A 55,625-nucleotide genomic window follows, 5' to 3' on the forward strand; every position below is an offset into this window, starting at 1 on the left:
GCCATGCCCCACCTCGACGACAACTCGAACAACCTCTACGACTTCCCCGAGGCTGACGCGCCGTACTCGGTCAACGGCACCACCGTAACCGACAGCGCCGAGGTCACCGTCGGCGACGCGACGCCGACCCCGACCGCGACGCAGACGCCGACCGAGACGCCGACCCCGACGGACGAGCCGACGCCGACCGCGACGGCTACGCCGACGGACGAGCCGACGCCGACCGCGACGGACGAGCCGGCTGACGGTGGCGACGGAAGCGACGGCGAAGCCTCGCCCTCGCCGACCACCACCGACGACGGTGCTGGCTTCGGTGTCGCAGTCTCGCTGATCGCCCTGCTCGCTGCTGCGCTCCTCACGGCGCGCCGCCGCGACTAAGGCTGAACCATCGGGCTACCGCCCGACCCGACTCATCCGACATTTTTTCGATGCAACGTCCCTAGCGACAGCGATGTGCTGCGGGGCTGTTCTCGCTGGCCGCTCGCGCGGGCGACGAGTGCGTAACGACAAAGCATATAGCCGCGATCCCAGTACGTGAGGACAGACAGATGATCGGCGGTGTACTCGCTGGACTGGAATGGGCCACGCAGTTCTCCGACCCGCTGGCGTGGCTCGTCCTCGCGGCGTTTCTCGTCACTGCCGTGCTCGAGTGGCGCGGCAAACGCGAGCTGGCGCGGTATGCCGGCGTCGTGGGCTGGGCACTGTTCGGTATTTTCTGGCTGAGCCTGATCTACCACTTCGCGTTCGTCCAGAAGAGCGTCATCGAGGGCGTCGGGGCGCTCGTCGCGGTTCCAGCTTCCTTCTACGTCGGCTACCTCCTCTGGGAAGGCCGAGACTCGCTGTTCGTTCTCTCGCGAGCGGTCGTAGTCATGGGCGCGATATTCTTCCCGTTCGAGTCGATTCCGTTCCTGCGCCAGTTCCTCGTCGAGGTTGTCGCCGGACAGACCGACGCACTCATTTCGCTGCTGGGCTCGAACCCGGAACTGGTCCAGGGTCAGGAGGCCGTAGTGAACGGCGAGCGAGTCGTGACGTACGACGGGCTGATCATCGGCGAGAAAGCGCACCTCTACAAGAACACGTTCGTCTTCACACCGGGCGATCACACGATCTTCTACTCGATAATCATCGCGTGTACCGGAATCGGGAGCATGGCGATCTTCGGCGGGCTGATCGCGGCCGTCGACGCTCCGATCCGTCGTAAACTGCGCGCATTCGCGGTCTCGATTCCGGTAATCTACACGTTGAATCTCGGGCGGAACGTCATGATCGCCATCGGATTCGGCGAACAGCGATTCCACGTCTTTCCTGACCTGATCATGGCCGTCTTCTCCCTCGAAGATCCGTATCGAGTCTCCTACATCGTCATCGACCGCATCGTCGCACAGAGCCTTTCCGTGATCGCGCTCGTCGGGATCACGTACCTCGTCGTGCGCGAGTTGCCCGAGATTCTGACGATAATCGAGGACCTACTGTTCGTCGTCACGGGCACGGAGTACGACCTGGGAACGGCACTCGACGTGTCACCTGTCGCGGCCGACGGCGGAACCGGGACAGAATCAGACGACTAGTTCCTCGAGGGCGTCGGCCGGTGCGCCGCCGAGGGCCGCGAGGGCGTCCCGTTCCATGAGGTGGAGGTCGCCGGGGATCACGAGCAGGTGGAGCGGGTCGCCGAACGATTCTTCCGCGAGTACCGAGAGCCGGTCGGCGCGGACGACGGGGTCGGGACTTCCCGCACGGGCGACGACGACGGCGAGAACGTCTCCGTAGGCGTCAGCGAGGCTTGCAGCGGCCTCGTCGGCGCGCATGTAGTCGTCGTTCGCGGCGTCGATGTCGAGGAAGACGAGCGTGTGGAGGCCGCGTTCGCGGTTGTCGTCGACCGTCTCGAGGATGCTGTCGGGAAGCGTGTCACCGGCGTGGGAACGTTCGAAGGGTAACGTCGTCGCCTTCCCGAAGCGGTAGTTCTGCAGGCCGGTGAGCGAGCTCGCGGCAGCCTGTGCAGTCGTCCCGTGGACGACGCGCGTCTCGATGCCGCGGTCGTGTGCTCGCAGCCGGAGATCGGTGTGGGTCGTCGAGATCATCGTATCCCCCGCGGTGAGGAAGACCACCTCGGAGTCGGTAGCGTCGTCGAGGATGTCCTCAGGCGTCTGCTCCACGCCGGCACGGTCACGGACTTCGATTTCCGTGTCGTGGTACGCTTCGAGGTCGTCGACAGTGGCGCCGGCGAGCTTGCTCGTGTAGAATTCGGCGACGACGCGGTCAGCTGACCGGATCGCGTCGCGGCCGGCGACGGTGACCGAGCGCTCGTCGTAGAGTCCGAGTCCGACGAAAGTGAGCATACACGACGTCTCTCGCCGAGGGGATTAAGCGCCCCGAACGAGGGCAGCTGGCTCTGGAGAGTCGCGACCGGAAGCGTCAGGCTTACCGCTCGACGTCGTCGTATCGACGGTATGGACGTCTCCTGCGTTCGGGTCCCTCGCGAAGACGGCGAACGCGCCCGCCAGCGCCTCGCCGACGCGGACCTGATCGACGACGAGTACGAGATCGAGGTCGTGGACGGCATGCTCTTCATCCCCGTCAGCGACGAGAGCGCCGTCCCCGAGGAGTTCGCGGTCGTCGCCCGGGACGTCGAACGACGGGAGACCCAGACGATGCCGGCGGACCTGCTGTCGACGGACCCGACGTACGAGCGACTCGGCGACGTCGTTATCATCGACGAGGACGATCCCGACCAGGCGCGAGCGCTCGCCGACGCCATCGTGGAGTCGGACCTGCCGGTGAAGACGGTCGTCAATCGTGCGTCGAAGGTCAAAGGAACAGAACGGGTCCGCGACTGGGAGGTCCTGGCCGGCGAGAGTACCGAGGCGGTCCACCGCGAGTACGGCTGCGAGTTCGCGCTCGACCTCGCGACGGTGTACTTCTCGCCGCGGCTGGCGACCGAGCGCCACCGGGTCGTCGAGCAGGTCAAGGCGGGCGAGCAGGCGTTCGACATGTTCGCCGGTGTCGGCCCGTTCGTCGTCCCCTTCGCGGAACGCGGCGCGACCGCGGTCGGCGTAGACATCAACGATTCGGCGATCGAGTACCTGCGCGAGAACGCCGAGCGAAACGGCGTCGCCGACCGCGTGACTGCGATCTGTGGCGACGTGCGCGAGGTCGCCGGCGACTACGAGGACTGGGCGGACAGGCTGGTCATGAACCTGCCCCACAGCGCCGACGAGTTCCTCGACACGGCCGTCGCACTGGCCGGCGACGACTGCGTCGTCCACTACTACGACATCCAGCACGAGGACGACCCCTTCGGGCCGGGCGAGGAAGCGATCCGCGACGCGGCCGAGCCCGACTACGAGGTGACAGTCGCCCGTCGTCACACCGTCAGGTCGTACGCCCCCCACGAACTGAACGTCTGTCTCGACGTTCGCCTGACGCGAGCGGAGTGAGTCTCGGTCACAGACCGGCCCCGATTCGCAATCCTTATTGCGCTTATCGGCGCTACGAATAGATGGAGCGACACACTGCCGGTGTAGCTCAGACTGGCTAGAGCGAATCCTTCGTAAGGATTAGGTCGAGGGTTCAAATCCCTCCACCGGCTCTTTCTCTCGGTCGGCTTCGACAGTTAGCGACGGCGCTTCGACCGGTACCATCAAGCGGGTTCGGCGGGTCATCCGTAGTATGCGGTCAGAGGACGACATCCGGGAACGGATCGCCGAACTTGAGGACGCGTACGACAGAACGGACCCGCCCTCCTCGGAGATGGAGGACGAGGCCGAGGTGGCCATCCTCCGGGCCATCGAGGAACTGGAGTGGGTGCTCGAAGAACACGAGGCCGACGCCGGCTTCACGACCTGAGAGGGCGCTAGCGGACTGCGGTCTCGTCGAACATCCGCTTCGAGCGCCCCGGAACTCCTTTTACCGTCGGTGTCCCGCTGATAGCCGTGACACCCGTCGAGCGCGACGCGACGCTGGCTGCGGCGAGCGGCGCCGCGATGGTGGCGGTCCTCGCAGTCACTGAGTCGCTCTCGCTGCTGACACGGCCGACGAGCGCCGCAACGGGGGTCGGAGCGGCACTCGTCGTGGAGGCGCTGTTCGTCGCCGACACGCCGGCAGGAGAGCTGTGGAAGCGCCGCAAGGTCCGGATCGGGAGCGCCGTCGCACTCGTGGTCGGCGCTGGGGTGGCCGTCGCGGCTGGTGGACTCTGGCTCGTCGCCGCGGCTTGCTGGGGACTGGCGACGTACTTCGTGCTGCTCGCGCTTCTGGTAGCAGGGATTTGGGATCCGGCCGTCTGAGGGACGGGAAGTCTGGGGATCAGCCGTCCGCTCAGTGTGTGAGTAGCAATATCTGGTCGTCGGTGCGGACGACGCAGAACGAAGTCCCGGGGTCGCCGAAGGAGTTCTCCCGCTGTTCGGAGACGAACAGCCGGTCGAAGACGTCGCCGCAGGCCGGGCAGGCGAAGTCGTTGCGGTTCTCGAGGTGCATCGTGCCCCGGTCCTGCTTGCGAAGCTTCAGGCCGTGGCGGTACTCGTGGACGTCGAACCCGCCCTCGACGTCGAGCGGTTCCATGCCGGAAGAAGGGGAGAACGGGTCTTGAAACTCCCGCTCAGATCTCCGCGCCGACGTAGAGGACGACGACGAGGAAGACCCAGACGACGTCGACGAAGTGCCAGTACATCGAGACGGTGCTGACCGAGGTGTGACGGTCCGCGGAGTACTGGCCCTTGAGGGCGCGCACGAAGACGATGCCCAGCAGGACGGCTCCGAGCGAAACGTGCAGGCCGTGGAGGCCGGTCAGGCCATAGAACGCCGAGCCGAAGGCGCCTTCGGTGAGGGTGAACCCTTCGTGGACGATGAACTCGTAGTACTCGTAGGCCTGCCCACCGATGAACACGACGCCGAGCAGCAGGGTCAGTCCCAGTAGCTGGAGGAAGCGACTGCGGTTGCCCTTCCGGAGCGCGGTGTGCGCGAAGTGCAGGGTGAAGCTGCTGGCGATCAGGATCGACGTGTTGATGATGATGAGACTGCCCAGCAGGTCGGGGAAGCCCTCGGTCGACCAGGTACCGACGCGGATGAAGAAGTAGTAGACGAACCCGGCGCCGAAGGTGGCGATTTCAGACCCGAGGAACAGTATCATCGCGAGCCTGAGCGTCCCGGCGCCGTGCTCGTCCGTGCCGCGCTCCCAGAAGCTGACGACGAACGCGTGGTACAGCCAGCCGTAGAGGCCGACGAGGAACAGCCCGACACTCGCGATGGCGGCGGCCGGTCCGACCATCGGTCCGACGAGCGGTTCCTCGCCGCGGCCGAGCACGAACAACGCGGCCGCGGCGTAGATGCCCGCCGCGCCGACGGCGGTGACGAACGGCCACCAGCTCGCCTCGCCGAACCCGCGCGGCCAGTCCTCGACCGCCGGCAAGTGGTGACCGCCGTGGTCCCCGTGGTCCTCTGTCGTATCGTCCGCGAGACTCATACGTCTCGCTTGCGCCAGCAACACTAAAAAGCCTCTCAAACCGTCCGCGGCCGGAAGCCGGGAGTGGATCGGACGCGGTGGGTAATTCGCGCGGGCTTCCGATACTTTCACGCGACGGGCGGGCCAACCCCCGGCAGATGGGACGACGCACGCGCTGGTCGGGACTGGCAGGGGTCGCGCTCGCTGCGCTGGTCGGGGTCGCGGCGCGGCCGGTGCTCGCCCACGGCGGATCGCTCGGCGAGGGCGCCCGGGAGTCGCTGACCATCCCGACGTGGCTGATGCTCGCGACCGGCGGGGCGGTGGTCGGCGCCTCCTTCTTGCTGGCGAGCTTCGCGACGGACCGCTCGGCAGTCGACGTGCTGGTCGAGTGGCGCCGTTCGATACCGCTCCCGGCGCCGACGGCGCTCCGCTGGGCGGCAGGCGCCTTCGGCGTCGTCGCCCTCGTCGGCATCGTCGTGACGGGATTCGTCGGGCCGACCGACCCGCTGTCGAACCCGGCGGTCGTGCTGGTCTGGGCGGGCTGGTGGGCCGGGTTCGCCATGAGCACGTACCTCGTCGGCAACGCCTGGCCGGTGCTGAACCCCTGGCGGACCGTCGTCTCGGCGTTCCCCGACGTGGGACGGACCTACAGCTGGCGCTACGGCGCGTGGCCGAGCGTCGCGGGACTGCTCGCGCTCGTCTGGATCGAGGTGGTCAGTCCGCTGGCCGACGAGCCACGGGTCCTCGCGGTGACGGTCCTCGCCTACTCCGTCGTGACCGTCGCCGGCGCCGTCGTCTACGGGGTCGAGATCTGGTTCGGCGAGGTCGACCCGGTCGCCCGCGTGTTCCGCTACTACGGCGCGGTTGCCCCGATCGGCCGCGGCGAAGACGGGTCGCTGAGCGTGCGCCTGCCCGGCGCCGCGCTCACCGCGGACCTCCTCGACGGCGTCGATGACGCGGCGTTCGTGGTCGCCATCCTGTGGGTGACCACCTTCGACGGGTTCGTCGCCACGCCCGCCTGGCAGACCATCGCACGCGGCCTCGTCGGGCTGGGCTACCCGATAGCGTTGCTCTACCCCGGCGCAATGGTGGCCGGATTCGCCCTCTTCCTCGGCGTCTACCTGCTGGCCTCGCGGCTGGCCCGCCGGACGGCGCCGACCTACGTCTCGGCCGGGACGCTCGCGCGCCGGTTCGCCCCGCCATTGCTGGCCATCGCAGCCGGCTACCACGTCGCGCACTTCCTGAGCTACTTCCTCTCGCTGATCCCGGCGCTGTTCGCGGCGGTGACGGCGCCGCTTGCGACGGTCAATCCCGGCCTGCTCGTCATCCCCGGCTGGTTCGGTGGCGTGGCCATCGCGGGCGTCCTCGGCGGGCACCTGCTCGCCATCCTCGCCGCCCACGCGACGGCGTTCGACCTGTTCCCCGGCCGCCTGCAGGCAATCCGCAGCCAGTACCCGTTCATCGCGGTGATGATCGCCTACACGATGGTGAGCCTCTGGATCGTGACCCGACCGGACGTGCCGGTGCCGTACCTCTCCTGACCCATGACAGACCAACGGACGACCTACGACGTTCCGCCGGACCGGACGCCAGTCGACTGCGAGTACTGCGGGCGCCCCTTCGAGAGCGACGCGCTACTCGCGCTCCACCGCGGACGCGCCCACGCCGACGCCATCGACGAGGAGGAGCGAGCGGACTACGAGTCGACGTACGAGGCCGAGAGCAGCCAGTTACGTCGGTTCCGGCTCAAGGCGCTGGTGGTGCTGATCGTCCTCTACTTCGGGCTGTTGATGGTCTACGCGGTAGTGTGACTGCGCTGGTGGTCCGTCCGAGGACCGGAGCGTAAGTTTCATGCGCGCGAGCGCGCTGGAAACTGGTATGGAACTGCGGGTCATCGAGAAAGAGCCGACGATGATCTCTATCGAGATCGCGGGCGAAGACCACACGTTCATGAACGTGCTCAAAGGCGCGCTGCTGGAGACGGAGGGGATCACTGCCGCGACCTACGACGTGAACCCCGAGCAGTCCGGCGGCCAGACCGACCCGGTGTTGACGATCAAGACCGACGAGAACACCGACGCCCTCGACGCGCTGGAGACCGGCGCCGAACGCGTCATCGAGAAGTCCGACTCCCTGCGCGAGGAGTTCGAAGCGGCCGCCTGAATCCAGTTCGCTCACGTCTTCTCTCCGTTTCCTCCGACCCGTGAGCCGCGGCTGCCGTACGTTTTTGAGCCGCTCGTCCTATCGGAGTGGTATGGAACGGCAGCGAACCGACGGGACCGGGCCCGCGGGCGGCCCCGTCCGGTCGGACGGTGGCCCCGAGTCGGAGCCGGACATCGACGACGTGCTGGACGAACTGGAGGAGTTGGAGGAGCTGGTCGACACGCCCGAGGAGCGCGAGCAGGTCCGCGAGGCGATGCGGACGGCGCGACGCGCCCATACCCCACGGGTGTTCGGCCGGATCACCAACGCCTTCGACCTGCGGGACGCCGGCGAGGCGGTCGTCGGTGCGTTCATCTTCGGGATCCCGATGATCGTCGAGGGAGGCACGCTGGAGATCGGCGAGGATATCGCCGGCTCCGTCCCGGCGCTGGCGGCGACCGCCGGGTTCGGCTTCCTCGTCGTGCTGGGGATCCTCTATGCGGCCCGCTTCGAAGCGGTCGAGTCGGACCTGCTGTTCGGGTTCCTCCCGCGGCGACTGCTGGGGATCCTCGCCATCTCCACGGCGATGTCGGTCGGATTGATGACGCTGTGGCAGCGGGTCGACTGGAGTAGCCCGGAGGAGGCGTTTGCGCAGTGTCTCGTGGCCGCCGTGGTGATGGCAGTCGGCGCGTCGCTCGGTGACGTCCTTCCGGAGTAAGTCCCGTTCGGCCCGTGCCGCGTGCGGCGTTCAATCGGCCCGCTCGGGTTCCGGCACGGCGTACTCGTCGTAGGGCTCCGCCTGTTCCGCTTCGCTGCCGATGCCGGTGGTGACGACCATCCGCATCCCCTCGCGGACGCTCATGTCCGTCTCGTGGATCTGCGACTCGGGGACCATCACGAGACGGCCGGCGGTGGGGTTCGGGCTGTTGGGCAGGAACACCGAATGCGCTCGTCCGCCAGCGGCCTCGTCGATGCTAGCGTTGCCTTCGCCGGTCACGAACCCGATCGAGTAGATGTCCTCGCGAGGGTACTCCACGAGGACCGTCCGCTCGAACTGCGAGCCGGTGTCGACCAGCGAGGTCGCCACCTGGCGGACGCCCCCGTAGATCGTGCTGACCAGCGGGATGATGTTGATCGTCCGCCCGAGGTTGCCGAACAGGTGCTTCCCGATCGACCACTGGGCGAGCAGTCCCAGGACGGTGATCGCGGAGACGATGAGCACGACCGCCAGAGCCTGCGCAGCGAGTTCGATGTTCGCCGTCGTCTCGATCAGGCCCAGTTCCGCGACGATGGGGTTGATGAACTGCAGCGACCACGAGACCAGGATCTGGAGGATGTAGAGGGTGATGGCCAGCGGCGCCACGAGGATCAGCCCGGCGACGAAGCTCTCCTTGAGTCGGCTGGTCGCGCGCATACCCCGTGGTCGGCCCCGGCGATCAAAAAGGTAGTGACGAGCGGTATCGGCGTCCTACCGGCGGTTCGATCGGTCGTCCCAGCCCGTTTCCGTTCGTTACCCGGTATTCGAGCGTATTACCACCGGCAAAACGGTGGCAACGGTCTGCGCCGGTTAAGAGCGTCGGGTGACTTGCCCCGCTACCGTGACACGAGACCGTACGCAACCGACGGAGGACCCGGCGTTTTCGCGGTGGGCGGAGACGATTGAGGGCCGCTTCGAGGGCGCCGACACGCGCCGCGTGACCGTGTTCGTCCGCTCGATGCTCCCGCCGCTGGGCGCGAAGCGGACCCAGGAGGCACTGATCCGCGAGTTGCACGACCTCGAAGCCGAGGGCCAGCTGGACGAGGTATCCGTCACCGTCACCGGGAACCGCCTCTGTCTGTGCGAGACCTGTAGCGGGACCGACGCGGGGTCGTCGCTGCTCGAACGCGTCCGCGAACTCGACGGGTGGGGCCACGAGTTCGACGCGTCCGTGAGCCGCTTTTTCGAGACGCGCGAACTCGATTCCAGCGTCGCCGGCGAAACCGCGCGCGCACTGATCCCACCCCGGGTCGCGGTGGCGCTCTACTGCGACGACACCCTCGCTGGCGCGTTCCCCTGCGAGATGGGCGAGTCGACGGTGACGACGGAGGACTTCCTCGCCTCGCTCGATCGCTTCTGCGGTGCCAGCAGCCCCTCGTCCGGCGGTAAGGAGTCGTTACGCGTCGATTCGGTGCCGAACAGTCCGGACTGACGGTGCGCCGTCGGCGTCCACGCAGACGGTCGCCGCATCCCTGGCCCCTGCCGTGGCCGCGAACGGGCGATCCGCTACAGGTCACTTACCCGCCGCTCGACGGCGAAAACAACTGCATAACAATACAGTACTCTCCGGTAAGTGACAGCATGGACGAGTCGCCTAGCAGTGAAACAGACGCAACTGCGGTCGAGGAGTTCGAATCGGTCGCCGAGAGGTGTCGCTGATGTGCGGAATCACCGCCACGGTCGGGGCCGACGACGCGGTGTCGCGGCTGCTGACCGGCCTCGAGAACCTCGAATACCGCGGCTACGACTCGGCCGGGGTCGCCGTCGCGAACGGCGCCGGCGTCGAGGTCGTCAAACGCGAGGGGCAGGTCGAGGAACTCGTCGATCTGCTCTCGTCGACCTCGCTCGGCGGGCGCGTCGGGCTCGGACACACCCGCTGGAGCACGCACGGCCCGCCGACGAACGCGAACGCGCATCCACACACCGACTGCAGCGGCGAGCTCGCCGTAGTGCACAACGGGATCATCGAGAACCACGCCGAACTCCGCGAGCGCCTCCGCGGGGCGGGCCACACGTTCACCAGCGACACCGACACCGAAGTCGTCCCGCACCTCGTCGAGGAGTACCTCGCAGCCGGCGCCGGCGTCGAGGAAGCCTTCCGCAGCGCGGTCGAGGATCTTTCGGGAAGCTACGCCATCGCGCTCGTCCACGAGGACGAGGACGCGGTCTACGCCACCCGACGCGGCTCGCCGCTCGTGTTCGGCATCGCGGACGACGGCACTCGCCCGGCGAGCGACGAGACGTACTACCTCGCCAGCGACGTGCCCGCGTTCCTGGAGTTCACCGACGACGTGGTGTACCTCGAGGACGGCGACGTGATCCGGGTCGCTCCGGACGGCTACGACATCACCGACCCCGACGGATCGACGGTCGAGCGGTCGGTCGAGTCGGTCGAGTGGTCCCCCGACGACGTCGAGAAGGGCGCGTTCGACCACTACATGCGCAAGGAGATCGACGAACAGCCGACGGCCATCGCGCAGGCGGTCCGGGGTCGGGCCGACGACGGCCGCGTCGCCTTCGAGTCGCTGTCCGACGGGGCCTTCGCGGACGTCGAGCGCGTCCAGTTCGTCGCCTGCGGAACCAGCTACCACGCCGCGCTGTACGGTGCCCAGCTGCTCCGCGAGCGGGGGATCCCGGCGCGGGTCTTCCTCGCGAGCGAGTACGCCATCACCGCGCCGCCGGCCGACGACGGGACCTTGCTCGTCGGCGTCACCCAGAGTGGGGAGACCGCCGACACGCTCGCTGCGCTCCGGAGAGGCCGCTCCGAAGGGCTGCGAACGCTGGCCGTGACGAACGTCGTCGGATCGACGGCCGCCCGGGAGTGCGACGACGCGGTGTTCATCAGGGCCGGCCCGGAGATCGGCGTCGCCGCGACGAAGACGTTCTCCTCGCAGGTCGTCACGCTGACCCTGCTCGCCGAGCGGATCCGCCGCGACGTGCTGGGCAGTCACAGCGACGGTGCGCCCGAACTGCTGGACGAGGTGACCGACCTCCCCTCCGCGGTGGGGTCGACGCTGGCGGACTCGTCGGCCGAGTCCGTCGCCGAACGCTACGGCGACAGCGACGCGTACTTCTTCATCGGTCGCGGGACCGCCCGGCCGGTCGCGCTGGAGGGCGCGCTCAAGCTCAAGGAGATCTCCTACGAGCACGCCGAAGGGTTCCCCGCGGGCGAGCTGAAACACGGGCCGCTCGCGCTGGTGACGCCGAACACGCCGGTGTTCGCCGTCGCGACGGGTGAACACACGGAGAAGTTACTCGGGAGCATCGAGGAAGTGAGTGCGAGGGGGGCGCCCGTGATCGCGGTGGCCCCGCGATCGGAGCCGGCGGTCGCCGAGGCGGCCGACGACGTGTTGTGGGTGCCAGAGTCCCATCCCGAGCTCGTCGGCCTCCTGGCGAACGTCCAGTTGCAGCTGGTCTCCTATCACACCGCGACGCTGCTCGACCGACCAGTCGACAAACCGCGCAACCTCGCCAAGAGCGTCACCGTGGAGTGACCCGTTACGGCGTCCGGGACCGCCCGTCGACCGTCGGTGCGGACGTCTACGCGCGGCTGCTCATCGCTTGTCCGTCAGGTCACAGACCGAACCCTTGTCCGAGACGATGAAGGCGTCGTCGCGGAGCTGGTCCTCGGAGTTCGGCAGGAAGATGACCTGGTCGGGGTTGTCGACGACGTTGATCTTCTCCCACGCGATCAGCTCGTAGCCGAGGTTCTCTTCGAGGTCGGGGTCGACCGGCTGGTCGCGCCAGTTCGTCGGCAGTTCAGTCTCTCCCCGCGACAGCTGTTCGTCCGTCCACACGTCCGCGTTGTCTTCTTCTTTGGTCATGGTTCCTCGTTCACTCGTCCCGGGCCGACCGGTCGTCGCCCGCTTCGACTCGGGTCACGTCTCTGGTAACGCCCACCTACTCGTATAACGCTACTTACCATATGAATCCTGTTGCCCCAAACGAACACGACGTTTGGTTGCCGGGTAGTTGCAGGACGAGGGAGGTGGGGCGTGCTACCACGGCTCGCTATCTGCGGCCGAGAACGGGGAGGTTACCAAGAGAACGGTCGCGTCGAGAGCCGACGAGGGCGCGATAAGGGGCTCTTACCGCGCGGTTACGACGGTCTACCGCCGATCAGGTAGGGGTTGGCGTCGCCACGCTGTTGAGGTGGTCGTTCGTCCGCTTGTCGAGCACCATCGCCAGTACGAGGAAGAGGAGCCCGAACGCGATGGTCGCGAGCGCCGGCACGTCGAGGGTCGTGACCAGCGAGACGAGTCCTCCCACGACCCCGGTCGTCAGCCCGCCCAGTGCGAGGAAGTAACAGAGGGCGATCGGGTGCATCCGCTCGGAGAGGTACTTCGTCCGGATTCGCCACAGGAAGTTCCGGAACAGCATACCCGAGACCTTCGGGATGTACGTGGAGTAGTCGATGTGGCTCTCCTCGTCCTCGTAGATCGCCGGGACCGGGACGTCGACGACGCGCATGTCGGCGACGTTGAGCTTGACGAGCAGGTCGTTGCAGTAGCCGTAGAACTCGTACATCTCGTCGACGTTCGCCCCGTCGATGGCGGCTCTGGAGATCGCCGTGTACCCGTTCTGGGGGTCGCCGATCTCCCAGTACCCGCTGGCGATCCGCGTCAGATACGTCAGCGAGACGTTGCCGATGTACCGGAAGGTCGGCATCGAATCGTAGTGGTCGCCGAGCAGCAAGCGGTTGCCCTTGGTGTAGTCGGCCCGGCCGTCGACGATCGGTTCGACGACCCGATCGAGGAGTTCGGGGTCCATCTGGCCGTCGGCGCCCATGACGGCGATCGCCTCGATACCGTCCGCGTAGGCGCGCTGGTAGCCGGTCTTGATGGCGCCGCCGACGCCGCGGTTCTCCTCGTGCTGGATGGGGACGACGCGGCGTTCGGTCCCGCCGTCGCCGACGAGTTCCGCGGTCGGGGGGTTGTGTTTCTCGGCGTGTTCGGTGATCTCTGCCCACGTCTCGTCCGTCGAAGCGTCGTCGACGACGTAGATCCGGTCGACGAACGCCGGGATGGTGTCGATGACGTCGCCGACGAACCCGGCTTCGTTGTAGGCCGGAATGACGACGCCGATTGTCGTGTCCTGATACATATGCGTGTCTGGTGGACGGTCGGCCCTACGACAACAGCGTGTTTTGTTATGGCTCCCATACGGCGGGAAGACGGCCGTTTCGACCGACGGCGGCGGTCAGTTGGGGACGCTCGCCCGCTCGACGAGCGTCTCCAGTCCGTCCGCGAACGAGTAGGTCGGCTCGTACCCGAGTTGGCTCCGCGCGCGGCCGATGGCCGCACGGCTGTGCTTGATGTCGCCCTCCCGCGCGTCGCCGTAGCCGATCGAACTGTCGGAGTCGACGACGTCCGTGACGCGCTCGGCGACTTCCTGGACGGTGACGCCGGTTCCGGTCCCGACGTTGTAGGCCTGCCCGGTCTCGCTGGTCGACCCCGCGAGGAGGTTGGCCTGGACGATGTCCTCGACGTGGACGAAGTCGCGGGTCTGAGTCCCGTCGCCGTGGACGGTCAGGACGGCGTCCGACCGCGCGCGATCGAGAAACGCGCTCACGACGCCGCTGTAGCCCCCGTCGGTCCGGCCCGGGCCGTAGACGTTGAAGTACCGGAGCGCGACGGTGGGGAGATCGTAGAGCTCGTTGTAGGCGCGGGTGTGTTGGTCGGCCGCGAGCTTGTCGATGCCGTACGGCGAGGTCGGCATCTTCCGGTCGGACTCGTGGATCGGCAGCGTGTCGGGCTGGCCGTAGATCGCCGCGCTCGACGCGGTGACGACGCGGGCGTCCTCGCGCCGGGCGGCGTCGAGCACTTTCACCGTTCCCGAGGCGGTGCGGCGGTGGGCCTCCACCGGCGAGCGGACCGACGTTCGCACGTCCGCGAGCGCGGCCTGGTGGAAGACCACGTCGGTGCCGTCCATCGCCGTCTCGACGTCGACGGGATCGCGAACGTCGCCCTCGACGAACTCGGCCTCGTCGGGGACGTTCGCCGCCTCGCCCGTCGAGAGGTCGTCGAGCACGGTCACGTCGCAGTGGTCGGTCAGTGCCGCCGCGAGGTGGCTCCCGATGAAGCCGGCTCCCCCCGTCACCAGCACCGACTCGCCGGCGAGATCGCTCGCGGGATCATGCGGCATAGAACGTCCCCCCATTCGACGCACAGTCGATCGCCGTCAGTCCAACCAATCGGGCTTCCCCCGTCCGTTCGGGTGCGGTTACCGGCTTAGTCTCAGCCATTGAGGTCACTGGGGGCGGTCGAACCCATTGTTATAGGCCTCCTGAAAGAAGCGTAGTCGCCGCCTTCGACGGTTCGTTCCCCAGTTCTGACCTCTGAAAAGCGACAGGTACTCGGATTTCAGCGGCCGCCGTCCGTCGTCACCGTCGGCGGTTCGGCGAGCGTGCGCTCGGCGATCTCCCCCATGGTCTCGACGGGGACTTCCTCGCGACGAGCGTCGATGGCCCCGAGCACCGCTTCCATGCGACTGACCTGCGGTTCGCCGAGGAGGTTGTTCGGGTGCAACCAGAGGTGCAGGACGCCGTCGTCCGAAGCCGCTGCCTCCAGCCCGCGCTCGACGAGTTCGACCACAGGGTCGCCGACCACCGGTTTCGTCGCTCGGAGCAGCGTTCCCTCGTAACTATAGAGGAACAGCGACGCGGGGATGTTGACCAGCCCGTACTCGTCGACGGCCGGCGTCACGATGGGGGGATGGCCGGAGCCGACGGTGACGGTTTTGAGCTTCTGCGGGAGCGTCCGCCGCCGTGTCGGTCGAACGCCCCGGTAGGCGTCGAAGTCGTGTTCGGCGAGCTGGTCGCGATGGCCGACGTCGTTGCGCGGGAAGGCGACGGAGGACAGCTCGATCCCCCACTCCTCCGCGACGGCGCGGCTTCGCGCCAGGTCCGCGTCGGCTATCTCGTCCGTCGTCCCCTCGTCGCCGAAGAGCACGTGCGAGTACGTGTGACAGCCGATTTCGTGGTCGACGTCGGATTCGGCGACGCGCTCGATCAGCTCCGGGCCGCAGGTCAGGTCGGGCCGGTCGGCCCACTCCCCGCGCTCGCGTGCGAACCAGTCGGAACCGACCGGATGGTCGGGGTGCCGGCCGTCGCAGGAGTCGTGGAAGAGGTGACCGACGACGGCCCACGTCGCGGGCACGTCGTAGGCCTCGAAGAGCCGACAGAGCGTTCGCCAACCGGATCGCCCGCTCTCGACGCGCTGTTCGGGCGGGCTGTCGTAGTCGATGAAGCCCCATCCCAACTCCGCGTCGACCGAGACAACTACCGAGCCCACGGTTCACTCCGCCCGTTCATGTCCCACGACAGGCTCCGTTCGGAGTTTGTTATACCGTCACTACCGCGGGCTCGCTCTCGACTGCTCCGATGCACGACGATCGACTGCCGGCTCCGCCTCGCACCACTCCGAAGGTCGGACGAGCGGCTGAGCGAGTTAGTGTAACGAATAAATCTATCACTGCTATTTTATATAAAATATATGTTGTTTTATCATTCACACGGAGAGGATTCCTGTAGAAAAAGCCATAAACTGGGTTTTGGGACGATTTCGGTCGGATACAAGGGCCACAGAACGGCCGATATTCCAGACAGCGATTCACAGCGTAGAACGGGCCATTTAGTGGCACGAAAGCGCCAAAATAACGATTAAACCTTCGAAATCCGGCCTCGTAGAAATTCTATCCGATTTCCGTATTTAACCCCCTAATATATGAATACTGTATTGAAGGGAAGGCTGCGATCATCCGGTCGAATGGGCCTTCGATCGGGTGAGAGTCCACGGCCGGGAACGCGTGGTATCGGCGTCGATACTGGCGGCCGCCGCGGTTCAGCGACCGTATAACAATATCCGGGTGCGGTCACGCTCGGGCCGTGACTGGACTCATCGGAACGACGGCGGGCGACCGGCGACTGGACGCGGTGGCGGAGGCGTGCCACCGGGAGGACTGGTACGAACTCGACAGGGTCGCAGACGCCGAGGCGGCGCTTGGCGTCGTCGAACACGGCAGTCGCGACCCGGACGCGAACGTCGTCTGGCGCGGCGACGGGCTGATCGGCGCCGTCTACGGCGTCGTCGCCAACCGGGATCGGCTGTCGCTGTCGTGGGGAGAACTCTTCCGCGGCGTCGTCGACGACTCCTGCGAGACGCTCGCGCGACTCGACGGCCCGTTCGCGCTCGCCTGCGTGGATACCCGCGCGGGCGAGGTCCATCTGGCGACCGACGCGGCCGGCTCGCGGCCGATCTACTACGCGGCGGACGACGAGATCGACTTCGCTTCGGAGGTCGGGCCGCTCCTCTCGGCCGTCGACGACCCGTCGCTCGACGCCGCGGCGGTCGGCGATCTGTTGCTCGCCGGCGGCGTCCTCGGCGAGCGGACGCTGGTCGAGGGGGTTTCCAGCCTGCCCCCGGCGACGCACCTGGTGTTCGACGGCAGCGTCTCGACGCACCGCTACTGGGCGCCCGAATCGCCCGGGCTGGCTCCGTCGGGTTACCCGGACCGCTGGCTCGGCGCCTATCGACAGGCGCTCGGCGACCTCGCGTCGACGACGGCCGACCCCTCGCTGTGGTTCCCCGGCGACGCCGAGAGCCGCATCGCCGCTGCGGTCCTCGCCGAACGCAGCTGTCAGGTCGAGACGCTGACCTGCGGCGGCCCCGACGGCGCCGACCGCGAGTCTGCCGCCCAGGCGTCTGCGTACCTCGGCCTGGCGAACAGGCAGGCCCACGACGACCCCGACCGCCACCTCGTCGACGCGGTGGACGACGCCGTCAGTGCGACCGACGCGATGGTCAACTGGGCCGCCGTCGAAGGACTTCCGTACGTCACCGACCGCCTCCACGGGGACGCGGACGCGCTCGTCTTCGGTCGTTCCCATCCCGGTCCGATTCCCTGGGTCGGCACGGTCGGTACGGACGACTCCCCCGTCGCCGCGCTCGCCGAGAACGAGTGTGCGCTGCCGCCCGCGGCCGTTCGGGAGTTGCTATCGACCGATCGAGATCCCGCGGCGTCGCTCCGCGAACTGGTCTCGGCGAGCGTCGATGGCCCGCCCGAACGCACGGCGGTCGACGCGGTGATGCAGATCAGAGCCGCGACGGATCTGCGCGCTCGGGCCGTCCAGCGCAGTCGCGTCGGGACGCGGACCGTCGCCTCCGGTGCGCTGCTGGACACCGCGGCGCGCATGCCAGCCTGCTACCGACTGGAGACCCGACGGCTCGCCGACGCGACCCTGGCCGGCGACCCGCCCATCCAGGACGAGGTGGTCTGTCGGCTCGACCCGAACCTCGCGCAGATCCCGGACGGGTCGAGCGCGCGGAACCGGTCGGGTCCGGACCGATCCCGCCCGGACGGTACCGGCGAAGCGGTCGCCCGCACGCCCGACGGCGACCCGTACGTCCGCCGATACGCGAGCGACGACCGCTTCCGCCGGTTCGTCGACGACCTCATGGAGCGGGTACGCGACCGCGACCCGCTGGACGGCGACGCCGTCGCCGCCCTCCACGACCGGCTGGCAGCCGGCGAATTGACCTCGTTCACCCCGATCGCGGCGCTCACTGGTCTGGAACTCTGGGCCGGTCGCCACCTGGACGAGCGAGCGAAGAACTGCGCGAGCGTCGAAGCCTGAGCGGCGGTCGTTACAATCGGCGGGAGAATCAGCGAGCTCGGCGAAATTCGAGGTTTCGGCTCTTCTCACTGCACCTGATAGAGGGCGAACGCGTCGGCGATAACCGCACGGTCTGTGTCCGTGAGGCCCGGGTGGACCGGCAGCGAGAGCACTTCGTCGGCGGCCCGCTCGGCGACCGGGAAGCGCTCGTCGACGTGGTCGTAGGCGGGCTGCTCGTGGATGGGCGTCGGGTAGTAGATCCCGGTGTCGACGCCCTTCTCGTCGAGGTGGTCGATCAGACGGTCGCGCTCGGGCGCCCGGACGGTATACTGGTGGAACGAGTGATCGACGCGCTCGGGGACCGTCGGCGGGTCGATCGGGGACTCGGCGAGCGCCTCCGAGAGGGTCGCGGCGTTGTCCCGGCGGGCGCGGACGAACCGCGAGAGGCGCTTGAGCTGGACCCGGCCGATCGCCGCGGCCATGTTCGTCATCCGGAAATTGTGGCCGAGTTCGACGTGTTCGTACTGGTCGTTGCGGCCGTGGTTGACGAACCGCGCGGCGCGGTCGGCGATCTCCTCGTCGTCGGTGACGATCATCCCGCCCTCGCCGGTGGTCATGTTCTTGGTCGGGTAGAAGGAGAAGGCCGCGGCGTCGCCGAACGACCCGACGGGCTCGCCGTCGTAGCGGGCGCCGTGGGCCTGCGCGGCGTCCTCGATCACGGCGGCGTCGTACTCAGCGGCCAGCTCGCAGATTGCGTCCATGTCTGCGGGCAGCCCGTAGAGGTGGACCGGCATGATGGCGTCCACGTCGCCGCCGCGGATCTCGATGGCCTCGCGGGCAGAGGCGGGGTCGAGGTTGTACGTCTCGGGGTGGATGTCCGCGAAGGCGGGTTCGGCGCCGCAAAAGCGGATGGCGTTCGCCGTGGCGACGAACGAGAACGGCGTCGTGAGGACGGTGTCGCCCTCGCCGATGCCGCAGGCGCGGAGGGCGGCGTGCAGCGCGGCGGTCCCGTTGGCGACGCCGACGCCGTGGTCGACGTGACAGGCCGTCGCGAACTCCCGCTCGAAGGCGCGGACCTCCTCGCCGTCGGCGAGCATCCCGCTGTCGAGCACCTCGTCGACCCGTTCGCGCTCGCGCTCACCGATGGCCGGTGACGCGATGGGGATCTGCCGGTGGTCTTCGAGGCTCATCGCAGTTCGTTCCCCCCGCGAAGCTCCTCGGGGAGCGGTTCGTGAATCGCCGGCGCGCCGACCGCGAGGCTCTCCGATGGGACGTCCTCGGTGACGACCGCGCCGGCGGCGACGAACGACCCCTCGCCGACGGTCACGCCGGGCAGGATGGTCGCGTTCGCGCCGACGGACGCCCCGGATTCGATCGTCGCGCCGACGAGTTCGCTCGTCGGCCGCACGGGATAGGGGTCGTTCGTGACGACCGCGTGCGGGCCGAGGAAGACGTTGTCGCCGACGGTGGTCTCCGGCGGGAGGTAGACGCCGGTCTGACAGCTGACGTGCGATCCGACGTCGAGGTCGCCGTCGAGGACGGCGTGACTCCCGACGAGGACGTCGTCGCCGAGGGTCGTGCCCCCGCGGACGAGCGCGTGGTGGCCGGTCGAGAAGCCGTCGCCGATTTCGACGTCCCTGTAGACGATCGTGCCGCCGCGGATCGTCGCGTCGTCGCCGATCCGCGTCGGGGCGTCGGTGTCGCCGCCCGACTCGCCGACGACCGCTGTCTCGGCGATGTCGCAGCGCGCCCCGGTCCGCACGGTCTGGAGGTCGTGCTCACTCATGTGCCGGTCGAGACTCGACACGGAGCGGCCTTTGTTAATGAGCGCCTGTCGGTCCGCCGGTCGCGGACCTGATCACTCTGCGGAGAACTGATCCATCGCCAGTTCGAGGTACGGCACGGCGACCTCGGTCGCGTCGGTCGGGCGGACGGTCCTGTCGCTCTTGTCGTACTCGATGAGGCCTGCGTCGTCGAGTTTCGGCAGGTTCGAGTGGACGAGCTGCGTCGCGACCTGGTTGCGGAAGTCCGCGGTCGACAGGCCGTCCGGCGTCCCCCCGGTATCGACCACGTACTCGACGAGGTCGTCGTAGGGGACGGTCCCCTCGGCGCGGATGAGATACGCCAGCGTGTAGCGGTTGCCGGGCTGGGCGAGCAGCTCGAACAGCTCGTTTATCGACACCGGGCTCTCCGCACCACGCGGGGCGGCCCCGTCCCCCTCGTTCGGTCCGTCACCTGCGCTGTCCCCCTCGGGTCGACGGCTCTCGTCCGGGTCTCCGTGCGGAGGCCCGGACTGCTGTCGGTCGTTGTCACTCGACCGACTCTCCTGCGGGTGCTCTGACCCCATACCCTCATTTCTCGCTCGACTGTTATATATTCTCGCCCGGGTATCCGGTGGACGCGCCCGTTCAGCGCCCGGCTATTCCGCGGGCGAACGGCCGCCGGGGCAACCCGGGGAGCCCGTCGCGCAGCCAGAGCCACGCGGCGACGGCGAGCAGCGTGAGTTCGCCGAGCAGATAGAGCCCGCCGAGCGGCGACGCGAGGAAGACGGCGAACTGCTCGACGAGATCGAAGACGTGTGAGAAGACCGCCGTCGAGTCGTCGGTCGGCGCCGACCGGAGCGGCCAGAGGAGGAACCACGTCTTCGGTCCCCGGCCGAGGGCGACCGGATAGAGGACGTCCCCGGGAAGGTGACTCAGGTAGCCGACGACGAACGCCACCGCCGGGCGCTCGCGCTTCAGGACGACCCCTGCGACCAGGACGGCGATGCTGACCGGGATCGCGGTCAACAGCGAATGGGCGAGCGTCGTCCCGCCGGGAAGGACACCGATCCACCAGCCCAGCGGCTTGTCGACCAGGTCGGGGAACTGGCTGCCGAGGGCGACGGCGACGGCGGCGCTCGTGGTGGTCCGTTCGCGCCACGTCGCCCTGCTCAGCAGCGCGTAGGCGATGTACCCGATCGCGAGGTGTTCCCACGGCCACATCTTACCGCCGTCCGGTTCGAGCGCGGCCGCGTTCACCGCGGTCGGGACCACTGCGGTGCGGCGTCGCTCGGGAGCGCTTCGGAGGGCGATGTCTGTCCGGTGACGGGCGCCAGCGCCCGACCGGAGGGGTGCTCCGAGCGCGCGTGAGTTGCATGCGCGAGAGGCCGACGCGGACCCGGATTGTTATGGTCACGTTACGCGCGAACGGGGCGGGTCAACCTCCCCGTTCTCTCGGCCCTAATCGCAGTACGGAACGCGAAAAATCTGGAGCGTCGAAACCTCTTTACGTGGTAGTCGACTCGGTGTGAGTACAGCGGAAAGTGGGACACAAGCGAGTCCCGCCGACAACAGCCGCGTGCGTTCCCGGACAGTGTTCGGGAAGCGGACGAACGCGACAACACCTATCCGGCAACTTCCGCAACAAACAATGAGCACAGATTGGGACGACGTCAGTTTCGTCATCAGTTCGCGCTATCGTGTCGCGGTCCTCAAGCGGCTCGCGGACGGCCCGTCGACGCCGTCGCAGATAGCATCGGACGAGGACGTAGGTATCGCACACGTCTCGCGGGCGCTCCAGCGCCTGCGAGAGCGGGAACTCGTAGACCTCCTGGTCTCCGACGACCGCAAAAAGGGACGCGTCTACGGCCTCACCGAACAGGGACGCGCAGTCTGGGACAAGATCGAAGCGGAGAACATGGTCTGAGCGACGCCGCAGCCGGCAGACGACCCCAGCCGTACCCTGATAACGAACCGCCCGCGACCGCCGTGACACCGCCGACGACCGGTTCGACGCCGGTCTATCGGGCCGCACCCCGACGCGAACGGCCGCGACGGCGCTCTCGGCGCCCCACCGGCTTTTCTCTCTCCGACCCGAGTAAGGAGTGCCAACTGCCGAGTACGGGTATCGTACCGGGCCGCGGGCTCACTCGCTTCACGCCCGATCCACGTGCTGCTGGACGCGTGTGCAGCCCGGACACTGTACGGCAATACTGGCTGGCTTTACACGCATAGGTTTGTAATGCTTTCTGCCGGGTACGGCCGGGCTACTGCGGTTCGAAATCGGCGAACCGGAGTGACACCAGTCGACGATGGACAGGGAGAGTCTGGGTCTCCCCTGGCTGTCTCCCAGCTTCCGGGTGACGGCAACTTCGATCGGGCCGACCCCGGTCGTGTTCTCGTGGGAGTGCTTCCGTTCGGAATCGAGTCGAGTTCCCCGACGCTGAGCCGACCGGTCCCGAGCGCCGCGAGCGGAGAAGCCGGTCACTTCGGTCGCCGAAGCCGCTCGCTTCGATCCGGAAGACGCCCACTTCGGGCGCGGTCCGGACGGACCGGGTGGTCGTCGCGCTGGTTGCCAGCAGCCGGCGTGCTCGCTGCGGACTACCGATTCGAGCCGTCGGTCTCCGTTCCACTCGCGTATCGAGTACGTACCATATCCGTGCCAGACCGCTCGCTCAGCGGCGTTCGTCGCGAAGCGGCTTTAGGGGATGGATTACTAAGCAGGCCTGGGACGGAATACGAATCGATGACAGAACACATCTCCGACAGCGACCTCGAACGGATCGCCCAGTTCGTGGACACACCGGCCTACAAGCGGGAACCCGAGCAACTGCTGCCCGAGGACGTCGAGGACGACTGAGCGACGGCGTCGCTGGCACGCGATCGATCTGTTCCGGGTCCCCGATCTCCGCGCCGCGCCGATACCACCCTCCGCGGTACAGGCGACCGGCGCTCCGATTTCTCAGCCGCGTATAACCGGTCACGGACGGCTGGCTGTTCGCAGCCGTCCGCTTGCATCGCGACGCACCGGACGTCAGTAGCGGCGCACAGGCCGCTCACAGCGAAGCGAGGCGCTGCCCCGTCTTCCGAGTACGGACAACTGTCGGCGCGCTCAGCCCGTCGTCTCGCGTACGTACGCGAAGCCCCAGATCGGCCCTGAATCGGATCACAGCGCTACGGGTGGCCGTTGCGGGGGGCTGTTCGCGTCCGCGGCGACGGCTTCAGGTCTGGCGACGGAGATCGTCGGGGACCTGCCGTCGGTTCATCGTCCAGACGACGATGTGCGCGCCGACGGTGAGGAGGAAACCGGAGAAGATGATGACGCCGAGGGTGGCGTCGGTCATGTTTCCGAAGATCCAGACGTTCAGGTTCGTGAGTGCGACCAGTGCGATCCCAAGGATGGCGAGCGGGAGATAGAGGTACTGCCAGGGTACTTCCCGCTCGCCCGGGTTGAGGTACTGGTCGACGTCGTTCGCGGCCTGGGTCAGCTCGACCTCGCCGGTGTCCTGGTCGTAGCTCACGAGGCCAGCGTCCTCGAGTTTCGGGACGTGTGTCTGATACAGCGATACGTAGACTCGTTTTCGTTGTTGTTTCGTCAGTTCGTCGACAGTCGTATCGTTCTCCCAGGCGGCGACATCCTCGGCTAACTCCGTCAGCTCGACCGGGGCGTCTTCGGTTCGGAGCAGGTAGAGAACGTACCGCCGTCTCGCGCTACTCAGGATGTCGAAGACGACGTCCTGCGTCAGGGTTTCGTCCTCTATCGACATCCACCATCAGCCCTCGCGTCGGTCTGTCGGCGGATTGCCACTACTGGCAGCCACCCCGTTGTCGTATCTCGACACAGGCAGGGAGATTAGTGGGTATCACTTTGTTACGAACCGGTTACTGGCCTCGCCCGCGATGGGGGATCGCGGATCCGCCGGACGGCGCCCGAATGTCGGGTGCTCGACCCCCTCGTGACCGTCGACACCCGCGGTTTCGTCCCGTATCGACCCGCTACCGGGCAAAGGAGACGTATAACAAAGCCGATTCTCGGCGCTATCCTCGCTTGATTCATGAGCCACGGACGGTCGAAACCGGCGGCAGCCGATACGCCGCGGAACTCCCCCCTAGCATCGTCGGGATGCGGGCCTGTGCGCTCGGACAGGTTCGCCTGCCCCTCCAGCGAACGGTCGTCTCGCTCTCGGTTGCCGGCCGCCGTCGGCAACGCGGGAGGACGCCGTCGATGACCGACCGCGTCCGTGCGGGCGTCGTCGGCGTCGGCAGCATGGGACGCCACCACGCCCGCGTGTACAGCGAACTCCCCTCGGTCGAACTCGTCGGGGTCGCCGACGCCAACCCGGAGACGGCGCGTGAGGTGGCCTCCGAGTTCGACACGCAGGCGCTCGACCGCGGGGAGCTGCTCTCGCGGACCGACGCCGTGTCGGTCGCCGTACCGACGCGGTTCCACGAGGCGGTCGCCCGCGCGGCCATCGAGGCCGAGACGAACGTCCTCGTCGAGAAGCCGTTCGTCCACGACCCGGAGGTGGGCCGCGAACTCCTCGTCGAGGCCCGCGAGCAGGACCTCATCGTCCAGGTCGGTCACATCGAGCGGTACAACCCGGCCATCCTCGCCCTGCAGGACGTGATGGTCGAGGTCGACCCGATCGCCTTCTCGGCGCGCCGACAGGGCCCGCCGGTCGACCGCGACACGGTCGACAGCGTGGTCTTCGACCTGATGATCCACGACATCGACATCGTCTGCTCGCTCACCGACGAACCGGTGGTCGACGTGTCGGCCGCGGGCGCCGCCGCGGGCGACCACGTGGTCGCGCAACTGGAGTTCGCGGACGGCATCGTGGCCTCGCTGACGGCCAGCCGCGTCACCCAGCGGCGGATCCGGGACCTCGGAGTCACCGCCGACGACTGCCACGTCGACGTCGACTACATGGACCAGTCGGTCGAGATCCACCGCCACTCCCTGCCCGAGTACGTGGCCTCGGACGGCGACGTCCGCTACCGCCACGAGAGCGTCATCGAGCGACCGACCGTCGAGAACGGCGAGCCGCTGAAGATCGAGCTCTCGTCGTTCGCCGAGTCGGTCGCCGACGGGAGCGAACCGCGCACCACCGGCGAGGACGGGATCCGCGCGGCCGAGATCGCCGCGTGGGTCGAGTCGGAGGTCAAGGCCGAGTCCGAGGCCACGCCGCCGGAGGTGCCGAACCTATGAGCGGCCAGCGCTCCGAGCCCGCTCGGCTCTACGGAACCGACGCCGGCGAATCGACCCAGCGACGGGCCTTCACGAGTGGCTCCGTCCCGGTCGCCGTCTACGGCCTCGGCAAGATGGGGCTGCCGCTCGCTGCCGTCTACGCAGACGTGACCGGCAACGTGACCGGGGTCGACATCGACTCCGACGTCGCCCGGGCGGTCGACGCGGGCCGCTGCCCGGTCGAGGGCGAACCCGGCCTGCCCGAGGAAGTCGAGCGACTCGCCGGCGACGGGTCGCTCTCGGCGACGACCGACTCCGCCGGTGCGGCCGCCGAGGCCGGGGTTCACGTCGTCATCGTCCCGACCCTCATCGAGGACGACCAGCCCGACCTCTCGGCGCTCGAAGCGGCAGTCCGGTCGGTCGGCGCCGGACTCGACCGCGGAGACGTCGTCGTGATCGAGTCGACTGTCCCACCGCGGACCTGTCACGATCGGATCGGCCCCTGGCTCGAAGCCGAGAGCGGCCTCGAACTCGGCGAATTCGGCCTCGCCTTCTGCCCCGAGCGGACGATGAGCGGCCGCGCGCTGCGGGACATCCGCGGCTCGCACCCGAAAGTCGTCGGCGGCGCCGACGAGGAGAGTCGTCGCGTCGCGGAGCTGGTCTACGGGGAGATCACCGACGCGGAGGTGATCCCCGTCGCCGACTGCACGACCGCCGAGTGCGTGAAGGTCTTCGAGGGACTGTACCGCGACGTCAACATCGCGCTGGCGAACGAACTCGCGACGCTCGCCGGCGAGTTCGGGATCGACGTCACCGAGGCCATCGACGTCGCCAACACCCAGCCGTTCTGCGACATTCACGACCCGGGCCCGGGGGTCGGCGGCCACTGCATCCCCTACTACCCCTACTTCGTCATCTCGGAGTTCGAGAGCGAGACGCCGATGCTCCAGACCGCCCGGCACGTCAACGAGTACATGCCGACGTACACGGTCGAGTCGGCCGGGGACGCGCTGGCCGAACGGGGGAAAGACCTGTCCGACAGCACCGTCGCCGTGTTCGGGCTCACGTATCGCCCGGGCGTCGACGAGACGCGCGCGTCCCCCGGGGTCGACGTCGCCGAAGCGCTGGTCGACCGGGCCGAAACGGTCTACGCGGTCGACCCGATCTGCACGAGCGCGCCCCCCGAAGGCGTCGAGCGCGTTTCGCTGGACGGAATCGGCGCGCAGGAGATCGACCTCGCAGTGATCACGACTGATCACGATGAATTCGAAGCGATCCCGTGGTCGGCGTTCGACGACCTGGTCGTCTTCGACGGGCGACGGATGCTCGACGACGCGGACACGCCCCACCCGGTGACCCGGATCGCCGACGGATCGTCGTAGACTGGTCAGTGCAGACGGGCCAGCGTAGAATCAGCGAGAGTCGACGCGGCGGACGAGGATGTCCCCGTCCGAGTGGACCGTTATCTCGTGGGCCTCGAAGTCGAAGACGACGCGGCCCGAAACGGGACTTTCGCCATCGGTAAACAGCCTATCGAGAGCGTCGGGATCGACGACGTCGTAGAGCGGCTGCTCGATGTCGACGGGCGTGATCCCCTTCGCCTCGGCGAGCGATTCGATCACGGCGACGCTCAGATCCATCTCCGCGGGCCGTTCGTCCGCCGCGGAGTAGACGATCTCCGTGCCGGTCCCGGTCTGGTCGGTCCCGTCGCCGTCTTCCGTCGTTCGCTCCGCCATCGTCACCACACCACCCGCGAGTCCGCGCGGCGTCCGGCAGCCGTTCCAGTAGTACTCATCGCAGTATAGGTACACGAAATCGCCCGAAATCCTATGAATCTTCGGGTTCGAAACCGCCGGCAACTTCGACGAGCTACCCCGCCATTGCGCCGTCGACTCACGTGCCCCCCATTGAACCAGCGTAACGCGATCGATCCGTTCGGTAACTCCGGGTTGCCCGGCGGTCGTCGTGGTGCTCGATTCGGGGCATTTATTTATCATAAATGATAATTATCCCGGCGGTCGCTGCCGCCCGGGGTAAGAGCGGGTTGTCGCGGTCGCACGAGGGGTGAACAACCGGTGACACAGTCTGTCGCCAGTGAGGACGTGGCGATCGCGGCTGACGTGACTCGCCCTCCGAATCGGCGCTACCGTGTGGAATGGCCTCCATTACGCGGAGAATCGGGACGCTAACTGCCAGCGACGTGTGACAGCCACACCTTACCACGCCCGAAACGACAGGTCTCAGCAGTAGTCTGTCCGTTATACTGTCCGGGGTGATTGTTCAATCAAGAAAGATTAAGTAGCCGTGCTCCCCAACAAGCAATCGGCGCAACAAACTCTGTGGAGGGGTCTCCAGCGCCGGGGGTACGGACACATGAAAGCAGACAATTCCCACACTTCGGCGGCGAATCGAACGCCAACCACCCTCGAGAGGGGGACCGACACCATCGGGCGGGCGAGGTATGAGTAATATCTCGGCCGTCACAGTGACTCACCGAGCCGCGATCCCGTCTCGCGGCCGACCGTACCGGGAGGTGTGGCACTGATGTCGTCAGCGTCGCAGCACGCGAGCGAAAACGACGTCGTGCCGGAAGAGACGGAGTCGGACGCGGATCAAGCGTCCCCTACCGAGACCGAACAGGCAGTCGAGGCCGAGGAGGAACAGGACACCCAGCTCCCCCTCGACCACGTCTTCGAGATCCTCAAAAACGAGCGACGGCGGACGGTACTGCACTACCTACGCGACCACGGCGAGACCGTGGCGCTCGGCGACCTCGCCGAGCACGTCGCTGCCGTGGAGAACGGCACGACCGTCGCACAGGTGACGTCGAACGAGCGCAAGTGCGTGTACGTCGGCCTGTACCAGTGCCATCTGCCGAAGATGGACGATATGGACATCGTCGATTTCAACCAGAACCGGGGACGGATCTCCCTGGGACCGAACGCCGACCAGCTCTTCGAGTACCTCGAAGAGTCGGACGAAACGGAGCGGCCCTGGCCGCTGTACTACGGGTCGCTGACCGGGGTCGGTGCCGCGCTGCTCGTGGCGAGCCAGCTCGGCGCCGCCGCCGTCGGCCTGACGGCGACTGTCGTCTCGACGGTCGTCCTTCTGGGTCTCGTCGGCATCGCCTCGGCACAGACGCTCGACCAGCGATCGGCCGAGTGACGAACGGGTCCGGCCGATAGTCGGTCTCCCTCTTCTTTTGCCGTCCGATCCGTTCGATAGCGCTGTCGCTCCCCGGTAGACCACGCAAACGGGGATACTCCCGGGTCCAAGGCGTTCTGGCGACCGCGATCGGCGGCTGGTGACTGCCCAATCGGCGGATCGACGAGCGTCCGATTCGCTCCTGGAAAACGCATCGATCCGGACGGCGATGGAGAGGAAAAGGAAGTTTGCCCGTCGCGGTCGTCAGCGGACGGCGTCGAGCTCGACGAACGCCGGTTCCGTCGCCGAGATCCACGTCGCCATTCGCTTGTGGTCGTCGACGCCCGCGGGGTAGATCGTGCACTCGTCGGGCGCGTCCTCGTACCGCTCGACGACCGCTCTGAGTTGCCACGCGGTCTCCTGCTTGCCACGTCCCTGACCGGTCGGTTCCGTCGACATGGTCTACCGTATCCCCCAGACGGCCATTGTAATTGATCCGCTACAGTCCGCGTATAGAGCGTATATCTCGATATGGCGGGAGAAACGCGGATGAAACGGACGAAACTGTCTGTCGATCGCAACTGGATACCGCCGGGCGAAAGAAGGGCCGAACCGTCAGACGCGACAGTGGTACACGTCGCGCCCGGCGACGAACGCCTGTGTCACCGTGGGGATCGGGTCGGGGTCGACGACGACGAGGTCGGCGCGAGCGCCGGGGACGAGTTCCCCGCGGTCCTCCAGGCCGGCGACGCGGGCCGGTTCGCTCGTCACGCGAGCGACGCGCCGTTCGATCGGTTCGCCGGTGTCGACGAACACGGATGCGAGCAACGCTTCGGGGCGGTAGTCCGAGCAGAGGACATCGACGACGCCGTCCTCGATGGCCTCGCGGGTTTCGAGGTTCCCCCAGAGGCTCCCGCCGCGGACGAGGTTCGGCGCGCCCATGGCGGTCGCGGCGCCGCCCTCGGACGCGCGCCGGGCGGCCGACAGGGACACCGGGTACTCGCAGAGGTCGACGCCGTTGTCGACCGCGAACTCGACGGCGTCCGGGTCGGCGTCGTCGTGCGAGGCGAGCGTCACGTCGGCCGCTCCGAGATCGGCGGTCACGGTGGCGACGCGCTCGCGTAGCGTGGCCTCGGCGACCCCACGGCGGTCGCGGCCGGCCCGCGCTGCCTCGTCTGCGACGGCGCCACGGCCGTCGGTGTATCGCCGGGCGAACGCGTCCTCGTCGTCGAACTGGCCGCGCCCCGGAACGTGGGCCATCAGCGAGACCACGTCGACGATCGGCCGATCCGCGACGTCGCCGACGCAGGCGACCGAGGCGGGGTCGGTGATCTCACAGCGTGCGTGGACGCGGTGGTCGGCCGCGAGGCCCGCCCCGTCGGCTACCGCCTCCAGAAGCTCGATAGCGCCCTCGATCGACCGGTTCTTCTCGGGGGCGTCCTCGAAGGCGATGGCGTCGAACTTGGTCGTCACGCCCGCCGCGAGCGTCAGTCGGTCGGACGTCGCGAGTGCGACGGCGGGATCGGCCCGCTCACCGGAGCGAGGACAGAGGTATCGCTCTACGTCGTCGCCGTGGAGGTCGACGAGTCCGGGCAGGACGTACTTCCCGCTGGCGTCGATCCGTCGCGCCGCGTCGGCCGCGTTCGTCGCGGTCTCGGCGGGGTCCGCGTCCACGTCGGCGATGCGGCCGCCCTCGATAACCACACGCCCGCCCTGGTGAGTCTCCCGGGGGGTGACGAGGGTGCCGCCCTCGACGACGGCCCGGTGTTCGGCAGTCCGTTCGGTCATTGGCGTAATTTCAGGACAGCGACGACGATAGTTATGGACGGGCTAGGGTGCAGTCGACCCGAAAACTGTAGGTTGAATCCCGACCGGGCGGGGGGCTGGTGCGACAGAGGGCGGCGCAGACGCGTCGTACCGAGCTGCCGGCTCGTCGGTCGGTCAAAAAATGAACGGGGCGTCACAGGACGGGGACCGGGCCGGGCAAACCCGGTCCGGACGCGGGCATCGGCACGGTCGAACGGACAGCTGCGGACTGGACTGCGTGGGGCGTCTCCCCGACCCCCCGTTCGACTCGTGGCGCCGTTCGGACTTCGTTATAGCCCGCATACGGTCGACGCTGGCACCGCCTGAGCGCGAGATGTCAGTGTATTCCGTCTCGTGATTCCGAACAGAGACGAGGCCGCCCAGTGGTCGAATTCCGTCGGTCTCGCGGCTCGACACGGCCGCCGAGGCGGAGAAACGAGCGGCTGTCGGGGCTGTAGCCGGCGTCTACTCCCATCGACCCGGCGTAAACGATTGGGGCCGTTTAACCGTTCTACTCCCCATCCTTCGGTTGCCGTCGACCCATCGACCGGCACCACCTGACACGCCCGAACCCCTGTGCATCGCCGACGAGGCTCCCGTTCCCGTCGGCTTCCCAGCCCACCGGTCGGCCGCTCCTTTCGGTGTGCGCCCTCGCCCGGGGCGCCATCGGGAAGACGGCACCGTCTACCAGCAGTCCGCAGCCGTCCGTCGGCCCACCGCCCGTGACCCACCGGGCCGACGGGATGCGGAATTTCTGTCGACGCTCCGGCAACCAGCGCCAGTGCCGTCCATCGCCCTCGAACGGTTCATCGACAGGCGTAAGGTCGCTCCGACAGTGGCCCTGTTCCATGGAGTCGGACGATTCGGACGTGCCCCGAAGCAAGGTGGCCCGGATCATCACGGCGTACGACCTCGACGGCATCGGCGACCGGCTGGTCGAGCGCTGGACCGGCGCGGCGTCGGAACGGACGAGCCTCCGCGACCTCGCGGACGAGTTCAACCGCGAGCTCCTCCGGACAGCGATGCGCGAAGCCGGGCGAAACCCGATGGAACGCGTGGTCGAACAGACCTACGAAGCGTTGACCGCCGACGGCGTGAGCGAAGGGCGAAAAGCCGAGGTCCGCAACGAGCTGTCCCGCGACGGCGTCGACGTCGACGCGCTCCGCGAGGACTTCGTCTCCCACCAGTCGATGCACACGTACCTCACGTCCGTCCGCGGCGCGACGGCGCCGACGACTGACGCCGATCCCGTCGAAACCGACGTCAGAACGGTCCAGCGTCTGCTCGGTCGGACGTCGACGGTCGCGGAGAACACGCTCGAACGCCACCGCGACGCGGACCGGATCGACCTCGGCGACTTCGACGTGTTCCTCGATCTGCGCGTGCTCTGTCACCGCTGTGGAACCGACCGCGACGTGGTCGCACTGCTCGAAAACGGGGGCTGTGCGTGCGGCGAGCCGACCGGAGTGGCCGGCGACTGAGTCGGCGCTGGGAACGCAGCGCCGGCGGAAGCGTCAGGGGAACCGCGGCGGCGAATCCGGATCCTCGGGGTCCGAGTCGTCGTCTGCGGTGGACTTCGGCGGTCGGCGCGGTCGCCGGCCGGTCGGGAGTGCGGTCATCGACGGGTCGTCGCCGCGTCGCGTCGCTGCAGGCGGTTTCGAGCGTCGCACAGTCATGCTATCCTCCGTTCGTTCGCGGGATCGGCGTCGGCTTCGAGTCGAACGACCTCGTTCGTGCTGTGGTCGACGGCCTGCCGGTCGATCGTCAGCATCGTGGGACTCCCGTCGTCGGCTGTCGGGTCGACCCGCTCGGATTCGACGCGTTCCGGGTCGAGCAGTACGCGCGCCCGCTCGCCGTCGACGCGGACGATCGTTCCGACGGCCGAACCGCCCGTCGTGACTACGCGCTTGCCTCTGTCGGTTCCCTGGAAGTTCCGTTGCATACTGGTGCTCCGATCCGCCTGTCCGCTCGCCTGCGGACGGGGATTCGTCTCCCAGTTGTCGAGTAGTGTATGTAAATGCGAGCGCCTGTCCCGTCGGTATCAGTCTGTTTCGACCGTTGCAACTGTTTCAGCGGACGTTATACCGCCTGTACGTCACGATATTCGAACCCTGCCGTTCCTGGCGCGAATACCGCGCTCGCGATCGCTGCCACTCGCTCGCCGACTGTGAGGAAAGCGGAGAATTCCCGACCCGACGATCAGGGAGCGCCGGCGAGGACGAACCTGCTCTGCTCGTCGCCGTTCTCGATCCGGCGCTGCTCGTCGGGGCTGATCCGGAGCGCGTCCCCGGCGGTCATCTCGAAGTCCTCCCCTTCGACGGTGACGGTCGCTTCCCCTTCGACGAGAACGTAGACTTCCTCCTGTCCATCGTCGGCGTGGTCGTGGGGTTTGCCTTCCCAGCCGGGCTCGCACTCCAGCACCGAGACGCCGAGGTTCTCGCAGTCGAGTTCGTCCCGCAGGAAGTGGAGGCCGCCGCCGACGGCGTCCACGTCCTCGTAGTTCGCTTTGGTCGGTGACATCGCGTCGACGTACGTCCACCGGCCTGAAGTTTGTATTGGCACGGACGGTGGTCCACTTCGCTGAAACCGGCCGCCCGTCACCCGTCGAGGACGTCGGTGGTCATCGTCGAGTCGTCGCTCAGCGAGTCCAGCGTAACCGTCTCGGTGCCGGCAGCCGTCTCCACGGTCGCGGTGACCGTGATCGAGACGTTCGAGGTCTCGCCGCCGCGGACGTGCGTCACCCACCACTCGTCCATCCGCTGGTTGTCGAGCACCATCGTGAACTTCATCGCCTCGCTCTCGCCCGGCTCGACGATGTACGTCTCGGGCACCGTCCGGTTCGCGAGCACCACGTCGTTCAGCGCGACGTGATACCGGACCTCCGTCACGGTCACCGGCGCCGGCTGCTCGTTCTCCAGCGTCGCCTCCACGTCGATCGGTGCCGTCTCTCGCGTGGCTTCGCCCCACTGGACCGACTCCGGCGTCATGACGATGGCGTCCTGGCCGTCGACGGTGACCGTCTCCTGGCCGCCGTCGCCCACGCCGGCGAGCAGGTCGGTATCGAACTCGCTCGTGCGGTCGATCACGGGCACGTCGAACTGGCTGAACCCGAGGTCGGCGCGGACCTCCGGCATCGTCGTCACCGTCGAGGTCTCCCCGCGGTTGAGGTGGCGCGCCCACCACGACGGCACCTTCGAGTTGTTCATCGTCGAGGTCAGGTCGAGGGCGCTCTCGCCGGGGTCGAGACCGTCGGTCCGGTGGGTCCCGTTCGCGACGGGGATACCGTTGACCGCGGTGCGCTGGGCGATCCGGAGCGTGAGCAGGTCGTTGATGGCCGCCTCCCGGTTGGTGTTGTTCAGCGCGACGCTCGTCAGGATCTCCGTCGAGTCGTCGTCGACCGCGCCCCACTCCCGGTCCGTGTCCTCGACGTGGGGGCGTTCGAATTCGATGTCGCGCTCGGGCGCGTCGCGGGCCGACACCGAGGTCGAGCCGCCGCCGAGGACGTCCGTCTCGAGGTCGAGGGAGCGCTCGTAGATGCGGATCGGGACGCGCTCGTACTCGCCGTCGCGCTCGACGAGGCCGTAAAGTTCGACCGAGAGCGTACTCTGCTCGCTGTCGTTGACGTGGTTGGCCCACCAGTCGGCCATCCGCGCGGTGTCGAGCCCCATCCGCACGTCGAGGGTCCCGGTCTCGCCGGGGTCGACGCTCACGCCCGACAGCTGACGGTCCTCCGCGAGCGTGACGTTGTTCATCTCGACCGCGTACTCGACGCCGTCGAGCGTGACCGGGTAGTCGTGGACGTTCTCGACCGTCGACGAGACCGACAGCGGCGTCACCGAGCCGTTCGCCTCGTCCCACGTGGCGGTCTGCTCGCGCACCGTCAGGAACGGCTCGCCGCGGAACTGGACCGTCCGCTCGCCCTCGGTTGCGAAGCCGCCGAGGAGGTCGGTCTCGATGGAGGACCGCTGGGCGGGCACGTTCCGGGAGAAGCCCGGCCCGGAGACCGTGGCGTCGACCCGGAGCGTCGACGACTCGTCGCCGTTGACGTGGGTGACCCACCAGTCGGCGATCTTCCGGTTCGACATCTCCGTCGAGAGCCGCAGTCTGTTCGTTCCGGGACCGAATCCGACGCCCGACTTCTCGCCGCGCGCGAGGACGACGTCGTTGAGTCGTGCGGTGTAGGCCACGTCGACGACGCCGGGGACGCCGACCGGGTTCGGGTTCGTCACCGTGGCGGTCGTTCGGATCTCGGTCGACTCCGCGGTGACCGTCCCCCAGTCGCTCTCGACGCCGTCGACCGTCGGCATCGCGAGGACACCGGTGGTAGCGAGCACTGCGATAGCGACCGCGGAGACGAGCAAAACACTCAGAGAGACCGCAGCGATCCGTCGGAGTCGAGACCGGGAAATCATTCGTCTTGTCCACATCCCCGACGGACAAAAGGGTTTAGCCCCGAATCTCGAAATCGATAGACGGCGGCCGAATCATGCCTGCGTCGGGGGTAGGTGACGTCAGGCGTCGAAAACGGGACCGCTCAGGCGTCCGGGATCGAGACGTCGTGTTCGAGCGTGCCGACGCCCTCGATCTCGATCTCGACGGTGTCGCCGTCCGACAGCGGGCCGACGCCGGCCGGCGTGCCGGTGATGATGACGTCGCCGGCTTCGAGGGTCATGTAGGTCGTGATCTCCTCGATCAGCTCCGGGACGGAGAAGATGAACTCCTCGCGGGAGGAGGACTGTTTCGTCTCGCCGTTGACGCGGAGTTCGACGCTGGCGTCCTCGGGTACCTCGTCGGGACTGGCGACGACCGGCCCCATCGGCGCCGCGCCGTCGAAGGCTTTCCCGCGGATCCAGTTCTGCTCGACGCGCTGGTCGTCGCGATTGGAGAGGTCGTCGACGCAGGTGAACCCGCGGACGACGTCCATCGCCTCCGCGGCGTCGACGTCTTTGCACTGGCGGTCGATGACGACGCCGAGTTCGGCCTCCCACTCCAGCTTCTCCTTGCCCGCGGGCAGTTCCACGGTCGACCCGTGGCTGGACACCGCGTTCGGGGGCTTCAGGAAGAGGAGGGGTCGGTCGGGGATCTCCATGCCCTCTTCCTCGGCGTGGTCCGCGTAGTTGAGGCCCACGCAGACGATCTTCGTCGGCTCTGTGGGGGAGAGAATGTCGACCTCGTCGACGTCGTAGGTGTCGTCGCCGAAGGTGACTGTGCCGTCGTCGTAGGTGCCGGTGCGCTCGGCGCCGGCGGGATCGCGGAATCGAACCTGTCGCATACGTGCGCCGACTCGCGAGCCCCCTCCAAAACCGTTCCGTTCGCCGCCGCTCGGAGTATCCGGCGGGGACGGCCCCGACTCGACGGGATCCGCTCAGAACGTCTCCGGGATGTCTGGGTCGGGTTCGCCGTCGCCCTCCGCTGCGTCTTCCTCGTCGAACAGCGTCCCGCCGTAGGGGCGGTAGTCGAAGTCGTACACCGACGTGACCGACTCGAGTTCGTCCTCGCGACGGGCGATCTGGCCGGTGTCGAACGCGGACTCCTGGACCGCGGCGAAGAGTTCGTCGTCGTCGATCCGGCCCTCGGCGTAGGCGGCAGCGATGCCGTCGCGGAAGGCGTCGGCGTTGCGCCGCAGCCGTTTGGCCTCCTCGAACGACGACCGGATCTCGGGGGACGGCTCGGCCGCGTTGGTGGGGATCCGCTCCAGTTCGTCCGTGGCCCGACGGTCGTACTCGGCGGCCTGTCGGAGCACCTCGACGGTCTGCTCGGCCGCCGAGAGGTCCTCCCACGCGTCGCGGGCGTCGGGTGCGACCATCGCGTCGACCACGTCAGCCCACGTCGTCGTCCGCTCGGGATCCTCGAAGGCCTCGGCGACGAACGCCCCGACGTGTTCCTCTGGGATGGGGACGCCCATCGCCTCATCGTCGGCCGGGTCGTCGGTGCCGTCGCCGGACCCGCCCGCCCCACGATTGGTCGATTCGGGCTGTGCGCCGAGCGAGTAGGTTTCGGGTTCGTCGCTCACGAGTCGTCACCTCCGTCCTCGCCCGCGGAACCGTCGAAATGTCCCGGGGCGTGACCGTTCGTCTCGCTGTCCTTGTACCCCTGCGGTCGCGGGTCCGGCCCGGGGCGAGAGCCGATCCCGCCGGCGGTGCCGTCGACCGGCGTGGCGCCTGGGGCCGGCGCGCCCGGACCGTCGTCGATGCGGCCGGGCGGCGCGTCGGATCCGCCGGGCGGACGGGGACGGCCGCCTTCGCCGCCAGTGCGCTGCCCCGGCCCGGAACCACCCGAACCGGACTGGCGGGGACCGTCCTCGACGTCGAGGCGCTCCGGGTCGACCCCCCGCGACCGGGCGAGCGCCTGCTCGGCGGTCCGGCGCACGTCGTCGCTGCGGTCGTCGAGGCCGTGGGTCTCCAGCGCCTCCTCGGCGCGGTCAGTGCCGAGGTCGCCGAGTCCCTCCGCGGCCTTCGCGCGGACGAACGAGCCGGGGTCCCGCGCCAGCACCGCGGCGAGCAGACGGACCGCCCGCTCCGTGCCGGCCCCCTCGGGCAGGAACTGCGCGGCGTACTCGCGGACCGAGGGGGCGGGGTCGTTCTTCAGCCGGTCGACCAGCAGTTCGGCGTCCGCCGCGTCGGTCTTCGCCAGGGCGATGAGTGCGTTGCGCCGCACGGCCGCGTGGTCGTCGTCCAGCGCCTCGCGCAACCGATCGCTCGCGCCCGGTGCGGCCCGCGAGAGCGCGACCACCGCCTCCGCGCGGACCCACTCGTCGGGGTCGTCCAGCGCGGCGGCGATAGTCTCGCGCGCCCGACCCGCGACGCCGAGCGCTTCGGCGGCGAACTGCCGGGTCTTCGCGTCGTCGGCGGACCGAGCGGTGGCAACGAGGGCTTCGACCGTCGCGTCGGCGAGCCCCGATTCGGCCTCGTCGACGAGCGCCAGCGCCGCCTCGCGCTTGCGGGGTTGCTCCTCGTCGAGCGCCTCACGGAGGCCGGCCTCGTCGTCGGCCGGCGCTCGCCCGCGAGCGCTCCAGTTCGCGTACTCGTCGGTCATCAGGCGGCCCTCCAGTAGGTCACCAGCCAGACCAGCAGCGCCGAGAGGACGATCCCACCGACGAAGCCGGGGATAGCGAGCGCGCGTCCCTCTCCGCCGCCGCCGGATTCCGACCCGCCGACAGCGAGCGTGCTCCCGCTGCCGCCGCTGCCGCCGCTGTCGGGCACCGAGAGGTTCCCGGAGGCGGGATCGAGCGTCGAGAACTGCAGCGTCAGCGACTTCTGCCCGTTGACCTCGTCGGCGCTGCCGTTCCAGACGGCGAAGGCGAGGTACACCTGCTCGTCGGTGAGCGAGGCGTCGTACTGGCCGGCGCCGGTCCGGTTGCGGACGAAGGTGACCTCCCAGCCGTCCTCGGTGCGCTCGCCGCTGGCCTCGACGGGCTGTTCGGGCGCGTAGCTCAGCGACCCGTAGCCCTTCGCGTAGTAGTTCTGCGCGCCCCGATCGAACGTCGCCCGCGAGAGCGGATTGCCCGCCTGTCGGCCGGGCATCGTCACCGACTCGTTGTGCGGGTAGGCGTACATGTCCCCCGCACCGTCGCTGTGTTCGGGGCCGTGGCGCCAGCTGGCCCGCCAGTACCAGACGTTGACCGGCGTGCCCGCGGCGCCCATCGTGATCGGCGGCTGCTCGCCGGTCTTGAGCATCACCGCGGCGGCGTCGCTGAAGTTCTTCGGTTCGGCGATGTCCGCGTTCCGCGTCGGATCCTCCCACGACAGCCGCACCGCGAGGTGGCTCTCGTTTGCGGCGGTCTGTACGTCGAGTTCGTCGACGCTCCCGCCGCCGAACGGCGGCGCCATCTGCTGTTTCGACAGCGAGACGGTCCGGGTCGGCGCGTCGTCCCAGGCGTTCGCGGTCGGCTCGGTCGGCACGCTATCGACGCTCGCGAGCGGCTGACTCCCGCTCGTGACCGCTGCGGCCACGGCCGCCTGTCCGGCCAGTAGGAGCGCGACCGTCACGACAGCCAGCGTTGTTGCCCGTGCCGCGGCGGACTCGTCGAGCGGGACTCGCTCCGCGAGCGCGGCCAGCGTCCCGTCGTCCTCACTCGGCATCGTCGCTCACCTCCGCCGTTTCACTGTCGTCACTGGTCTGGGAAGTCTCGTCGCCGTTCCGGACCGCGTCGTCACGCTTGACCAGTTCAGCCGCGAGTCGCGCCGCCGTGCGGTAGGCGCGGCGGCCGGCCTCGTCCCCGTCGACGGAGCGCTCCACGTCGTGGGCGAACGCGGGCACGAAGCCAGCGAGGTGTTCGTCGAGGACGGTCGCCTCGGCCTGCGCCAGCCGTTCGGCGGCCGCGTCGTCGCCCTCGTGGACGGCGACGGCGTGCTGCCCTGCGATCACCTGCATCAGTTCCAGTTCGGCGGCGACGTGGTCCTGTCGCTCGGCGAACTCCTCGCCGGGCTCGACGCCGAAGGTCTCCATCAGGCCGACGACCGCCGCGATGCGGCGCTGGGACTCGCCCACGTCCGAGCCCGTCGTGTAGTGGGCCTCGTAGGGGATGACGGGGTACTCGCCGCCGTCCGGGAGCCCGAACGCCGCGTTGTACGCCGATTCGAGGTCCGAAACGGCCGCGTCGGCGAACGCGTCGAGGAACCGCTCGGCCTCGTCGCGGAGTCCCAGTCGCTCGGCCGCCTGCAGGACCCCCTCGCGGGCGTCGTGGGCGGTCAGCGTCGCCCGCGTCGCGGTGTCGGGGTAGCAGAAGGCGCCACCGACCGCCCCGTAGATGGTCGCCCGGGCGGCGTGCAGCGCCGCCGCTGCCTCGGGGTCGCGGTCGCCGTCACCGCGGTCGGTCGGAGCGTCGCCGTCGACCGCTCCGCGGTCGCTGCCGGCGCCGTCCCCGCCGGCCGGTTGCGATCCGCTACCTGTCGTGGCGGACGTGCCGTCCGCCTCGTCGAGCCGGGTCATGGTTGGTTGGTCCACTGCTCGCCCTCACGGACTTCCAGTTCCTCCTCGAAGGGCAGGTCCGCGACCTTCTCGCCGTCGCGGTTCCAGCCCCGCACGCGGTTCTCCGTGACCTCGTAGGTCTCGATGAGTTCGGTCGTCGCGCCGAACAGCTGTAAGATTCCGAGGACGTGATGCGAGGGGTTGCGAACGCGCTCCTGAACGATCTCGATCGATTCGCGGTAGGTGTCGCCGGGCCAGTCGTTGCGCTTGACCTCCTCGTTGGGAGTGAACATCTGGGTCAGGAACTCCGGCGGCACGTGGTAGGGGGGCATGTAGAACACCTGCGGGCGGGTGCCGAACTGCGGATAGAGGGGCAGGGCCACCTTCTCGTCGGAGTGGACGAGGTAGTTGATGGGGGAGCGACCGCCGGGGGCGTCGCCGCCGGGCGAGGGCGCGTCGGGGCCGCGGTTGATGTTGCCGTGCAGGCGCGTCTTCCCGATACACGAGGACACGCAGCGGGGGACGAACCCCTCCTCGATGCGAGGGTAGCAGCCGACGGGCTTCTCGGAGACGCCGGTCTCGGGGTTGTACATCGGCTTGTGGTACGGACAGCCCTTCACGCACTTGCGGTAGCCCCGGCAGCGCTCCTGGTCGAGCAGGACGATGCCGTCCTCCTCGCGCTTGTAGATAGCCTGTCGAGGGCAGGCCGCGAGACAGGCCGGGTTCTTGCAGTGGTTACAGAGCCGCGGCAGGTAGAACTGCCAGATGTCGTGGTGTTTCCCCTCTTCGAGGTCGCTCTCGACGACCTCGCCGGTGGGGTACTCGCCGTGGACCTGGTCGTCGCCGAGCGCGGGGTACTCCCACTCCTCCTTGTCGGCGATGTAGCCGCGGACGCGCTCGCCGCCCTCGGCGGCCTCGAAGATGGTCTCGCCCGCGTCGAGTTCGTCGAGCAGCCGCATGTCCCAGCCCATCGGGTAGCCGCCGTAGGGCTCGGTCTCGACGTTCATCCACCACATGTACTCCTCGCCCTCGCCGCTGGTCCAGGTGGACTTGCAGGCGAACGAGCAGGTGTTGCAGTTGATACAGCGGTTCGTGTTGATGACCATCCCCCAGTGCCAGTCTCGCTCTTCCTCGCGGTGTTCGTAGGGGTAGTCGTGGCTCCGTCCGAGCTGTGGGTTCTCTACCTGTGGCATCAGTCGTCACTCTCCGTTGCTGTCGTGCCGCTCGCGCTGTCCTGCAGCGACCCGCTCACGTAGTTCTGGAAGGCGTCGTCCTTCCGGGCGTCGGCGGGCTTCCAGTCCGCCTCGGCGTACTTCTCGACGTCGACGAGGTCGTCGCGGTTGGTCCCCGTCGGCGCCCAGACGGTCTCCTCGTAGCCGTGCTCCAGTTCCGCGCCGTGCCAGACGACCTCCTCGTCGACCTCCTCGGAGACGTTGGGGTCGCCGAACACGCCCTTGTGGACGAGGTCGTCGGTCTCCTGCAGCGGGTCGAGCCAGATGTTAGTCGTCGTGTTGTACCCCTTGATCCCGTCTTCGTCCTCCTCGTCGTCGGGGAAGTGCTGGGGCCACCAGCCGTGCCAGATGGTCAGCTGCCCCATGTCGCCGGCCGAGCGGGGCCGCTGGCGCTCGCTGACCATCGCCCGGACGACGAGGTCGCCGCGCTTGCCGGTGATGCGGACGTAGTCGCCGGTCTCGACGTCGATGTTCTCGGCGTCCTCGGGATGCATCTCGACGAACGCCTCGCCGAGCGGCGGCGCGTCCTCCGTCTCGCCGTCGCCGGTCGGGAACGAGAAGTCGTCGACGAGCCGCTCGGTCCCCTCGGGGTCGGCGTTGACGCTCCCGAAGTCTCGCGCCGACCAGATGAGGTTCCAGTCGGTCATCCCCCACGAGGAGTGGGTCCGGTACTTCGGGTGGGGCGTGTTGTAGTAGAACTGCTTCTCCTCGTCGTGATACAGCGGGTTCTCCTCGTCTTTCGCCTCGTCCCACTTCTGGTTGACTCCGTAGGGCGTCCCCTCGACGCTCTCGACGTGGTCCAAGTCCGCCCGGCCCAGTTCGATGAACCGGTCTTCCTCCTTGTGGAACTCCATCCGACCGGTCTTGGTGTAGAACGGCTGGTCCTCGTGGATCTGCGAGTAGAAGGGGATCCGGGGGTAGGTCTTCAACTGGAGGCGTTCGGGGCCGTCCCACAGATCCTCGACGTCGATGCCGCGGGTGGTCATCCCCTTGTCGAAGGTTTCCTTGATGTAGTCGATCGGGTCCTTGTCGTCATCGAGGAACTTGTCGAAATAGGCCCGGTAGGAGTCGACGTTTCGCTCCTCCGGTGGGATCTTCTCGTCTAACTTCTCGGCGACCATCGCGACGGCCTCGCCGTCCTGTTTGGTGTCGTAGAGGGGGTCCATCACCCCGTGGTCCATGTGGACGAAGGGGTTCTCCGGGCCGACGGTGATGTCGGGGTACTCACACTCCAGCCACGAGGGCACCGGGAGCACGATGTCGGCGTGGCGCGCCGAGTAGGTCATGTGCATATCCGAGACGATGAAACACTCGTTGCCCGTGTCGGGGTGTTTCACGAAGTTCTCGATGACGTGCTCCTGGTGTTTCGTCTGGTTCAGGAGGTTGCAGTTCATCGTCCAGAGGACCTCCGGCCGGGACATCGTGTACGACTCCGCCTCGGTCGGCATCACCGGCTCCTCTGCGTCGCCCTGGGGAACCAGGTCGAGGTCCTCGTCGAAGTCCCCCCGGATCTGGTGGGGATCGAGCTTCTCGCCGCCGAAGAAGGCGAAGGCGTAGCCGGGGTACATCCCGTGGGCGCTGTGGCCATCGGGGTTGACGTAGTGGGGATAGCCGTCCAGCAGTTCGATCTTGTACTGGCCGGAGTAGTTGTAGTAGCCCTGTCCGGGGCTGCCGATGTTGCCCAGCATCGACTGGACGAAGAAGATCGCCCGCTGGAGCGAGTCGTTGGAGTGGAACCAGTGGTTGATCCCCTCGCCGGTGAACCACTGGCCCTTCTCGGCATCGGCGAACTCCCGGGCGGTCTTCTTCAGCGCGTCGGCCGGGATGGTCGTGATGTCCTCGACGGTCTCGGGGTCGTAGTTATCCAGCACGTTGTCGCGCTGGCGGGCGAAGTCCGACCGGACGGCGACGGTCGACCCCTCGGCCAGTTCGACCTCCCGATCCACGTCCAGGCGGGGCGTCGTCGGCATCTCCTCGCCGACGTCCTCGCGGGTCACCGCGACCAGTTCGCCGTCTTCGCCGACGGCGACGAAGTCGCCCCAGTCGTTCTCCTCGTGCTGGTGCTCGGGGTCTTCCGGCGGCGCCTCGTGGTCTTCGAACACCTCGTGGGCGCGGAGGTACTTGCCGTCGTCCTCGCGGACGAGCAGCGGCAGCGTCGTGTACTTCCGCATGAAGTCGGCGTCGTAGAGTTCCTCGTCGATGATCACGTAGGCGATGCCGAGCGCGAACGCCGGGTCGCTCCCGGGACGGACGGGCAGCCAGCGGTCGCACTTCTGGACCGTCGGCGCGTAGTCGGGATAGACGCCGACCATCTTCCCGCCGCGCTCGCGGGTCTCCTGCAGGAAGTGGTTGTCCGCGAGCTTGTTGTGGATGAGGTTCTTCCCCTGGATGATAGTGTAGTCGGCCTGGCGCCACGCCGAGGCGTCCGAGTCGGAGGTCTGGTACCCGGTCGTGATGACGTGTCCCGGCGGCAGGTCGGCGTACCAGTCGTACTCGGTCCACTCGCAGCCGCCGAAGACGGAGGCCAGTCGGCGACCGGAGCCGTGACGGGTGAACAGCCCGTCGGCCTTGATCGCGTTGAAGATGTGGAACCGCTTGTTGTCCTCCAGGTTGGCCATCTTCTCGGCGATGAGGTCGATGGCCTCCTCCCAGGAGACGCGCTCGAACTCGTCCTCGCCGCGGCCCTCGGGGCTGGGGTCGTCCGGGTCCCAGCCCTTCCGGACCATCGGGTACTTGATCCGCGAGGGCTCGAACGTCCGGCGGTGGAGCGTCAGCCCCTTCATGCACCCGCGGGGGTTCCAGTGCTGGGTGACGTTGGCGTCCTCGTAGCCCGACGGGCCGACCGAGGCGTCCTCGTTGTGGTAGACCTGCTCGGCCCTGATGGGGACGCCGTTTTTCATGTAGAAGTTCAGCGCACAGGACTGGGTGCAGTTGGGGTGACAGACCGTCCAGTCGACCTCGTCGTAGTCGTAGATGTCGTGGTACACCTGCTCCCAGTCGCGGTTGGGGTAGGACTTGAGCGGGTTGTCGACCGACGTGACGGGGTCGACGGCCTGGGTGGCGCCCCAGGCCGTCCCGACGAGCGCACCGACGCTCCCGGCGCCGGCGGCCGCCAGGAAGTCGCGTCGCGACAGCGTCACGCCCGGTCACCTCCTCGATCTCTCGCCACTGTCTGGCGCATACGACCACGTCCGGACTCCCCACCCGTCAACCCGCGCGCGCGTTCCAGACTGGCTGGAACGGGGGCGAAAATGTTCTCGCATGTGTTCAGAAGTACCGGCCCCGAACACTGCGGGCTTTCAAGTGCCTCGGGCGCTGGCGACCTCCCCACGCGCCTCTCCGCGGCGGCGGTCCCGGGCGCCGGGATAAAGAAATCGAACATATTCACCCCCGTTTCCCAGCTACTGAGAGCGCGAATCGGGATTCTTTGGAGGGGGGTCCGATCGCCCGGATATGGGAGACGGACAGACAGGCGGCATTCAGGTGAGGCTCGCCGTGGAGGCGGCCGAGGCGTGCCCGGTCGCGACGGCGACCGACGGCGACACCATCGCCCGGTCGGCCACGTGGAGCCGCGCCGGGGACGACGGACGCGTGGTCGAGGAGTTCGACCTCGTGGGCGAGGCCGACGAGGCCGACCTCCCCGAGGACGCCTCGGTCGTCTTCGAGACCGACCGCTCGGAGCGGGTGCGGTTCACCCGCGAGGGCAGCGGGTGCATCTGCGAGGCTGTCGAGCGCCTCGGGACGCCGGTCACGGACGTCAGCGCCTCCCGGGGCACGCTCCGGTTGAGTTTCCACGCCACGGACGTGGAGACGGTCCGGGCCGCCGTCGACGAACTCGACGAGGCCTACGGCTCGGTCCGGATCGACCGCCTCTCCCGCACCGGGGAGGGCGACCCCGACGACCTCGTTCTCGTGAACCGGGGACGGCTCACGGACCGACAACAGGAGGTGCTGGAGACGGCCATGGAGATGGGCTACTTCGAGCGGCCCCGTTCGGCCAACGCGACGGAGGTGGCCGATCGGCTCGACATCTCGCCGTCGACGTTCGCCGAACACCTCGCCTCCGCGCAATCGAAGGTCCTCGACTCGTTGCTGGAGGGGTCCGCGTGACGGGGAAACCGTCCGACTGCGCCGTTCCAACGCATACGATAATTATAGTTATGGACGAACATTTAATGCCGTTCCGGGTCAGGTGCTAACGATGCGCTCCAGGACGCTCGTCATCGTGCTGGTGCTGCTCGCGGTCCTGCTCCCGATGTGGTTCGTCGCGATACAGGGCGAACCGCCTTCCGAGGAGATAGCGATCGACCACAGCGCCAGCGAGATCCGGCCGCTGGACGGGTTCGTCGACACGCCGAACAAGCTCTCCCCGAGTCAGGTCGGGGTGATCGTCTGGGTCGCACTGCTCGCGCTGCTGGGCGTGCTCGCCTTCTTCCACCGGTTCATGGACCGGCTAGCTCGGCCCGCAGGCGGTGAATCGGCTGCGGTCGCCGACGGTGGTGTCGCGAGCGGCGACGCCCCGTCGGAGTCCCGCTCGGACGGCGGGATCGTCACGTTCCCGTGGATCGAGACCGACGACCGCTGGGTCGTCGAGTACCACGACGCGAGCGACGCCATCGAAGGGCTCGTCGCGATGGGCGGGCTGACGGTACTGACCATCGCCTTCGCCGCGCTGTTCACCGGCGAGTACCTCACGCTCGCACGGACGCAGTACTTCGGCGTCTACGCGTTCGGGATGTTCATGTCCCTGACCGGGCTGACCGTCTCGTACTACGCCTGGTTCATGCCGCACGTCGAAGTCGCAGAACGGAGGGACCACTGATGACCGACGACCACTCCCGACCCGATCTGGACGACGTGGACCTGGCGCAGAGTTACCCGCAGGCCGGGACAGGCCCCGACGGGGGAACGGAAGACTGCGACGCCTGCGGCGACGGCTCCACGGCGGAGCCGAGCATCTACCAGGAGTTCTGGGGTGACGCCCGCGCGCAGATGGAGCGCCGGGACTACGCGAAGGCGCTGGCGACGGTCGGCGGGCTGACGGCGCTGGCCAGCCTCGCCGCGCCCCTTGCCAGCCTCACTCGCGTCTTCGAGCGGAGCTACACCGGGCCCGTCTACTCCGACGGCGTGCCGCTGGTCGACGCCGACGGCCAGCGCATCGAGGAAGGCCGCCTCGCCGAGGGCGAGCAACTGACGGTGTTCCCGGAACCGCGACCCGGCATCGACCGCGCCCCGACGCTGCTGGTCCGGTTCGCCGAGGACGCCTACGGCGGCGACACCCGCATGGAGTCCACCGTCGGCGGCTACGCGGCGTACTCGAAGGTCTGTACGCACGCGGGGTGTATGGTCGCCAACCGTGAGGGCCAGACGCTCGTCTGTCCGTGTCACTCCGGGCGGTTCGACCCGCTCTCGGGGGCAGCAGTCACCGGCGGCCCGCCGGGTCGGCCACTCCCGCAACTGCCGATCACGATGTCCAGCGACGGGTATCTCGTCGCGACCGGGGACTTCGAGGGGCCGATCGGCCCGGGGGGTGAGTGATGAGCCGCCTCGACCCCCTCTACCGCGCCTACGGCTGGGTGGACGCGCGCCTCGACCTGGAGGAGGACAGCTCGCTGCTCGGGAAGGCGTTCCCGGCAGAGGACTCGTTCCTGCTCGGGGAGGTCGCGCTGTTTTGCTTCCTCGTCCTCGTGCTGACCGGGGTGTTCCTCGGGTTCTTCTTCGAGCCGTCGACCTCCGACGTGGAGTACGACGGCAGCGTCGCGCAGTATCAGGGCGAGGAGATCCCGGAGGCGTTCGCGAGCGTCCTGAACATCACCTACGACGTGCCCTTCGGGATGCTCATCCGCCGGATGCACCACTGGGCGGCCCACCTGTTCGTCGCCTCGATGGCGTTGCACATGTTACGGGTGTTCTTCACGGGCGCGTACCGAAACCCGCGCGAGCCGAACTGGCTCGTCGGTACCGGACTCGCGGGGATGTCGATGTTCGCGGCCTACACGGGCTACGCGTTGCCGTACGACGAGTTCGCCAGCACCGCCGCCGGGATCGGGTACAACGTCGCCAGCTCGATCCCGCTGGTCGGCGATCTGATCGGCAAACTCGTCTTCGCTGGGGAGTTCCCCACCAGCGCGTCGATCCCGCGCTTTTTCTTCCTCCACGTGCTCCTGATACCGCTGGTCATCGCGGGGCTGATCGCCGTCCACATGGTGATCCTCATGCGGCAGAAACACACCGAAGCTCCCCGAACCGGTGACGTGGAGCCCGCCAGCGGACCCGGCGTCGCGGACGGTGGAACCGGCGTCCGTGGCGCGGTCGACCGCGACGACGACGGCGTCGTAGTCGGCCTGCCGGCGTTCCCGAACCAGGCGGCCGTGAGCGCGGTCGTGTTCTTCCTGACGCTGGGGACGCTGTCGCTTCTGGCCGGGTTCCTGCCGGTCCACAACATCGCCGAGTACGGGCCGAACAACCCCGCGTCGACGCCCTCGCTCATCATGCCCGACTGGTTCCTGATGTGGGGCTACGGGTTCCTGAAGCTCACTCCCTCCTGGATGAGCTTCGACCTGCTGGGCGTCCACGTCAGTTCCGAGTTCGTCGGCGGCCTCATGCTGCCGGGGCTGGTGTTCGCGGCCGTCGCGCTCTGGCCGTTCATCGATTACCACGAGCGTCCGGTCCACTTCACCGCCGACCCCATCGAGCGACCGTGGCAGACCGCCGTCGGGGTCGCCGGCGTCACGTTCGTGATGGTCGCCTCCATCGCGGGGATGGACGTCATCGTCGCCGACGTCCTCGGCACCTCGACGGACGCCATCAAGCCGCTGCTGATCGGCGCGCTCGTCGGCGTCCCGATCGCTTCGGGGCTGATCACCTACGCGACGCTCGGCGGGTTCGGCGACGACCCCTCGGGAGGCAGCGGAACCGACGAGCCCGGGTCCGGCTCCGAGTCCGAACCCGAGGTAGCCGACGGCGGTACAGAGCCAGCCGACGGCGAACCGGCGGCTGACGAATCCGCGGCGGAAGCGGCGGGCGACCGCCGGGAGGACGACCGATGAGCGACGACGCGGCCGGCCTCGCGCTGTCGGGGCGGCGGTATCGCTGGCTGGACAGGCTCACGAAACTCGCGGGCGTCGCGCTGATAGCCGCCGGACTGGAGGTCGGCGGCGACACGCTCGCAGGCGTCGCGCTCGCGGCCGCCGGCGTCGCCTGCGGACTCGCGACAGTGCTGATCACGAAGCAATGACCGACGAATCCCACATGACCGACCCACACGACACGACGGAGGCAGACCGAACGGGCACCGAGAGCGAACCGACCGACAGCGGAGCCGACGCGGCCGGCGAGGCGACCGACGCCGCGACGGACGGGGGCGCGGAGATCGACGTCTCCCGTCGGGACTTCCTGAAGGGCGTCGGCGCGGCGGGCGTGGCCGGCGCCGCGGGGTCCCAGACCGGGCTCGCGCAGGACTTCCTGCAGATGACCCGTCTGCAGGTGGTCAACGATCCCATCGGCGACTACCCCTACCGGGAGTGGGAGGATCTGTACCGCGAGGAGTGGGACTGGGACTCGAAACACCGCTCGACCCACTCGGTCAACTGCACCGGCTCGTGTTCGTGGGAGGTGTACGTCAAGAACGGGCAGGTCTGGCGCGAGGAGCAGGCCGGCGACTACCCCACCTTCGACGAGGACGTTCCCGACCCCAACCCGCGGGGCTGTCAGAAGGGCGCCTGCTACACCGACTACGTCAACGCCGACCAGCGCATCAAGTATCCGATGCGCCGCACCGGCGAGCGCGGCGAAGGCAAGTGGGAGCGCATCAGCTGGGACGAGGCGCTGACCGAGATCGCAGAGCACGTCGTCGACGAGGTCGAAGCCGGCCGGTACGACGCCATCAGCGGGTTCACCCCCATCCCGGCGATGAGCCCCGTCTCCTTCGCTTCGGGAAGCCGGCTGATCAACCTGCTCGGGGGCGTCTCCCACAGCTTCTACGACTGGTACTCGGACTTGCCGCCGGGCCAGCCGATCACCTGGGGCACCCAGACGGACAACGCCGAGAGCGCCGACTGGTACAACGCCGACTACATCATCGCGTGGGGGAGCAACATCAACGTCACCCGCATCCCCGACGCGAAGTACTTCCTCGACGCCGGCTACAACGGGACCAAGCGCGTCGGCGTGTTCACCGACTACTCCCAGACGGCCATCCACACCGACGAGTGGGTCTCCCCGGAGGGCGGTACCGACACCGCGCTGGCGCTCGGGATGGCCCGGACTATCGTCGACGAGGAACTCTACGACGAGGCACACCTCAAGGAGCAGACCGACATGCCGCTGCTCGTCCGCGAGGACGACGGGAAGTTCCTCCGCGCGAGCGAGGTGCCGGGCCTCGGCGAGGACGTCGAGGACCCCGAGAAGACCTTCGTCATGGTCGACGGCGACGGGAACCTGCGGATGGCCCCCGGCTCGCTCGGCGACCGCGACGGGCAGAACGACCCCGACTCGTCGATCGAACTCGAGTTCGACCCGCAACTGGCCGTGGAGCGCTCGGTCGACCTCGCCGAGAGCGCCGACGCCGACAGCGTCGCGGTCCGGTCGGTCTGGAACAACCTGCGCGAGGAACTCTCCCAGTACACGCCGGAGTTCGTCGCCGAGGAGACGACCGTCGGCGAGGAGACCTACCAGCGGGTCGCCCGCGAGTTCGCCGAGGCCGACAAGGCGAAGATCATCCACGGCAAGGGCGTCAACGACTGGTACCACAACGATCTGGGCAACCGCGCCATCCAGCTGCTGGTCACGCTCACCGGCAACCTCGGCGAGCAGGGTACCGGCCTCGACCACTACGTCGGCCAGGAGAAGATCTGGACGTTCCACGGCTGGCAGACCCTCTCCTTCCCGACCGGGAGCGTCCGCGGCGTCCCGACGACGCTGTGGACGTACTTCCACGCGGGCATCCTCGACAACACCGACGAGGACACCGCCGAGAAGATCCGCGAGTCGGTCGACAAGGGGTGGATGCCGGTCTACCCCGAGGAACGGGAGGGCGGCAACAGACCGGACCCCTCGACGATGTTCGTCTGGCGCGGCAACTACTTCAACCAGGCCAAGGGGAACATCGCCGTCGAGGAAGAGCTGTGGCCGAAACTCGACCTCGTGGTCGACATCAACTTCCGGATGGACTCGACGGCGCTGTACTCGGACATCGTCCTCCCGGCGGCGAGTCACTACGAGAAGTACGACCTCAACATGACGGACATGCACAGCTATGTGCATCCGTTCACCCCCGCGGTCGAGCCGCTCGGCGAGGCGAAGACCGACTGGCAGATCTTCCGCGACCTCGCCGAGAGGGTCCAGGAAGTCGCCCAGGAGCGCGACCTCGACCCCATCGACGACCGGAAGTTCGACCGCCAGATCGACCTGCAGTCGGTCTACGACGACTTCGTGCGCGACTGGGAGACCGGCGAGGAGGGCGCGCTCGTCGAGGACCGGGCGGCCTGCGAGTACATCCTCGAACACTCCGAGGAGAGCAACCCCCACGACAGCGACGAGCAGATCACCCTCGACGACACCATCGAGCAGCCCCAGCGCCTGCTCGCGACCGGCGACCACTGGACCTCCGACATCGAGGACGGGGAGGCCTACACCCCGTGGAAGCAGTACGTCCAGGACAAGCAGGCGTGGCCGACGTTCACGGGACGCCAGCAGTACTACGTCGACCACGACTGGTTCCTCGAACTCGGCGAGGAGCTACCGACCCACAAGGAGGGTCCCCGGAACACCGGCGGGAGCTACCCGCTGTCGTACAGTACGCCACACGGCCGCTGGTCTATCCACTCGACGTGGCGGGACAACGAGACGATGCTCAACCTCCAGCGGGGCGAACCCGTCGTCCACATCAACCCCGAGGACGCCGAGGAGCGGGGCATCGAGGACGGCGACACCGTCGAGGTGTTCAACGACCTCGACAGCGTCGAGGTGCAGGCGAAGATCTACCCCTCCAGCGAACCGGGGACGATCCGCCACTACTTCGCCTGGGAGCGGTTCCAGTACCCCGACAGGAACAACTTCAACTCGCTCGTCCCGATGTACATGAAGCCGACCCAGCTCGTGCAGTACCCCGCGGACACCGGCGAGCACCTCTACTTCTTCCCCAACTACTGGGGGCCGACCGGCGTCAACTCCGACGTCCGCGTGGACGTGCGTCCCGTCGACCAGGGCAGCGACGACGCCGAGGACGAGGGCGAAGACGAGCAGGCGGATCTGCGGCTGGCCGACGGTGGGCAGGCCCCCGGCGAAGGGGGTGAGGACGCGTGAGCACCGACGACGCACAGGACGGCGACACGCACATCGACATCGCGGACGGGGTCGACCACCAGGTCGCGATGGTGATGGACCTGAACAAGTGCATCGGCTGCCAGACCTGCACGGTCGCGTGCAAGACCCTCTGGACCGAGGGCGGCGGCCGCGAATACATGTACTGGAACAACGTCGAGACCAAACCCGGCGAGGGCTACCCGGAAGGCTGGGAGGAATCCGGCGGTGGCTGGAAATCGGGCGACCACAGCGAGCGCCAGCCCGGCGAGATCCCCGCGAAGGAGGAGTACGGCGGCGACTGGGAGTTCAACCACGAGGAGATCATGTACGACGGCAGCGACGAGCCGCTGCGGCCCCAGGCCGACCCCGAGTGGGGCCCAAACTGGGACGAAGACCAGGGCGCGGGCGAGTACCCCAACAGCTACTACTTCTACCTACCGCGGATCTGCAACCACTGCACCCACCCCTCGTGCGTGGAAGCCTGCCCGCGGAAGGCGCTGTACAAGCGCGAGGAGGACGGCATCGTCCTCGTCGACCAGGAGCGCTGCCGGGGCTACCGTTACTGCGTCGAGGGCTGTCCCTACAAGAAGGTGTACTACAACGCCGTCTCGAAGAAGTCGGAGAAGTGCATCTTCTGCTTCCCGCGCATCGAGGGCGAGGGGCCGGACGACACGGTTCACGCCACGGCCTGTGCGGAGGAGTGTCCGCCCCAGCTCCGGCTGGTCGGCTACCTCGACGACGAGGAGGGTCCCATCTACAAGCTCGTCGAGGAGTACGAGGTGGCGCTACCGCTCCACCCGGAGTTCGAGACGGTGCCGAACGTCTACTACATCCCGCCGTACGCGCCGCCCCAGCACGACGAGGACGGCGAGACGCTCGAGAACGTCGACCGCATCCCGCGGGACTACCTCGAAGAGCTGTTCGGCGAGCGGGTCGACGAGGCCCTCGACACCATCGAGCGCCACCGCGACCGCGTCCGACGGGGCGAGGAGAGCGAACTCATGGAGATACTGCAGGACAAGAACCCCGCGCAGCAGTACCGGCTGGAGGTGTTCGACGAATGACCGGCGACGGGCGGGTCGGGACCGGTCGCTCGTGGCTGACGGTGTCCGCGCTGGTCGTCGTCGCGGTGGTCGCGGCGGCCGCCCTGCCGACGCTGTCCAGCGCGCGACCGGCCAACGAGGTGCCGGTCGGGGAGGTGGGCGCGAACGCCTCGGACCCGACCGCGGAGGCGTGGACGACGGTCCCGAGCGTCGAGATGGCGCTGTCCAGCGCCCCGAGCGGACTCCCCGAGGCGGGGAACGTCTCCGTGAACCACGCGAAGGTCCGGACGGCGACCAACGACTCGCACGTCTTCGTGCGGGTCTCCTGGGAGGACGCGACGGCCGACCGGAACGCGAGCAGCCCCCGCGAGTTCGCCGACGCCGTCGCGGTGCAGTTGCCCGAGAACGAGAGCGCCCGGCCGCCGATCGCCATGGGCGGGACCGACAACCGCGTCAACGTCTGGTACTGGACCGGCGACGGGGGGACCGAAGAGTTGCTCGCGGGCGGCGCCGGGACGACGACCGAGTTCGAACGCCCCGCCGTCGACAGCGAGGCCGTCCACGAGAACGGCGAGTGGGCGGTCACGTTCACCCGCGAGGCCGAGCTGGCCGGCAACCGGACCGACCTCTCGAACGAACAGGACATCGACGTGGCCGTCGCGGTCTGGAACGGCTCGTACCACGAACGGGCCGGCCGCAAGGCCGTCAGCGAGTGGCACTACCTCGCGATGGGACCGGGCCCGCAGGGGCCGCCCTACGAGACCATCCTCTGGACGGTCGCCGGCCTCGCGATCCTGTTCGTGACCGTCGTGACCATCGAGGGCGTCCGCCGAACGCGGGGTGAGGCGGCGTGAGCGACACCGAGCCGAACGCCGGTCCCGTCGACCGGCCCGAGGCCCGCGACCCGGCGGACCCGCCGACCGACGCCGACCGCGACGCGGCCGCCCGCGGCGCCCTCTACGCGCTCGCCGCTCGCGCGATGACCGAGCCCGACGACGAACTGTACGAGGCGCTCGACTCCGGCGCGCTCGACCGCGAGTGTCGGCGACTCCTCGACCGGACCGAACTGGACGTGGCGCCGCCGGATCTCACCACCGACGACGACCGCGAGACCGTCAGCGCCCGGTTCAACGACCTGTTCGTCGTCGGCCATACGGAGTACGTCGACCGCACCGACGGCACCATCGACGCGGAGGGACCGACGGTATCGCTCTACGAATCGAGCTACCGCCCGGACGTCTCGTGGAACGACGTGAACCTCGACCTCGCTCGAGCCTACGACTACTTCGGCGTCGAGGTCGACACCGAGCGCCGGGAGAACCACGACCACTACCGGCTGGAACTGGAGTTCGCCGGCTACCTCTGCCGTCGCGAGGCGGCGGTCGACCCGGACGCCGCCCGCGCGCGGCTGGACTTCCTCGACCGGCACCTCGCCGTGCTCGCCGAGGGCGTCGCCGACGCGCTCGACGGTGAACCGGGAACGGGCTACTACGGCGAACTCGCCGACTTCTGTCGGCGACTGGTCGCCGCCGACACCGACGACCTCGCCGACCGAGTGGAGGGCCAGCCGTGAGCCAGCCGACCGTCGACGGGGCGGAAGCGGCCGACCCCGGACTCCGTCTCGGGGGCCGCCCCGTGTCGCTCGCGGCCCTGCTCGGAGCGGTCGCACTCGTCCCGACCGCCGGCGTCACGCTCGTCCGCGTCCTCCGGAACGCGCCCGCGTCGCTGCCGGCGGTCGTCCGTGATTCGACGCCCGCGGTTGAGGGGCTCGCGGCTGTCGTCCCCGCGCTGGCGGTCCTCGGACTGGCGCTCGCGGCCACGACTCGGACTCGACGAGTCGCCCTCGCCGCCGTCGGGGTCTTCGCGCTGGTGGGCGCCGTCGCCGACGCCGCGTGGCTCCCGGCCGCGGCGGCGGTGACGGTCGGCACGACCGCCGCGCTCGCTTCAGCGGTCGGCCGGATGGCGGACCCGCTACGGGCGGACACCCGCCTGCGCGATGCGTTCGCGCCGATCGCACGACCCGCCGCGCTGGTCGCGCTTGGCGTCCTCGCGCTGGGCTGGTCGCTCGTCGCGTCGGCAGGTATCGAGACGACGACGTTCCGACCGGCGGGCGCGACGCTCGCGTTCGTCACGCTGGCCGCGCTCCCGCTCGTCCGCGGGATCGAAGGTGCGCTCGCGCTCGGCCTCTGGGCCGTCGCGGCGTTTGCGGTCGTCCTCGCCGCCGCGAGCGCGCCGTTCGTCGCCGGCGCCGTCGTCCTCGTCGCCTTCGGTGCGGGGTCCGTCCCGCTCGCGCTGCTCGCGCTCGGGATCGGCGGCGCCGTCGCGACGATCGTGGCCGACGCCCGACGACGGGCGTTCGGACCCGCCGTCGGCGCCGCGCTCCTGCTCGCCGCTGGCGTGCCGGCGACGCTCCCCCGCGCCGTCGCGTTCGCGCTCGGCCTGCTCGTGATCGTCCGCGAGTGGGACCCGACGGCGCGAGCGGCGCTTGCCGCCGGTGATGCGGCCGCGGGAGGTGTCGCCGATGCGTGACCCCGAGGAGGCCACCGACGGGCCGACCGACCCCCGGGTTCACCCCGAGCAGAGTCCGGGCTTCGGCCTCGACCACGCCGGCCTGGAAGACATCGAGGTGAGCCGCGAGGACGTGACGATCGGCGAGGCGACGCCGCGGGAACTCGCCGCGACCGACATCTCGACCATCGCCAGCGAGAGCGCCCGCGAGAAGCTCGACCGGCTGGCGACCGGCGACGCCGTCGAGCGCCAGCGGGCGGCGCTCGCGCTCGCCGAGGAGGAGCGCGACCCCGCCATCGTCGAGGCGCTCGTCACCGCGGGACTCGGCGACGAGGACTCGGACGTGCGCCAGTTCGCCGTCGAGGCGCTCGCGAAACTCGGCGGCGAGAACGCCGAACGTGCGGCCCTGGAGATCACTGACGACGACGATCCCTGGGTCCGCGCCGAGGCGGTCGTCGCGCTCGACCGCCTCGACCGCGAGCGCTACGCCGATCGCATCGAGGCGGCGCTCGACGATGACCATCACGCGGTCCGCCGGAACGCCCTCGTCTCCATCTTCAAGCGCCGCGGCGAGGGGGCGCTGGAACCGCTGCTCGACGCGGCCGACGACGAGAGCGAGCGGGTCCGCGAGTGGGCGGTCCACCTGCTCGCTGGCGTCGACGACGACCGCGCCCGAGAGACCCTGCGGGAGGTCGCGGCCGACGAGTCTGAGGAGCGGATCGTCCGCGGCACGGCCGCCCGCGCGCTGGAAGCCGATCCCGGCCGCTTCCGTCGGCAGTTCACCGGCGCGCTCGACCGCGGCGACACCACCCTCCCCGGCGAGGACCACCTCAACCGTCAGCCGGACCTCTGAGATCGACGACTCGCTGTCTACCCCACTATGTCCGAACACACCGATTCCGATCGACCAACCGCAACGAAATCAGAATCGCCCGACGACGAAGCCGACCGCGACGCCCGCCTGAAAGACGAAGTCGAGGCCGCGCTCCGGCAGGTTCGCGACCCCGACGCCGGGAAGGACGTCTTCGAGGCCGGCCTCGTCTCCGAGATCGCCGTCAGCGACGGCGCCGTCACGGTCGTCGCCGACCTGACCGACTTCGGTCCGCAGGCCGCCGAGGGGGTCACGGGCGCGATGATGCGGGCCGTCTCGGACGTGCCCGGCGTCGACCACGCCCACGTCGAGCAGGAGACCGCCAACGTCGACGGCGACCGCTCGCCCGGCCTCGCCGACGTGGATCGAGTGATCGCCGTCGCCAGCGCGAAGGGCGGCGTCGGCAAGACGACCGTCGCGACGCACCTCGCCTGCGCGATGGCCGCCGATGGCCACGATGTGGGGCTGTTCGACGCCGACATCCACGGCCCGAACGTCCCCGACGTGCTGGAGGTCGACGGCCCGGTCTACTCCGACGACGACGGGAACCCGCTCCCTGTCGAGGCCGATGACCTCGACGTGATGAGCATCGGGCTGATGCAGGACGGTGCCCCGCTGGCCTGGCGCGGCGCGATGGCCCACGACGCCCTCTCGGAACTGTTCGAGGACACGGCGTGGGGCGATCTGGACGCGCTCGTCGTCGACCTGCCGCCGGGGACGGGCGACGTGGTGCTGACGACGCTACAGGAGGTCCACCTCGACGGCGTCGTCTTCGTCACGACCCCGTTTCACGCCGCCGTCACCGACACCGCGCGCTCGCTCGAGCTCTTCCGCGAGAACGACGTGCCCGTGCTGGGCGTGACCGTCAACATGGCCGGGTTCACCTGCCCCACCTGCGGCGACGAGCACGAC

General features: G+C 68.4%; 56 protein-coding genes and 1 tRNA gene (1 of these 57 running past the window's edge). 30 read left to right on the top strand and 27 right to left on the bottom strand.

Translation table 11 applies throughout. From position 1 onward, the window contains the following. The coding region (locus AB2U09_RS06950) for a PGF-CTERM sorting domain-containing protein (protein WP_459191980.1) at positions 1 to 378 on the top strand (378 nt) is incomplete at its 5' end. Positions 379 to 548: 170 nt separating this feature from the next. Next, a complete protein-coding gene (gene artA / locus AB2U09_RS06955; protein WP_459191981.1) occupies positions 549 to 1,568 on the top strand; it encodes an archaeosortase A in 1,020 nt (339 codons plus the stop codon). Here artA and dph5 read toward each other — a convergent pair. Further along, positions 1,557 to 2,336 carry a diphthine synthase gene (gene dph5, locus AB2U09_RS06960; RefSeq protein ID WP_459191982.1) on the bottom strand — a complete coding sequence of 260 codons (780 nt, stop codon included), beginning with the start codon at positions 2,334 to 2,336 and terminating at the stop codon, positions 1,557 to 1,559. The genes artA and dph5 overlap by 12 nt on opposite strands. 111 nt (positions 2,337 to 2,447) lie before the next feature. Between dph5 and AB2U09_RS06965 the strand changes: the two genes are divergently transcribed. The 4 genes from AB2U09_RS06965 to AB2U09_RS06980 all read left to right on the top strand — a co-directional run bounded on the left by AB2U09_RS06965 (position 2,448) and on the right by AB2U09_RS06980 (position 4,280). Continuing rightward, positions 2,448 to 3,434 carry a class I SAM-dependent methyltransferase gene (locus AB2U09_RS06965; RefSeq protein ID WP_459191983.1) on the top strand — a complete coding sequence of 329 codons (987 nt, stop codon included), beginning with the start codon at positions 2,448 to 2,450 and terminating at the stop codon, positions 3,432 to 3,434. Between the two features lie 77 nt (positions 3,435 to 3,511). After that, positions 3,512 to 3,586: transfer RNA gene (locus AB2U09_RS06970), tRNA-Thr, on the top strand. 80 nt (positions 3,587 to 3,666) lie between these two features. Beyond that, complete coding sequence (locus AB2U09_RS06975; RefSeq protein ID WP_459191984.1) at positions 3,667 to 3,843, top strand: hypothetical protein; 177 nt, start codon at positions 3,667 to 3,669, stop codon at positions 3,841 to 3,843. 86 nt (positions 3,844 to 3,929) lie between these two features. Further along, positions 3,930 to 4,280 carry a hypothetical protein gene (locus AB2U09_RS06980; RefSeq protein WP_459191985.1) on the top strand — a complete coding sequence of 117 codons (351 nt, stop codon included), beginning with the start codon at positions 3,930 to 3,932 and terminating at the stop codon, positions 4,278 to 4,280. Positions 4,281 to 4,311: 31 nt separating this feature from the next. On the opposite strand, the gene AB2U09_RS06985 is transcribed toward AB2U09_RS06980, so the two are convergent. Then, positions 4,312 to 4,554 (bottom strand): DUF7385 family protein, encoded by a 243-nt coding sequence (locus AB2U09_RS06985; protein ID WP_459191986.1) that lies wholly within the window; start codon positions 4,552 to 4,554, stop codon positions 4,312 to 4,314. A 37-nt stretch (positions 4,555 to 4,591) separates the two neighbouring features. Next, positions 4,592 to 5,455, bottom strand: a complete 864-nt coding sequence (locus AB2U09_RS06990; protein WP_459191987.1) for a cytochrome c oxidase subunit 3 — start codon at positions 5,453 to 5,455, stop codon at positions 4,592 to 4,594. A 137-nt stretch (positions 5,456 to 5,592) separates the two neighbouring features. Here AB2U09_RS06990 and AB2U09_RS06995 point away from each other — a divergent pair, with 137 nt between their 5' ends. The 4 genes from AB2U09_RS06995 to AB2U09_RS07010 all read left to right on the top strand — a co-directional run bounded on the left by AB2U09_RS06995 (position 5,593) and on the right by AB2U09_RS07010 (position 8,294). Continuing rightward, positions 5,593 to 6,975, top strand: coding sequence for a hypothetical protein (locus AB2U09_RS06995; RefSeq protein WP_459191988.1), 1,383 nt, complete (start codon positions 5,593 to 5,595; stop codon positions 6,973 to 6,975). A 3-nt stretch (positions 6,976 to 6,978) separates the two neighbouring features. Beyond that, on the top strand, positions 6,979 to 7,245 hold the full coding sequence (locus AB2U09_RS07000) for a DUF7410 domain-containing protein (RefSeq protein ID WP_459191989.1): 267 nt from the start codon (positions 6,979 to 6,981) through the stop codon (positions 7,243 to 7,245). Between the two features lie 67 nt (positions 7,246 to 7,312). Beyond that, a complete protein-coding gene (locus tag AB2U09_RS07005; RefSeq protein ID WP_459191990.1) occupies positions 7,313 to 7,597 on the top strand; it encodes a DNA-directed RNA polymerase subunit L in 285 nt (94 codons plus the stop codon). Positions 7,598 to 7,688: 91 nt separating this feature from the next. Further along, complete coding sequence (locus AB2U09_RS07010) at positions 7,689 to 8,294, top strand: hypothetical protein (RefSeq protein ID WP_459191991.1); 606 nt, start codon at positions 7,689 to 7,691, stop codon at positions 8,292 to 8,294. 30 nt (positions 8,295 to 8,324) lie between these two features. Here AB2U09_RS07010 and AB2U09_RS07015 read toward each other — a convergent pair whose 3' ends face one another. After that, positions 8,325 to 8,990 carry a DUF502 domain-containing protein gene (locus tag AB2U09_RS07015; protein ID WP_459191992.1) on the bottom strand — a complete coding sequence of 222 codons (666 nt, stop codon included), beginning with the start codon at positions 8,988 to 8,990 and terminating at the stop codon, positions 8,325 to 8,327. 184 nt (positions 8,991 to 9,174) lie between these two features. Between AB2U09_RS07015 and AB2U09_RS07020 the strand changes: the two genes are divergently transcribed. Beyond that, a complete protein-coding gene (locus AB2U09_RS07020; protein ID WP_459191993.1) occupies positions 9,175 to 9,765 on the top strand; it encodes an HTH domain-containing protein in 591 nt (196 codons plus the stop codon). Between the two features lie 226 nt (positions 9,766 to 9,991). Then, positions 9,992 to 11,827 (top strand): glutamine--fructose-6-phosphate transaminase (isomerizing), encoded by a 1,836-nt coding sequence (gene glmS / locus AB2U09_RS07025; protein WP_459191994.1) that lies wholly within the window; start codon positions 9,992 to 9,994, stop codon positions 11,825 to 11,827. Positions 11,828 to 11,887: 60 nt separating this feature from the next. Here glmS and AB2U09_RS07030 read toward each other — a convergent pair whose 3' ends face one another. The 4 genes from AB2U09_RS07030 to AB2U09_RS07045 form a co-directional block, all read right to left on the bottom strand. Continuing rightward, positions 11,888 to 12,157, bottom strand: coding sequence for a hypothetical protein (locus AB2U09_RS07030; RefSeq protein ID WP_459191995.1), 270 nt, complete (start codon positions 12,155 to 12,157; stop codon positions 11,888 to 11,890). 295 nt (positions 12,158 to 12,452) lie between these two features. Next, positions 12,453 to 13,436 carry a glycosyltransferase family 2 protein gene (locus AB2U09_RS07035; protein ID WP_459191996.1) on the bottom strand — a complete coding sequence of 328 codons (984 nt, stop codon included), beginning with the start codon at positions 13,434 to 13,436 and terminating at the stop codon, positions 12,453 to 12,455. 96 nt (positions 13,437 to 13,532) lie between these two features. Beyond that, complete coding sequence (locus AB2U09_RS07040; protein ID WP_459191997.1) at positions 13,533 to 14,477, bottom strand: NAD-dependent epimerase/dehydratase family protein; 945 nt, start codon at positions 14,475 to 14,477, stop codon at positions 13,533 to 13,535. Between the two features lie 218 nt (positions 14,478 to 14,695). Next, positions 14,696 to 15,625, bottom strand: coding sequence for a polysaccharide deacetylase family protein (locus AB2U09_RS07045; protein ID WP_459191998.1), 930 nt, complete (start codon positions 15,623 to 15,625; stop codon positions 14,696 to 14,698). Positions 15,626 to 16,218: 593 nt separating this feature from the next. Here AB2U09_RS07045 and AB2U09_RS07050 point away from each other — a divergent pair. Continuing rightward, positions 16,219 to 17,967, top strand: coding sequence for a hypothetical protein (locus tag AB2U09_RS07050; protein WP_459191999.1), 1,749 nt, complete (start codon positions 16,219 to 16,221; stop codon positions 17,965 to 17,967). Positions 17,968 to 18,032: 65 nt separating this feature from the next. Here the strand turns inward: AB2U09_RS07050 and AB2U09_RS07055 are convergent, their stop codons facing one another. The 4 genes from AB2U09_RS07055 to AB2U09_RS07070 form a co-directional block, all read right to left on the bottom strand. Further along, the gene (locus AB2U09_RS07055) at positions 18,033 to 19,136 is read right to left on the bottom strand and encodes a DegT/DnrJ/EryC1/StrS family aminotransferase (RefSeq protein WP_459192000.1); all 1,104 of its coding nucleotides are present in this window, start codon (positions 19,134 to 19,136) and stop codon (positions 18,033 to 18,035) included. After that, positions 19,133 to 19,732, bottom strand: a complete 600-nt coding sequence (locus tag AB2U09_RS07060) for an acyltransferase (RefSeq protein WP_459192001.1) — start codon at positions 19,730 to 19,732, stop codon at positions 19,133 to 19,135. Before AB2U09_RS07060 ends, AB2U09_RS07055 begins: the two co-directional genes overlap by 4 nt. A gap of 72 nt (positions 19,733 to 19,804) precedes the next feature. Beyond that, positions 19,805 to 20,293: a DUF7344 domain-containing protein gene (locus AB2U09_RS07065; RefSeq protein WP_459192002.1), complete on the bottom strand. Its 489-nt coding sequence runs from the start codon at positions 20,291 to 20,293 to the stop codon at positions 19,805 to 19,807. A gap of 61 nt (positions 20,294 to 20,354) precedes the next feature. Further along, the gene (locus AB2U09_RS07070) at positions 20,355 to 20,981 is read right to left on the bottom strand and encodes a metal-dependent hydrolase (RefSeq protein WP_459192003.1); all 627 of its coding nucleotides are present in this window, start codon (positions 20,979 to 20,981) and stop codon (positions 20,355 to 20,357) included. A gap of 376 nt (positions 20,982 to 21,357) precedes the next feature. Here AB2U09_RS07070 and AB2U09_RS07075 point away from each other — a divergent pair, with 376 nt between their 5' ends. Then, entirely contained in the window at positions 21,358 to 21,633 is a 276-nt protein-coding gene (locus AB2U09_RS07075; protein ID WP_123533274.1) for a winged helix-turn-helix domain-containing protein, read from the top strand. Positions 21,634 to 22,927: 1,294 nt separating this feature from the next. Here the strand turns inward: AB2U09_RS07075 and AB2U09_RS07080 are convergent. Then, positions 22,928 to 23,473 carry a DUF7344 domain-containing protein gene (locus AB2U09_RS07080; RefSeq protein WP_436927184.1) on the bottom strand — a complete coding sequence of 182 codons (546 nt, stop codon included), beginning with the start codon at positions 23,471 to 23,473 and terminating at the stop codon, positions 22,928 to 22,930. Between the two features lie 458 nt (positions 23,474 to 23,931). Between AB2U09_RS07080 and AB2U09_RS07085 the strand changes: the two genes are divergently transcribed. Further along, entirely contained in the window at positions 23,932 to 24,915 is a 984-nt protein-coding gene (locus AB2U09_RS07085) for a Gfo/Idh/MocA family protein (protein WP_459192004.1), read from the top strand. Next, positions 24,912 to 26,276 (top strand): nucleotide sugar dehydrogenase, encoded by a 1,365-nt coding sequence (locus AB2U09_RS07090; protein ID WP_459192005.1) that lies wholly within the window; start codon positions 24,912 to 24,914, stop codon positions 26,274 to 26,276. The genes AB2U09_RS07085 and AB2U09_RS07090 overlap by 4 nt, the downstream gene beginning before the upstream one ends. Before the next feature lie 30 nt (positions 26,277 to 26,306). Here the strand turns inward: AB2U09_RS07090 and AB2U09_RS07095 are convergent, their stop codons facing one another. After that, positions 26,307 to 26,630, bottom strand: a complete 324-nt coding sequence (locus AB2U09_RS07095) for a HalOD1 output domain-containing protein (RefSeq protein WP_459192006.1) — start codon at positions 26,628 to 26,630, stop codon at positions 26,307 to 26,309. 808 nt (positions 26,631 to 27,438) lie between these two features. On the opposite strand from AB2U09_RS07095, the gene AB2U09_RS07100 reads away from it, so the two are divergent. Beyond that, a complete protein-coding gene (locus tag AB2U09_RS07100) occupies positions 27,439 to 28,059 on the top strand; it encodes a DUF7344 domain-containing protein (RefSeq protein ID WP_459192007.1) in 621 nt (206 codons plus the stop codon). A gap of 243 nt (positions 28,060 to 28,302) precedes the next feature. On the opposite strand, the gene AB2U09_RS07105 is transcribed toward AB2U09_RS07100, so the two are convergent. Together AB2U09_RS07105 and AB2U09_RS07110 are read right to left on the bottom strand one after the other, a co-directional pair. Further along, entirely contained in the window at positions 28,303 to 28,497 is a 195-nt protein-coding gene (locus AB2U09_RS07105; RefSeq protein WP_459192008.1) for a DUF7511 domain-containing protein, read from the bottom strand. Between the two features lie 156 nt (positions 28,498 to 28,653). After that, positions 28,654 to 29,826: an alpha-D-ribose 1-methylphosphonate 5-triphosphate diphosphatase gene (locus tag AB2U09_RS07110; protein WP_459192009.1), complete on the bottom strand. Its 1,173-nt coding sequence runs from the start codon at positions 29,824 to 29,826 to the stop codon at positions 28,654 to 28,656. A gap of 866 nt (positions 29,827 to 30,692) precedes the next feature. On the opposite strand from AB2U09_RS07110, the gene rdfA reads away from it, so the two are divergent. Continuing rightward, positions 30,693 to 31,325 carry a rod-determining factor RdfA gene (rdfA, locus tag AB2U09_RS07115; RefSeq protein WP_459192010.1) on the top strand — a complete coding sequence of 211 codons (633 nt, stop codon included), beginning with the start codon at positions 30,693 to 30,695 and terminating at the stop codon, positions 31,323 to 31,325. Between the two features lie 33 nt (positions 31,326 to 31,358). Here the strand turns inward: rdfA and AB2U09_RS07120 are convergent, their stop codons facing one another. The 11 genes from AB2U09_RS07120 to AB2U09_RS07170 form a co-directional block, all read right to left on the bottom strand. Continuing rightward, positions 31,359 to 31,520 (bottom strand): hypothetical protein, encoded by a 162-nt coding sequence (locus AB2U09_RS07120; protein WP_459192011.1) that lies wholly within the window; start codon positions 31,518 to 31,520, stop codon positions 31,359 to 31,361. Beyond that, entirely contained in the window at positions 31,517 to 31,786 is a 270-nt protein-coding gene (locus tag AB2U09_RS07125; RefSeq protein WP_459192012.1) for a DUF8593 domain-containing protein, read from the bottom strand. The genes AB2U09_RS07120 and AB2U09_RS07125 overlap by 4 nt, the downstream gene beginning before the upstream one ends. 257 nt (positions 31,787 to 32,043) lie before the next feature. Next, positions 32,044 to 32,364 (bottom strand): cupin domain-containing protein, encoded by a 321-nt coding sequence (locus tag AB2U09_RS07130; protein WP_459192013.1) that lies wholly within the window; start codon positions 32,362 to 32,364, stop codon positions 32,044 to 32,046. A 77-nt stretch (positions 32,365 to 32,441) separates the two neighbouring features. Next, complete coding sequence (locus AB2U09_RS07135; protein WP_459192014.1) at positions 32,442 to 34,178, bottom strand: LEA type 2 family protein; 1,737 nt, start codon at positions 34,176 to 34,178, stop codon at positions 32,442 to 32,444. A gap of 200 nt (positions 34,179 to 34,378) precedes the next feature. Further along, positions 34,379 to 35,116: a fumarylacetoacetate hydrolase family protein gene (locus AB2U09_RS07140; RefSeq protein ID WP_459192015.1), complete on the bottom strand. Its 738-nt coding sequence runs from the start codon at positions 35,114 to 35,116 to the stop codon at positions 34,379 to 34,381. A 93-nt stretch (positions 35,117 to 35,209) separates the two neighbouring features. Next, entirely contained in the window at positions 35,210 to 35,857 is a 648-nt protein-coding gene (locus AB2U09_RS07145; protein WP_459192016.1) for a hypothetical protein, read from the bottom strand. Beyond that, positions 35,854 to 36,879, bottom strand: a complete 1,026-nt coding sequence (locus AB2U09_RS07150) for a HEAT repeat domain-containing protein (protein ID WP_459192017.1) — start codon at positions 36,877 to 36,879, stop codon at positions 35,854 to 35,856. Before AB2U09_RS07150 ends, AB2U09_RS07145 begins: the two co-directional genes overlap by 4 nt. Further along, the gene (locus AB2U09_RS07155) at positions 36,879 to 37,925 is read right to left on the bottom strand and encodes an ethylbenzene dehydrogenase-related protein (protein WP_459192018.1); all 1,047 of its coding nucleotides are present in this window, start codon (positions 37,923 to 37,925) and stop codon (positions 36,879 to 36,881) included. Before AB2U09_RS07155 ends, AB2U09_RS07150 begins: the two co-directional genes overlap by 1 nt. Next, a complete protein-coding gene (locus AB2U09_RS07160; protein WP_459192019.1) occupies positions 37,915 to 38,775 on the bottom strand; it encodes a TorD/DmsD family molecular chaperone in 861 nt (286 codons plus the stop codon). The genes AB2U09_RS07155 and AB2U09_RS07160 overlap by 11 nt, the downstream gene beginning before the upstream one ends. Beyond that, complete coding sequence (locus tag AB2U09_RS07165; RefSeq protein ID WP_459192020.1) at positions 38,772 to 39,947, bottom strand: 4Fe-4S dicluster domain-containing protein; 1,176 nt, start codon at positions 39,945 to 39,947, stop codon at positions 38,772 to 38,774. Before AB2U09_RS07165 ends, AB2U09_RS07160 begins: the two co-directional genes overlap by 4 nt. Continuing rightward, complete coding sequence (locus AB2U09_RS07170) at positions 39,947 to 43,126, bottom strand: molybdopterin-containing oxidoreductase family protein (RefSeq protein ID WP_459192021.1); 3,180 nt, start codon at positions 43,124 to 43,126, stop codon at positions 39,947 to 39,949. Before AB2U09_RS07170 ends, AB2U09_RS07165 begins: the two co-directional genes overlap by 1 nt. A gap of 313 nt (positions 43,127 to 43,439) precedes the next feature. Between AB2U09_RS07170 and AB2U09_RS07175 the strand changes: the two genes are divergently transcribed. From AB2U09_RS07175 to AB2U09_RS07230, 12 genes are all read left to right on the top strand, one after another. Further along, positions 43,440 to 44,096 carry a helix-turn-helix domain-containing protein gene (locus tag AB2U09_RS07175; RefSeq protein WP_459192022.1) on the top strand — a complete coding sequence of 219 codons (657 nt, stop codon included), beginning with the start codon at positions 43,440 to 43,442 and terminating at the stop codon, positions 44,094 to 44,096. A 91-nt stretch (positions 44,097 to 44,187) separates the two neighbouring features. Next, on the top strand, positions 44,188 to 44,808 hold the full coding sequence (locus tag AB2U09_RS07180) for a hypothetical protein (protein ID WP_459192023.1): 621 nt from the start codon (positions 44,188 to 44,190) through the stop codon (positions 44,806 to 44,808). Further along, a complete protein-coding gene (locus tag AB2U09_RS07185) occupies positions 44,808 to 45,524 on the top strand; it encodes a QcrA and Rieske domain-containing protein (RefSeq protein ID WP_459192024.1) in 717 nt (238 codons plus the stop codon). The genes AB2U09_RS07180 and AB2U09_RS07185 overlap by 1 nt, the downstream gene beginning before the upstream one ends. Then, positions 45,524 to 47,035, top strand: a complete 1,512-nt coding sequence (locus AB2U09_RS07190) for a cytochrome b (RefSeq protein WP_459192025.1) — start codon at positions 45,524 to 45,526, stop codon at positions 47,033 to 47,035. Before AB2U09_RS07185 ends, AB2U09_RS07190 begins: the two co-directional genes overlap by 1 nt. Further along, positions 47,032 to 47,223: a DUF8120 family protein gene (locus AB2U09_RS07195; protein WP_459192026.1), complete on the top strand. Its 192-nt coding sequence runs from the start codon at positions 47,032 to 47,034 to the stop codon at positions 47,221 to 47,223. Before AB2U09_RS07190 ends, AB2U09_RS07195 begins: the two co-directional genes overlap by 4 nt. 14 nt (positions 47,224 to 47,237) lie before the next feature. Beyond that, a complete protein-coding gene (gene narG, locus AB2U09_RS07200) occupies positions 47,238 to 50,291 on the top strand; it encodes a nitrate reductase subunit alpha (RefSeq protein WP_459192027.1) in 3,054 nt (1,017 codons plus the stop codon). Further along, positions 50,288 to 51,355, top strand: coding sequence for a nitrate reductase subunit beta (gene narH / locus AB2U09_RS07205; protein WP_459192028.1), 1,068 nt, complete (start codon positions 50,288 to 50,290; stop codon positions 51,353 to 51,355). The genes narG and narH overlap by 4 nt, the downstream gene beginning before the upstream one ends. After that, positions 51,352 to 52,188, top strand: a complete 837-nt coding sequence (locus tag AB2U09_RS07210; RefSeq protein WP_459192029.1) for an ethylbenzene dehydrogenase-related protein — start codon at positions 51,352 to 51,354, stop codon at positions 52,186 to 52,188. Before narH ends, AB2U09_RS07210 begins: the two co-directional genes overlap by 4 nt. Further along, positions 52,185 to 52,907: a molecular chaperone TorD family protein gene (locus AB2U09_RS07215; protein WP_459192030.1), complete on the top strand. Its 723-nt coding sequence runs from the start codon at positions 52,185 to 52,187 to the stop codon at positions 52,905 to 52,907. Before AB2U09_RS07210 ends, AB2U09_RS07215 begins: the two co-directional genes overlap by 4 nt. Continuing rightward, positions 52,904 to 53,863 carry a DUF8068 family protein gene (locus tag AB2U09_RS07220; protein ID WP_459192031.1) on the top strand — a complete coding sequence of 320 codons (960 nt, stop codon included), beginning with the start codon at positions 52,904 to 52,906 and terminating at the stop codon, positions 53,861 to 53,863. Before AB2U09_RS07215 ends, AB2U09_RS07220 begins: the two co-directional genes overlap by 4 nt. After that, positions 53,856 to 54,695, top strand: a complete 840-nt coding sequence (locus tag AB2U09_RS07225; protein ID WP_459192032.1) for a HEAT repeat domain-containing protein — start codon at positions 53,856 to 53,858, stop codon at positions 54,693 to 54,695. The genes AB2U09_RS07220 and AB2U09_RS07225 overlap by 8 nt, the downstream gene beginning before the upstream one ends. A 27-nt stretch (positions 54,696 to 54,722) precedes the next feature. Continuing rightward, positions 54,723 to 55,625 carry the 5' portion of a P-loop NTPase gene (locus tag AB2U09_RS07230; protein WP_459192033.1) on the top strand. Its footprint extends 414 nt past the window's final position, so only the first 903 of its 1,317 coding nucleotides appear in the window; it begins with the start codon at positions 54,723 to 54,725; the stop codon falls past the right edge of the window.

The organism is Halosimplex yunnanense (genome assembly GCF_054504345.1).

What these genes read in the sequence shown, in the direction of transcription:
- AB2U09_RS07005 (WP_459191990.1), top strand. Translation starts at nt 7,313, where the DNA reads ATGGAACTGCGGGTCATCGAGAAAGAGCCGACGATGATCTCTATCGAG.
- AB2U09_RS06990 (WP_459191987.1), bottom strand. Translation starts at nt 5,455, where the DNA reads ATGAGTCTCGCGGACGATACGACAGAGGACCACGGGGACCACGGCGGT.
- AB2U09_RS07130 (WP_459192013.1), bottom strand. Translation starts at nt 32,364, where the DNA reads ATGTCACCGACCAAAGCGAACTACGAGGACGTGGACGCCGTCGGCGGC.
- AB2U09_RS07225 (WP_459192032.1), top strand. Translation starts at nt 53,856, where the DNA reads ATGCGTGACCCCGAGGAGGCCACCGACGGGCCGACCGACCCCCGGGTT.
- AB2U09_RS07075 (WP_123533274.1), top strand. Translation starts at nt 21,358, where the DNA reads ATGAGCACAGATTGGGACGACGTCAGTTTCGTCATCAGTTCGCGCTAT.
- AB2U09_RS07140 (WP_459192015.1), bottom strand. Translation starts at nt 35,116, where the DNA reads ATGCGACAGGTTCGATTCCGCGATCCCGCCGGCGCCGAGCGCACCGGC.
- AB2U09_RS07080 (WP_436927184.1), bottom strand. Translation starts at nt 23,473, where the DNA reads ATGTCGATAGAGGACGAAACCCTGACGCAGGACGTCGTCTTCGACATC.
- AB2U09_RS07175 (WP_459192022.1), top strand. Translation starts at nt 43,440, where the DNA reads ATGGGAGACGGACAGACAGGCGGCATTCAGGTGAGGCTCGCCGTGGAG.
- AB2U09_RS07010 (WP_459191991.1), top strand. Translation starts at nt 7,689, where the DNA reads ATGGAACGGCAGCGAACCGACGGGACCGGGCCCGCGGGCGGCCCCGTC.
- AB2U09_RS07060 (WP_459192001.1), bottom strand. Translation starts at nt 19,732, where the DNA reads ATGAGTGAGCACGACCTCCAGACCGTGCGGACCGGGGCGCGCTGCGAC.
- AB2U09_RS07055 (WP_459192000.1), bottom strand. Translation starts at nt 19,136, where the DNA reads ATGAGCCTCGAAGACCACCGGCAGATCCCCATCGCGTCACCGGCCATC.
- AB2U09_RS07035 (WP_459191996.1), bottom strand. Translation starts at nt 13,436, where the DNA reads ATGTATCAGGACACGACAATCGGCGTCGTCATTCCGGCCTACAACGAA.
- AB2U09_RS07100 (WP_459192007.1), top strand. Translation starts at nt 27,439, where the DNA reads ATGTCGTCAGCGTCGCAGCACGCGAGCGAAAACGACGTCGTGCCGGAA.
- AB2U09_RS07190 (WP_459192025.1), top strand. Translation starts at nt 45,524, where the DNA reads ATGAGCCGCCTCGACCCCCTCTACCGCGCCTACGGCTGGGTGGACGCG.
- AB2U09_RS06965 (WP_459191983.1), top strand. Translation starts at nt 2,448, where the DNA reads ATGGACGTCTCCTGCGTTCGGGTCCCTCGCGAAGACGGCGAACGCGCC.
- AB2U09_RS07165 (WP_459192020.1), bottom strand. Translation starts at nt 39,947, where the DNA reads ATGCCACAGGTAGAGAACCCACAGCTCGGACGGAGCCACGACTACCCC.
- AB2U09_RS07185 (WP_459192024.1), top strand. Translation starts at nt 44,808, where the DNA reads ATGACCGACGACCACTCCCGACCCGATCTGGACGACGTGGACCTGGCG.
- AB2U09_RS07065 (WP_459192002.1), bottom strand. Translation starts at nt 20,293, where the DNA reads ATGGGGTCAGAGCACCCGCAGGAGAGTCGGTCGAGTGACAACGACCGA.
- AB2U09_RS06975 (WP_459191984.1), top strand. Translation starts at nt 3,667, where the DNA reads ATGCGGTCAGAGGACGACATCCGGGAACGGATCGCCGAACTTGAGGAC.
- AB2U09_RS07015 (WP_459191992.1), bottom strand. Translation starts at nt 8,990, where the DNA reads ATGCGCGCGACCAGCCGACTCAAGGAGAGCTTCGTCGCCGGGCTGATC.
- AB2U09_RS06995 (WP_459191988.1), top strand. Translation starts at nt 5,593, where the DNA reads ATGGGACGACGCACGCGCTGGTCGGGACTGGCAGGGGTCGCGCTCGCT.
- glmS (WP_459191994.1), top strand. Translation starts at nt 9,992, where the DNA reads ATGTGCGGAATCACCGCCACGGTCGGGGCCGACGACGCGGTGTCGCGG.
- narG (WP_459192027.1), top strand. Translation starts at nt 47,238, where the DNA reads ATGACCGACCCACACGACACGACGGAGGCAGACCGAACGGGCACCGAG.
- AB2U09_RS07160 (WP_459192019.1), bottom strand. Translation starts at nt 38,775, where the DNA reads ATGACCCGGCTCGACGAGGCGGACGGCACGTCCGCCACGACAGGTAGC.
- AB2U09_RS07105 (WP_459192008.1), bottom strand. Translation starts at nt 28,497, where the DNA reads ATGTCGACGGAACCGACCGGTCAGGGACGTGGCAAGCAGGAGACCGCG.
- AB2U09_RS07125 (WP_459192012.1), bottom strand. Translation starts at nt 31,786, where the DNA reads ATGCAACGGAACTTCCAGGGAACCGACAGAGGCAAGCGCGTAGTCACG.
- AB2U09_RS07110 (WP_459192009.1), bottom strand. Translation starts at nt 29,826, where the DNA reads ATGACCGAACGGACTGCCGAACACCGGGCCGTCGTCGAGGGCGGCACC.
- artA (WP_459191981.1), top strand. Translation starts at nt 549, where the DNA reads ATGATCGGCGGTGTACTCGCTGGACTGGAATGGGCCACGCAGTTCTCC.
- AB2U09_RS07195 (WP_459192026.1), top strand. Translation starts at nt 47,032, where the DNA reads ATGAGCGACGACGCGGCCGGCCTCGCGCTGTCGGGGCGGCGGTATCGC.
- AB2U09_RS07095 (WP_459192006.1), bottom strand. Translation starts at nt 26,630, where the DNA reads ATGGCGGAGCGAACGACGGAAGACGGCGACGGGACCGACCAGACCGGG.
- AB2U09_RS07030 (WP_459191995.1), bottom strand. Translation starts at nt 12,157, where the DNA reads ATGACCAAAGAAGAAGACAACGCGGACGTGTGGACGGACGAACAGCTG.
- AB2U09_RS07000 (WP_459191989.1), top strand. Translation starts at nt 6,979, where the DNA reads ATGACAGACCAACGGACGACCTACGACGTTCCGCCGGACCGGACGCCA.
- AB2U09_RS07210 (WP_459192029.1), top strand. Translation starts at nt 51,352, where the DNA reads ATGACCGGCGACGGGCGGGTCGGGACCGGTCGCTCGTGGCTGACGGTG.
- AB2U09_RS07150 (WP_459192017.1), bottom strand. Translation starts at nt 36,879, where the DNA reads ATGACCGACGAGTACGCGAACTGGAGCGCTCGCGGGCGAGCGCCGGCC.
- AB2U09_RS07090 (WP_459192005.1), top strand. Translation starts at nt 24,912, where the DNA reads ATGAGCGGCCAGCGCTCCGAGCCCGCTCGGCTCTACGGAACCGACGCC.
- AB2U09_RS07085 (WP_459192004.1), top strand. Translation starts at nt 23,932, where the DNA reads ATGACCGACCGCGTCCGTGCGGGCGTCGTCGGCGTCGGCAGCATGGGA.
- AB2U09_RS06985 (WP_459191986.1), bottom strand. Translation starts at nt 4,554, where the DNA reads ATGGAACCGCTCGACGTCGAGGGCGGGTTCGACGTCCACGAGTACCGC.
- AB2U09_RS07040 (WP_459191997.1), bottom strand. Translation starts at nt 14,477, where the DNA reads ATGCCGCATGATCCCGCGAGCGATCTCGCCGGCGAGTCGGTGCTGGTG.
- AB2U09_RS07120 (WP_459192011.1), bottom strand. Translation starts at nt 31,520, where the DNA reads ATGACTGTGCGACGCTCGAAACCGCCTGCAGCGACGCGACGCGGCGAC.
- rdfA (WP_459192010.1), top strand. Translation starts at nt 30,693, where the DNA reads ATGGAGTCGGACGATTCGGACGTGCCCCGAAGCAAGGTGGCCCGGATC.
- dph5 (WP_459191982.1), bottom strand. Translation starts at nt 2,336, where the DNA reads ATGCTCACTTTCGTCGGACTCGGACTCTACGACGAGCGCTCGGTCACC.
- AB2U09_RS07180 (WP_459192023.1), top strand. Translation starts at nt 44,188, where the DNA reads ATGCGCTCCAGGACGCTCGTCATCGTGCTGGTGCTGCTCGCGGTCCTG.
- AB2U09_RS07155 (WP_459192018.1), bottom strand. Translation starts at nt 37,925, where the DNA reads ATGCCGAGTGAGGACGACGGGACGCTGGCCGCGCTCGCGGAGCGAGTC.